Below are 57,671 nucleotides of genomic sequence, written 5' to 3'. Positions count from 1 at the left end.
GGTGTGCAGTACGAATCGCCGTATCGTCCCGGCAGTGACTGTTTTGCGGTGGTGGGCGCTCCCTTCTCGATGGCGGAGTGGCGCACCCTGAACCCGTCCGGAACGGGAAGTGGTTCCTCCCAGTCCGTGGCGGCGTTGGTGGATACCTTCCACGAGGCGCTTCGCCAGGTCACCCGCAACGCGACCAGCTGGACGCAGGCCACCACCCGGGATCGGCTCATTGCCGGCGTAGCCGCAAACATGCCGGGTGATGATCCACTGGAAGCGTCGATCGGCCTGGTGGCACAGGCGCAGTGGCTGGTGGAGACCCTGGAAGAGTCTCCCACAACTGGTCATTCGGTCTCGCAATATGAAACACTGGTTCGGATAAGAACCATTGCAGAAGAGCTGGCAATCGCGGTGGAATCACTGGGAGGCATAGGCACCTCCGCCCGCGATCAGGCCGACGTGCGGCAGGCGCTCGATGGTCGACGGTCCTCGCGGGTGTCCATCGCGTCCCTCACCATGAGCGCGCCGGTGGCCGCACTGGGATGGCTCATCCACGGACCGATCTTCGCCCTGATCTGGCGGCTGGCCCACCGCTTTGCCAAAGCGCCCGTCGACCTCGTAGCCCTGGCCTTCGTACCCGGCCTCTACCTGGTGCTGCTCTGGTATCTGCTGCTCACCGTCGGATTGGCGTTGGTGCTCGGCAACACGGGATGGTCACCCTGGTGGAGCCTGCTGCTGCCCCTCGTGGCACCGCGCCTGGGGGATATCGCGGTGGCCTGGCGCTGGCGGTGGCGCTGCTGGCGGCTGGTGCGTGGAGCGCGTGCCTGGAGTGCGCCCGAACGGCAGCGGCTCGACGCTCTCCACCGGGAGCTGACGGCCCTGTGGGCGGGTTCCACGGCAGCGTTCGAGGACGAGTCGATTAAACTGCGTGATCAGTCCGGCAGCACCATTCGCCGCAATTCAGCTCGTCGCAATTCAGCAGCAGGTTCGCAGTAGGCATGACCCTCATTTCCATCGGCAACGCCGGCGTGGATTTTGGCGCCACCGAAATCTTCCGCGACATCACGTTCACTGTGGCTGCGGGCGATCGCTGGGCCGTGGTGGGACGCAATGGCACCGGCAAATCCACACTGATCCGGCTCATCACGGGCGATCTCGCTCCCACGCGTGGGACCATCGCGCGCATGCCGGGGCTTCGTGTGGCGCTCATGGATCAGCACCGGCGTTTCCCGGAAGACCGGACGTTGTGGGACATCGTAGCCGATGCTTTCGGTGAGCTGCGCGGGCTCGAACGCTCGCTGGCCGAGCAGGCGGCGAATCTCGAGCACGACCACAGCGAAGCGGCGATGAACCGCTACGGGCGCGACCTCGAACGCTTCGAGCGGGAAGGCGGCTATCAGATGGCGGCCAAGGTGGACAGCGTGCTGATGGGCGTCGGGTTCGATCCCGAAGCGGCCCGTCTCACCACCATCGGCACACTGAGTGGCGGTGAACGCGGGCGCGTGGCGCTCGCGCGGCAACTCGCCACACCCGCCGATATCCTGCTGCTCGACGAACCCACCAACCATCTCGATCTCGAAACCACGGCGTGGCTCGAGCAGCATCTGGCCACGAGCGATCGCACCGTCATCTGCATCAGCCACGATCGTGCGTTCCTCGCCGCCATTGCCGACCATGTGCTGCACTTCGAAGGGGGTACGGCGTTTGCTTATACCGGCACCTATCAGTCGTTCGTGACGCAGCGCGAGGAGCGCCGGCTCACGCAGCAGCGGCAGTTCGACAAGCAGCAGAGGGTGATTGCCGCCGAGTCCGACTACATCGCACGCAACATCGCCGGTCAGAACACGGCCCAGGCCAAAGGGCGCCGCAAGCGCCTCGAGCGCATGCCGCGTCTGTCGGCGCCCATCGGTGCCGATGGCGTGATGGCGCTGCGACTGGACGCCGGCAGCCGCAGTGGTGACCGGGTGATCGAAGCGCAGCATGTCACGGTGGGCGTGCCCACACCAGACGGACCGCGCACGCTGGTGAAAGACGTGAGCATCGTGCTGGAGCGCAATGAAGTCGTGGCGCTCGTCGGGCCCAACGGCGCCGGCAAGAGCACGCTCATCAAGACACTGCTCGGCGAACACGAACCGCTGGCCGGTGTCGTGAAAGCGGGTCCCAGCACGACGGTGGCGTACTACCGTCAGGATCTCGCGCATCTGCCACTCGATCTCACCATCTACGAAGCCATCGCCACGCAGCGTCCGCTCTGGGAGCGTCGCCAGGTGCAGGGGCATCTGGGGCGCTTCGGTTTCAGTGGTGACGAAGTCCAGCGCACGGTGGGCACGCTGTCCGGTGGTGAGCGCGCGCGTGTGGCGATGGCGCTGCTCACGCTGTCCACCAACAACCTGCTCATTCTCGACGAGCCCACCAATCATCTCGATGTCGAAAGCATCGAAGTGCTGGAAGACGCGATCGAGGGGTACGAGGGCAGTGTGTTGATCGTCAGCCACGACCGCGCCGTATTGCGGGGGCTCGCCACGCAGGTGTGGGACCTGCGCGATCAGCAGCTCAAGGTGTTTCCCGGCACGTTCGTGGAGTGGGAAGAAGTGCGCGCCGAACGTCGCAGTCAGGAAGAGCGTGACGCGCGCGCGGAAGCACAGAAGGAAGCGGAGCGCGCCGCCCGGCAGCGCGAGAAGGAACGCGAGGAGCAGAACGCCCGGGCGCGGAACACGACGGGCAGGAATGGTACAACGGTCTCGCCGAACGACATGCGCCGGGAGCAGCGTGCGGCGCAGAAGGCCCTGGCCGACGTGGAACTGCTCGTGTCCGTGCTCGAAGGCAAGATCGACGATCTCACCGCACAACTGGACGACGCGACGCTGTACGACACACCCGCTGGTGTGCAAAAGGCGGCACAACTCGGCAAGGCGCTCGACGAAACCCGCGAGTCACTCGAACAAGCGATGCACGACTGGGGACAAGCCGCCGAGCGGGTGCAGAAAGCCGGCGGGTGAGATGCCGCGCGGTGTAACCCCGATAGGGCTTCAGGCGTAGGAAACGACATGCTTCGTTCGATCCCGCTTCAGACGCCGCGTGTCATTCGCCGAGCCGTCCACAACACCGTGCGGCCCACCGTCCGCATCGCGGCTTCTGCGCTGACCGCGTTGGCGGCGGTGTCACTGTTGCCGATGAGTCGACAGCCATCAACCGCATTGCAGGCGCAAGCCGTCACCGTGCCGCTCGGGCAACTGCTGACAGATGCGAGCACGCGCAATCGGTTGCCGGACAGTCTGATCTCCTATCGCGCGCAGGTCGAAACGGAGATCTCGATGTTGCTGCGCCGGGAGGAAGGGACCGAGGTGGTGGGCGCCATCGAACAGGTGGCGAGCGCCCTGCGCTGGAATCGCGCCGGCGGATACGAACAGCGGGTCACGGGATACCGCATGCAGCAGCTCGGCGTGAACATGTCCATGCTGACGCTGCTGCAGTCGGGTTGGCTCAACCCCAATCTCTATGGCAACCGGTTGCGTGTGCGTTCGCAGGCCAGCAACGCACCGGCCAGTGCACGAGGCAACGCGCGTGTAGGACGGGGAGACGGTTCCGACACGCTGCCCGCCATTCATCCGCTCGCCACCGATCGTGAGCAGTACTACCGCTTCACCGGCGGCGACACCGTGGTGACGATGCGGGCCGGCGATCGGGTGATTCCCATCGTGCAGGTGCGCGTGCAGCCTCGTGAGGATCTCCGGCGCGACGTGGTGCTGTTCGACGGGGAGATCGCCCTCGATGCCTCGCGCGGAACGCTGGTGCGCATGCGCGGACACTTCGTGCGTCGCAATGGACAACGACGTGGTCTCCGGTCCACGTTCGGTGACGCCGTGGCGTTCGTGGAATACGAAAACGCCGAGCGTCTAGGTGCGTACTGGTTGCCGGCACGGCAGCGCATCGAATTGCAGGCCATGCTGCCGTTCATCGGCGATGGACGGGCCGTCATCCGCATCGTGTCGCGTTTCAGCGACATGGAAGTCAACGACACCGTGCTGAGTGCGGCCACGCTCGCGGCGGCCGATTCGCTGCGACTCGTGGCACCTCGCCGGTTGTCGTACGCACCCGCCGACTCACTGGAGCGTTTCGACGCCTGGCGTGCGTCGATCGGCGAGTTGTCCACCGGGCTGCACACCGACGATTTCGACGATGTCGCTCCCGATCGTTGGCGGACCAACGGTGCCCCGCGTTTCGATCTGGCCGCCCCGCGCGCGTCCGATGTGATGCACTTCAATCGGGTGGAAGGCCTCTACACCGGCGCAGGCGTGAAGTGGACGCTGCGTGATCGGGCGCCCGGTGTGGTGGTGCGCGCCAACGCCGGCTATGCGTGGGCGGAGCAGACCGTGCGCGGTCGGCTGCAGGCAACGCGGACCCGCGGTCCATGGACACTGGAAGCGCGGGGTGGTCGTTCGCTCGACAACACGAATGACTTCCGCGTGCCCTTCGATTCGGGAGACAGCTTCGGCGCATTTTTCGGATCGCTCGATCCCTACGACTATGTGTCGCGTTCCAGCGCCGCGCTGGGTGTGGTGCGCACGATCGGTGCGCGGCGGGCGATCATCCGCACCGAAGTGGGCGTGGGCGACGATCGGTATCGCCCATCGCAGTATGTGCGCAGTCCCATCGGCGGCGATCCGTATCGGCCCAATCGTGGCGTGGACGCGGGGAGCTATGTGCGCAGCGCCCTGCTCGTCGAATGGCATCCCGATGTGGCCGCCGAATTCATCGCACCGGGTATCGGCGCGCGATTCAGCTATGAACGTGGGGACGGCACGCTGTCCTGGCAGCGGGTGGAGGCGCGGGTGAGTGGACGTCGTCCCATCGGGCCGTTCGTTGCGGTGGGACGGGCGGATGTGGGGCAGGTATCCGGTGCGCGCATTCCGGCGCAGCAGCTCTTCGAACTGGGGCGCTACCAGAATCTGCCGGGTTACGAAGACAAGGAGTTTGCCGGCTCACGCGCCGCGGTGGCACGCGCGGGGCTGCTCTACACCTCGCCGTTTTTCCGTTCCCCCATTCGCCTGGGACGACGCCTGTGGTTTCCGGCGCTGGCACCGGGGCTCAGCGTGGGCGTGCAGAGCGGGTGGAGCGATGCGCCCACCGCGGCGGCCATGTCGGCCATCGATCGGCTGGCCATCACCGATCCCACACTGCTGGCAGCCTGGGCCCCGGTGTCACGTCCCACGGAGCGCATCCGGGCCAGCGTGACGGCCGGCGCCCGCTTCTTCGGTGGCGGGATCTTCGTGGGCGGGACACGACCGGTGGACCATGCGGCGCCCTGGAAGCTGCTGGTGAGCTTCGGACAGGCGTGGTAGGCGGGTGGAGATCCGGGCCGAATCAGGGTGGAATCAGGACAGGATCAGGATAGGGAGATCAGCGCGGGATCAGGACAGGGATCACGCTGTTTGCGCTATCTTTGAAGGATGCTTCCTCATCTGCTGCCTTCGCGTCGTGACTTTGCCGGCGACGATCTGATCTTCACGCTCAACGCGGCGGCGCAGCGACGTGCCGCCAGCGGAGCGAGTGTCATCAACGCCACCGTGGGTGCGCTGCTCGACGATGCGGGCAAACTGGTCGTGCTGGAAAGCGTGATGGAGCAGTGGCGTCAGCTCACGCCCATGGAGATCGCGCCGTACGCGCCCATCGGCGGTGACCCGGCCTTTCTGCTGGCGCTCACGCAACGTCACTGGCCCGCGCTCACCAGTGTGGGCGTGGGGGTGGCCACACCGGGAGGATCGGGTGCCCTCGCCCTGACGTTGCGCAATTTCCTCGAGCGCGGACAGACGTTGGTCACGGCGGCTCCGTATTGGGGTCCGTACGCCACGATCGCTATCGAAGGTGGTGTCAGACTCGCCACCGTGCCGTATCCGGCGCCCGGCGAGTCGCTGGATGTGGGCGCCTGGGAACAGGCCATGCGCGACGTGCTCGACGAGCAGGGTCGTCTGCTGCTGTGGCTCAACGATCCCTGCCACAATCCCACGGGTCGCAGTCTTTCGCGGGAGGATCGTGCCACGCTGCTGTCGGTGCTGCGTGACATCGCCTCGCAGGGGCCGGTCACGTTGTTGCTCGATCTGGCCTATCTCGACTATGCGCGCGATCCGCAGTCGGTCACCGAAGCGCTCGACGACTACGCGGCCTTTGCCGCCGAGGGTTCGGTGCTGGTGGGCGCGAGCCTCAGTCTCAGCAAGGCCTTCACGCTGTACGGTTCACGCGCCGGCGCCCTGGTGTTTCCGTGGACGTCCGACAAGACGTTGCAGGCGGCGCTGGTGACGAGCTGCCGGGGCACGTGGAGCAATTGCGCACGCGCGCCCATGAGTGTGCTCACGCGGTTCGGCAAGGATGCCGCCGCCGTGGCCCGTCTGGCCGACGAACACGCCCATTGGCGCGCTGTGCTCACCGAACGCGCCGAAGCGTTGGACGCGGCGTTGCGCGCCGAAGGACTGCCGGGCGCGGCGTGGGATGGTGGCTTCTTCGTCACACTCGCCGCGGCTCCCGATCCCACCGTGGTGTGTGAACGTCTGCAGGAGCGCGACGTCTTCGTGGTCCCCATGCCCGAAGGACTGCGGGTGGGCATCTGCGGACTGCGTGCTACCGATGCTGCCCGGTTCGCGGCGGCATACAAAGCGTCGCTGTAGCCGCACCACAGCAGGGGAACGCAGATCACCAACTGATTTGAACAACAAACGCGCAGATACTGTCGAGGCGTGCAGTATCTGCGCGTTTGTTGTTTCAATCTGTTGTATCTGCGTTCCCCCGCTGTCCCCGCTCTATCTCAGAAACTGTTGCCGAGCAAGACCGCGTTGGCAAAGAGCGGCAGAGTGCCACGCAACTGATCGCGGTACACCGGGTCGTGCGCGAAGAGGATCACGCGACCCCGGCCTGCGCGTTCGGTCCATAGATACGGAGAGCCGGCAATGCGCGCCGGCATCTCGGGCCAGAAGAAGCCGGCGATACGTACACGCGGCGCGGCGGCGAAACGCACGATGGCTTCACCGGCCCGGAGATCGCGTGGTACCGTGAAGACCCGGTCGCCGTTCGCGAACACCGCGATCTCCTTGTTGGTGACACCGGCCATGAGGGGCGACAGCGTGTCGATGGACGCACGGGCAAGCACACCCGGCAGACCGGCCGGCAGCGGCGCGCCACCGGTACTGTCGGCGCGCGCCGAGTCGCGACGCACGCGGGTGCGCACCAGTCCCACACGTTCCTGCGCCAGCCATGCGCTCGCGCCATCGAGTGCGACCAGTGTGCCACCGCTGCGCACCCAGTCCACCAGGCGCTGACGTCCCCCGTCACCGAGCACACGATCGAGCGCGCCGGCCTGCACCGACGGCACGATGATGGTGGTGAACTGCGCGAGATCACCACCGCTCACGAAGTTGGCGTCGATGATGGTGGAGGGATAACCGATACGCTGATCCATCGCGTACCAACTGAAGCCGAACGACGTCCCGTTCACCGGCGAGCCACCCAGCAGGGCCACCGTGGGGCGTTGCACCGGAATCACCGAATTACTGCCCAGATCGGTGCCTTCTTCCACACCGGCCGATGGCACCGGAATCACCGTGGCATGCGCTTCGGCCATGCGACGGCTCACGATGTCGTGCACCTCGGGCCGGTTGAACTGCACCCGCACCACGAACGCGCCGTTGGGGAACTTGTTGCCGCGCGATGTGAAGCTGTTGGGTGCGTACCAGACCTTGATGGAATCGTTGAGCAGCGATGCCAACAGACGGATGCTCGCCTCACTGCCGGGCGCGAACGCATACCCGTACGAGGAGCGGGCCAGAGGCGCGGACGCGGTGGTGGGCACCACCGCGGGCACGAGACCGGCCGGCATGGCGGGCACGGTCCACGCATCCACGCGCCACACCAGCGGAAGCGACCACGCCGTCATGTCGTAGAAACGATTGCGTTGGCCCGTGCGGCGCAATTCGAGTTCGAACTTGAGGAAGGCCGAGTCGAGCGCGGCATCGGGTTCGAGCAGCGCCTTGGCCAGATGGCCCTGCGGCTGTGAGAAGTCCACCACATAGCCGCCATCCTTGAGCGTCACGGCACCGGTGGTGCCGTTGAAATACGACGTGGCCGACGGCAGCGTGGTGGAGCCGCGCACCATCTGCACTTCGATACCGTTCTCGCGCAGCTTGGTGGCCAGGGAATCGGCGCGGCCCTCGACGTCGCGGGCGAAGACCACACCACGCATCGGACCCTTGGCGTGGATGGTGATGGCATTTGCGCGCGCGGTCGCGTAGTCGCGCAGCAATTCCGTGCGACGACGGCCCGACGTACGCACCGTCGTCCACTCGGCGGTGAAATGCTCCCACGCCGCCTGCTTCAGCGTGCGCAGGGTGCCATCGTTGCGCCGGACCGCACCGCCTGAACTCCCGGCGCTCTCGAACAGCATGCCGATGGAACCGGTGAGCATGGGCCAGCCTTCACCGTAACCCGGATAGAACGAGTCGTAGCCTTCACGACGGAAATACGACCAGCCGTGCGTATCGAACGCCGCGCCATGCGCCGCCGCGAAGATGTCGAACCACTTGGTCAGGTGCTTGGGATTGTTCTGGTTGTCGGGCTCGCGCGGCGGGGCGAAGTAGAACGACGAGCTCGACCCCTGTTCGTGCAGGTCCACCGCCACATGCGGCATCCAGGCGAGGAACTGCTGCACGCGTCCGCGCGATTCCGGATGCGACTGCGTGTACCAGTCGCGATTGAGATCGAAGTAGTAGTGCGACGTGCGCGGACCGGGCCACGAGCCCGCGTTGTTCATCGCACCGGGATCGGCCGGGACGCCCATCGGGCTCCACATGCGCTCGACATCGTGGGTGTGCCGTTCGCGGCCGTCGGGATTCTGATTCGGATCGATCAGGACGATGGTGCTGTCGAGTGCGAGACGGGTATCGGCGTCGGTGCCGGCGGCGAGCTGGTAGAGCAGCCCCAGTCCGGCTTCCACCCCCGACGCTTCACCACCGTGCACCGAATGTGCGAGCCACACGATCGCCGGGGTGCGCCGGATGGCGGCGTCCACGTCACCGGCCGCCGCGCCGCGCGGGTCGGCGATGCGCTGGGCGTCACGCTTGATCTCGGTGAGCCGTGCGAGATTGGCTTCGCTGGAGACGGCGATGAGCAGCATCTCGCGTCCTTCGAACGAATGCGCGACGGTGTCCACCTTCACGCGCTTGCTCGCGGCGGCGATGCGCTCGACGTAGCGCATCATCTGCCGGTGCGAGGTGAACCGGCTGCCCAGTTCGTACCCCAGGATGGCCTGGGGTGTGGGCACCTTGGGATCGAAGGTGGCGCCCGGGTCGGCGAAGGTGTGCTGGGCACCGGCGGCGGGCGCCAGCAGCAGAGAGGCGCCCAGGGCTGCAGAGGCGGCCGCGGTGGTGGCGCGCGCGGCGGCGCGTCTGGCGGCGCGTGTGGCAACGGTAGCTGCGACGGAGCGGATCATTGGGAAAAGCAGGGGAAGTAGCGGAGGGCCGCGGAGAGCCTGGGCTCTGCATCCGGCCGTGCCTGTGGAGTGCCGGCCTGCGTAAAGTCGCGTGTGTGGCGCCACTTGTCACGCAGGGCTTGCCGCCTGCTTCACGTCTGCCGGCGAGATGGACTGACGCGGTACAGGCGGTACAGCATGTACCGCCTCCGGATACCCCTCGGGATCCTGGCACGCGTGAAGGCGCGTCTGCAGCGCCATTCGTCACGCGGTGCTTGCTGCCTACCCGCCCAGGCAGATCATTGTGGGACGAATTCCTCCCTTCCACGTGTGTATTGCCGGTGCGTCTCCCGCTCCTCGTTCGACGCGCATGGCCTCTGTCCTGCCTGCCCCCCGCCCCTCGTTTGCCCATGGCCTTCCGATCTGTTCCAGCGATGGCGTCGGTGCTGTTCAGCGCCGCCATCTCTTCCGCCACGATCGTCTCCGCACAACCGCGCGGCACCATTGTCGCCTCCAACATGGACGCCCATTCGGTGACCATCGTGGATGTGGCGAGCGCGAAGACTCTGGCCACCGTTCCCGTCCGCGAGGGACCGCACGAAGTGGCCATTTCTCCCGACGGTCGGCAGGCCGTGGTGGCCATCTATGGCAACCGCAATAGCGTGGGCAGTTCGCTGGCGGTGTTCGATCTGACGAAGCCGACGGCTGAGCCTCGGTATGTGGAGTTGGGAGCGGGCAATCAGCGGCCGCACGGATTGGCCTATCTGCCGGACGGCAAGCAGTTGCTGGTGACCGGCGAACGGGCGCAGCGGGTGCTGGTGGTGAATCTCGACACCCAGGCCATCGATTCGTCGATGAGCACCGGACAGGCCACCACGCATATGGTGAGTCTCACCGCTGACGGCGCCCACGCCTACACCACGAACATCGCGGCCATGAGTGTGAGCGCCATCGATGTGCAGAGCCGCCGGGTGACCGGTACGTGGCCGGTGGGGGCGCGGATCGAAGGCATTGCCGTCATGCCCAACGGGAAGGAAGTCTGGGTGGGCGGCAACGAATCGCATCTCGTGTATGCGCTCGACGCGGCCACCGGCGCGATCACCCAGCGCATGGAGGGCTTCGGGATGGCCTATCGTGTGGGCATCACGCCCGACAATCGCACCGCGGTCATCTCCGACCCGGGCAGTGAGCAGATCCACATCGTCGACGTGGCCACCCATCGCATCAGAAAGACCATCGCCGTACCGGCGCAGGTTCCGGCCGGCGGTGCGGCGGACGCGGCGCCGCGCCCCGCATCACCCCAGGGGGTGACCGTCTCCCGGGATGGCGCGTACGGATTCGTCACGCTCAAGGCGGTGGCCCGTGTGGTGGTCGTGGATCTCGCCCGCGGCGAAATCGTGAAGACGCTCACGGTGGGAGCCGGCTCCGACGGCGTGGGCTATTCGCCGTTCGTTCCGTCGATGCGCTGATTCACTCGAAATTCACTCGAAATTTCCTCCAAACCTCACTCCATCGGTTGTGCAGCGTCCACGCGATGTCTGGCGCGCTGTGCTTTCGCGATGAGATGATGGCGTTCCGGCAGACTGGTCGTGCGCTCGGCGGCGAGACGATAGTGATGGGCGGCCCGTTCATGGTTGCCCATCATGTCGTGAAAGTGGGCACGCACCGCATCCACCCGGTGATGGTCGGCGAGCTGTGCGTTCTGCGCCACGGTATCGAGCAACGAGAGCGCGGCGTGCGGCCCGTCCACCATGGCCACGGCGATGGTGCGATTGAGCGAGACCATCGGGTTGCCGGTCATGTGTTCGAGCACGGTGTAGAGCGCCAGGATCTGCGCCCAGTCGGTCGTGGCGGTGTCCGGTGCTTCGGCATGCAGCGCGGCAATCGCCGCCTGAATGCCGTAGGGACCGGCAGCATCCGAGGTGAGAGCCTGCTCCACCAGTCGGATGCCCTCCGCGATATCGGTGCGGTTCCAGCGGGTGCGGTCCTGCTCGTCCAGCGGAATGAGTTCGCCATGCGGACCCGTGCGGGCGTCACGGCGTGCATGGGTCAGCAGCATGAGCGCCAGCAGCCCCGCCACCTCACCGTGCGAGGGAACGAGCGCGTGCAGCAGGCGCGTGAGACGGATGGCCTCCGCCGACAGATCGATGCGCAGCAGGGCGTCACCCGACGATGCGGTGTGTCCTTCATTGAACAGCAGATACAACGCCTGCATCGTGCTGACGAGTGCGCGCGGCAGGTCGGAAAGCGTCGGCATGGCGAACGGCACCCGGGATTGCCGGATGGCGTGTTTCGCGCGACTGATGCGTTGCCCCATCGTGGCCGAGGGCACGAGATACGCACGGGCGATCTCGGTCGTGGTGAGACCACCGACGGCACGCAATGTCAGGGCCGCCGCCGATGCCGTGGTGAGCACGGGATGACAGCACATCAACAGCAGGGTGAGTGTGTCATCGGTGGTCGGAACGACCTCCACATCGGGAGGTGGTATGAACGCGTTTTCCGCCCACAGGACCGCCGTGTCGTGTTCACGTTGCTGTCGGGCGATCTCGCTGCGCAAACGATCGGTGTACCGCCGTGTGGCCACGTGATACAACCACCCCGACGGATTTGCCGGCACCCCGCTTGCCGCCCATTGCTCGGCGGCCGCGATGAGCGCTTCCTGAACGGCGTCCTCGGCGTCGGCAAAATCCCCGTGTCGACGGGCGAGCACCGCGAGCACCTGCGGCGCGAGATCGCGCAGCAGGTGCTCGATGGCCGTCATTGGCGTGGGGCCGTCAGCCATCCACCGGGGGCACGCTCATGACCTGACGCACCTCGATGGCCATGTCGAGCGGCACACCTCCCTTGCCGGGTGCCGACGACGCTTTGGCGGCGATGGCATACGCTCGTTCGGTCTTCTCGACATCCACGATCCAGTAGCCCGCCAGGAACTCCTTCGCCTCGGCGAACGGGCCATCGGTCACGACGGGTTCGCCCGCAGCCCCGGCGCGTACGACGCGCGCTTCGGCGGGCATGGCCAGCCCCTGGGCGCTCACGAGTTCGCCCGACTGTTTGAGGTCTTCATTCAATCGCATCATGAATTGGATGTGGGCCCGGAAATCCTCTGGAGCCCAGTTCATCACGGCCCAGTCACCGGTACCGCGGGGGGCGTGCATCATCAGCATGTAGCGCATGGTGGATCTCCTGAAGAGTGGGAAAGGGCGCCACGGTTGGCGCTTCACCCCTCAGTCGGAGTCGATGCGCCGATTTCGACATCGCGGACGATCTCGCTGAAAATTTCGTGAACGATGAGGCGATGACCTGGACGAGCCCGTGGGACGACCCGAGGTCACCCCTCGAGTGCCGCATCCGCGCCGCCCGGCATCTCCCACTGCGGCGGCGCGGGGAACACCGCTTCATACCGCACACTGGTTCTCGGGCTGGCCATCATCGACGCGACCGTGTCGCGCCAGCGTGCGTAATGTGCCGTCTCCTTGTGGGCGATCGGCGCCTGCGCGTCCCGATAGATCTCGATGAGCGAAAAACGGGTCGGGTCATCGGCCTGTCGGACCACGTCGAACCGGATCACGCCCGGCTCCTGCACGCTGTGGCGGGCATTGTCGAGTGTGGCGGCCAGGAAGGCGTCCACGTGCCCGGGGAGCACCTGAATGTGGACCTGGGCGATGATCATCGGGGTATACGAGGTGCTCATTGCCTGGCCTTCCATGCCTTGTATTCCTCGGGCATGCAGACCGCGCATGGACGATAGCCGGCGGCGATGGCCGTGGCTTCGTCGGCAAAAAACACGCGCTGCTGTTCATAGCCGCGGCCGGTGGCGAGGGCCCGACGGGCGGCCTTGCAGTCGAGGCGGCCATAGCGGCGTTCCTTGCGATAGCCGCCGAGCGTGCCTTTTTCGGGGCTGCTGTACCGCGTGCCGTCGGGACCGACGAGCTGGTACAGCTTCGGGGAGGAGAGAGGCGAAGTCATGGCGTAGCATAGCCCCTCCGGCCGGAGGCCGGGATCGGTCTCAGGGAATTTCCCGGGAAATACCGTGATTCCCCTACAACAGGGGGTCACCGGCCGTTCGTACATCAATTACAGCGGCACGCTGCGGTGCCCTGCTCAGACTCTCAGGGAGGACCTGAAGATGCGGAATATGACAAAGCTGGCCATCGGGCTGGCAACGCTTTCCCTCGGCGCCGCGACCCTTGGTGCCCAGACCAATCAGCCCCCGACGCGCCTTCCGGCGGCACGCGTGGTGGGTGAAACCAAGAACGTGCTCACCGTGCAGAACGACCGGGATGTTCCGGTGACGGTGTTCGTGCAGACCCGTGGCACCGACCGCAAGCTCGGTGTGGTGAAGGCCGGCACGGTGGGCACGCTGTCCATTCCGGCCGCTGCGGTGCGCGGTCAGGAATCGTTGTACTTCTACGCCCGTACGCCGGGCAACGGCCCCGATCTCGTGGCGCAGGCCCTGCCGGTGAATACGACATCGCAGCTGGGTCTGCTGGTGCCGCCCAGTGGTGGCGTGGCGTGGAGCGACAGCATTGCCGTGCCGCTCACGCGTGAGGAGCGCGCCAATGCCACGGTCACCATCGACAATCGTCGCAACAAGGCGATGACGGTGTATGCGGAGCAGGGCACGTTCTCGGTGAAGATCGGTGAAGCGACCGCGAATGGCCTGACCACGCTGCGTCTGCCGGCGAACATGCTGGGCAACACGGATGGTCTGCGCGTGCTGCTGCGTCCCGCAGGTGACATGGGACTGAGCACGCAGGTGCTCAAGCTCAAGACCGGCGATCACGTCGCGGTGGAAGTGATGTAATCACGAGCAGTCGTCGTGACATGATCTCGCAGAACGGCCTCCGTGGAATGTCCGCGGAGGCCGTTCTGCGAAGATGGCGACTGCCATCGATGTGCATCGCGCGATCTTCAGCGAAGCCCCTTCCGCTTCAGTTCTCCGATGATCGGTTTGAAAACACCTCGCTGATTTTCATTGCGATAGCGTCCGGACAGGCCCTGATAGCCCGAATTGTGCACGAAGTCGCTCGCGTTGAACCCGACGTCGGCACCACCCGCCGGCTTGAGATCGACGTGGCTGCAGCACAACCAATGGAAGTGCACATCCTCCTCGAGCGGCCCCGCCTTGATCATCTCTTCGAACAATTCGGAGAGAGTGGCTTGATCGTCTTCGTCGGGTAGCGCGAGGATCGTGGCGTCCGCACCCCAGACGCCATGGTCGAGAGCCTTTTCCGCGCGCTGCGTCCACGCGGCCGGTTGTCCGTACAAGGTCATGTTGGGTGCCGTCATGTACTGGCCATGACTTCGCTCGACGGTCCGCCATGACCCGGCAAGGATTTTTGTCTCCATGTCGGTCATGAGCAGCTTGGCGAAATGTGTGTAGAAATGCAGTGAGCATCGGGCCGGCATCTTCGTGAAACCGGAGCTGGGTGTCCAGCCACCGTGTCCACTCAGGAAGATGTGCATCGAATGTTCTCCATTGCTCGGGGAGGGGGTGCGCGCAGGCGGCTGACACGACGAACGGATCGCGGAGAGGCGATGCGCATCGCCGTCATCCGCACGAACTTCCGGTCTACCGGTCGGAAGCGCAACCCCGGCGCAGGCCGGTGCGCACCAATCCCCCGTTACGGCGCCGGTCGACGGAACAGACCGCCGTACACCGCCTTGCCCAGCACGTGGCCCTGCATTGCTTGGAAGACCTTCGCGCGCGATTCGAACGCGTCGGCGCCGGGTGTCACGTTGAGCTTCACGTCGAGGGCATAGATCTCGAACATGTAGTGATGCCGAGGCCCGTTCGCGCCCGCACCGGGGCCACGATACATCAGACCGGTCGCGCTGTGCTGCCAACTGCCGTCGGGCAACTGGGCACCCTTGGGCTGCCCCTCGCTCATGCCCGTCGCGGTGGCGGGGATGTTCCACACGATCCAATGCGCCTGGTCTTCGGTGGTGCGATTTCGCGCGACATCGAGGTCGCGCATGTTCAGCACGAATGACTGGGTGCCGGCCGGCACGTTCGTCCAGCGCATGGCGGGGGAAAGACCTTCGCCGGGCGCGACGCCGGGGGCGGCCTGACTGAATTTCACGGGGATGTCGCCGCCATCGGCGAAGCCTTCCACGGTGAGCACCATGGCCGGTGGCGCCGCTGCCGGTTGCTGGGCGGACAGTGGCAGTGCGACGAGAAATCCGCCGGCAACGATCGAGGCAAGGGTGCTGAGAACTTTCATGGACATCTTCCGGAGCGGGTGGGAGAGATCGCCGATACGACAGAAAGTACGCGCCGCGCGGCGGTCGCGTCATGGACGATCAAACCCTTGGGCCCATACGACCATCCAATGGGCCATGACGTTCATTGGCCCGCCTCCGCTCCGGCGGTTCGGCATTGGCGCTCTGCTGGCATGGAGCGTTGCCGTGCCCGCTCTCTCAGACGCGCAGCAACCACACGTGCTCTCCGCCGTCTCCTCCTACCGTCTCGACAACGGACTCACCGTGGTGCTGGCGCCCGATTCCACGGCCTTTCACGTGAGTGTGGAGCTCTGGCTTGCCTCGGGCACGCGCCATGATCCCAAAGGCCAACGGGGAACGGCCCATCTGCTCGAACACGTCTCGGCCGCTCTGGCGGCGCCGCTCGATTCCGAAGGGCGACGGCGCGCCGCGCCATTGCAGGCGAACAGCAACGCGCAGGTCCGACGCGATCACGCGCGGTACTTCCTGCTGGTCGATCCCTCGGCGCTCGATGCGGCGCTGGCCATGCATGCGGCACGTCTCGCGTTGCGCAGTGAGGCCATCACCGATTCGGTCGTGCGCGCGCACGCCGATATCGTGGTGAACGAAGGACGTGGCGGTGAGCTGCCGGTGACCGAAGGGCTGCAGCCGTACTGGCGTCTGCAGATCGGCACCTATGGGGATGCGCATCCCTATGGGCTCCTCGGAGAAACCGAACAATCGGTGCGCAGTATCTCGGCCGCGGATCTGCGCGCGTTTGCCGACGCCCATGCCGCGGTTGGTGATGCGATGCTCCTGGTCGTGGGCGCATTCGATGTCGATTCCACCCGGGCGCGCATCGCGGCACGGTACGGTGCTCTGCCTGCGCGGGCGAGCGGTGCTCCACGGCAATGGCGTGCCCTGCCAGCGACATCGACGCTTCGGCGAGAGATGCAGCGCGCCATTTCCGGTTCCTCGCGGCTCACGCGCCGGTTTGCCGTGCCACCACTCGGCGAATCCGCGCTCGAACACGCCGAGATTGCGCTGCGTCTCGCGGCTGACCGATGGGGGCGCGACGCGAAGGCGCTGCTGCGGCAGCCGCCCCGCGTGACAGTCGAACCGGGTATGCTCGCCAGTGATCTCACCATCAATGCGGAACTCGCGGATGGGAGTGCCATTGTTGCGGCGAGCCGTCTGCTCGATCAGGCGTTGTCGGCCGTGGCACGAGGTGACACTGTCGGACTCGGCGAGGCACGTGCCGAAGGCACCGCGACGATGCTCGGCTTGCTCGATGCCCTGGGCTTTCAGCGCTCCCGCAGCGAACAACTGGGCGAAGCCACGTTCTTCGCCGGGGATCCGGCCGTTGCCGGTCAGCGACTCGATCGGCTGCATCGCGCCGATCGGTCGGATGTCATGAATGGCGCACGCGAGTGGCTCGTGGGTCGGGGATATGAGCTGGCGCTCGCGGCACCACCTTCGAAGCCAGCGGTCATCGCGAGCGGCACGCTGGCATCCGATGCCCCCATGCGTTTCGGTACGCCACCGCTTCGTACACTCGCGCTCACACACGACACGATCGTCGGCGACGTGCGACTGCTCGTGACGAAGATGTCGGCGTTGCCGCTGGTGCGGGCCACCATCGTCACCGCGCCGTCCGGTTCCGCCGATGCGTCGGTGTCATCGTCAGGTGTCGGTGCGAGTGTCACGCGGCAACGTGCGGTGGATGATCTCGATGGCCTCTGGCGATGGATCGCGTCGACACCACGTGTGCGTCGGGGTACGAGCATCTACGTGACCGGCGCGATCGAACCGGCACAGGCGGCGCAGGCCATTGCCCGTGCGATCGCCACCTGGCCCCGGCAGCAGGTTGCCCGCCTTGGTGGCAATGAGACCGGGACGACGTCACCATTCTCCCCGCCTTCCACACTGCCGCAGCCGCTCGTGCCGGGCGTGCACGCGGTGGAAGCGCCCGGACGTGTGCAGACGGAGCTGCGTCTCGAACTCCGTGTCCCCACCGCCACTGCGGACGACGAAATCGTGGCCAGAATCTTCCGACGGCGCCTGACCACCGCGTTGAACACACGTCTTCGCACCGAACGGCGCTGGAGCTATGGCGCCAACAGCCGCGCGGTGGTGGAAGGGGATTCCAGTCGCATCGTCATCACCGCCGAAGTCCAGTCGGATCGGGTGCGTGAGTCGCTGCAGGAAGCCGAAGCCGTCGTGCGGGCATTCGCCGATGGTGTGTCCGCGATGCCGAGCCCCGATGTGTTGGCCGAAGGGATGCGTCAGGAATTGTTGCTGGATCATTCCACACTGGCGGACATCGAGAGCTCGCTACGCACCGATCTCGCGGCCGGCCGCACCGTGGCCTGGCAATCCGCGCTGCTGGCCCGGATTCAGCGGATGAACGCCGAGGATCTCACCCGCGCGCGGCGGTTCGCCGACTGGTCGCGCATGAGCGTCACGCTGACGGGGGATCCCCAGGCGGTGCGGTAGCGGGGCGGTGGTTGAGGGAAAACCGGCAGATGGTTTTCCCCGACCGATCAATACCTGAACAACAGAGCCATCGGTGCGGCAAGAAGTGGAGCGGTTCCGGCAGCTCCGGGCAGTTGTTTCACCGTCAGTATGATCGACCCGTCGCTGCCGATGTTCACGCGCTCATCCAGATTGAAGGGATGTGCACCCATCGGCGCGATGATCAATGTCTCACCCTGCGTGTACGCGTGCGCATGCAGGGTGTCGACATGCATTGTGGTGGTCCCGTTCATGGAGGACTGTCGCATGAACAGCATCACCCGCAATGAATCGGGTGCCTTGAGCGTGAAAACGGCCCGTGTGAGCTGGTGTTCGCTCTCCGGCTGCCCCTGCAGATGAATGGTCGCCGGAAGTGCCTGGCCATCGACGCTCACCGCATTCAGAATCACCGACTCCAGTGGATCGATGATCACTTCGGGTTCGGCGGGATCACCGAGACACGCCGAGAGTGGAACGAGCGCGAGAGCGGCCAGCAGGGTACGGATGCGGGGATTCATCGTCATTCTTCGAATGTATGAACACACTTCCCCGATGAACAACCACGACCGGGACGTGTGAATCGAAAACGATGACCCGCTGGCGGGCCGGGGTCCCGGAGTGGGGCTCAGTGTCGGAAGGACGCTCGACCCCGCCCGCCCGCCGGCGCCGGGCCCAGGCATACCTTGTTGCTTCCCTATGGTATACATTATCGTATACAATTCCATGTAATACCCTGCGGGCCCGCCCCGCGCCCCGGCCGCGAGGATCCCCACCGTGCTTCGATTCGTCCGCCCGCAGGTTCAGATCGCCGGCTGTGCACTCGGCGCCATGCTGCTCGCGGCATCGATCGCCGGGGCGCAGCAGGAGCCCTACCCGGGGTTTGATGCCTGGGTCGCCAAGACGATGGCCGACGGGAAGGTGCCGGGATTGTCGCTCGCCATCGTGCGCAACGACTCCGTGATCTACGTCAAAGCCTACGGCGTGAAGGAGATCGGCAAGCCGGACAAGACCGACGAGAACACCCTGTTCGAAATCGGATCGACGACGAAGACGTTCACGTCGACGTTGGTGGGCATCATGCAGACCGACGGCAAGTTGCGCTTCGATGACCGGATCACCACGCATCTTCCCGATTTCCGGTTGTACGATCCGTATGCCAGCGCCGAGGTCACCATTCGCGACGCACTCTCGCATCGCACCGGCCTCGCGCGTGGTGAACTGATGTGGCTGGGCTCGGGGTTGTCGCGCACGGAGATCATCCGTCGTCTGCGTTTTCAGCCGCCCGCCACGAGCTTTCGTTCGGCGTACGCATACAACAACCCGATGATCGTGGTTGCGGGCGAAGTGGCCGCGAAGGCGGGAGGCAGCACGTGGGAGGATCTGATCCAGCAGCGTATCCTCACGCCGCTTGGCATGACACGCAGCATGCCGGTGGTGAAGGACTTCCGTCGTGTGTCCAACGTGGCCACGCCGCATGCGGTCGGGCCTTCGGGATCGTACGCGCAGGAGCATGAAATTCTCGAGAACATCGGGCCCGCCGGTTCCATCAATTCGACGGCGCGCGACATGGCGCAGTATCTCCGCTTCCAGATGGGCGACGGGACGTTCAATGGGAAGCGGATCATCGCAACCGACGCACTGCGCGAGATTCACACGCCACAGATGCTGATCGCCAGCGGCGGTCGAGGCAGTGGCGATGGTGTGGCGCGACTCAATTCGTACGGACTGGGCTTCTTCGTCGCCGATTTCCGCGACCGTGTCTACTGGAATCACGGCGGCAACACGGTGGGCATGACGGCCGCGATGGGCATGCTGCCCACGGAGAAGATCGGCGCGGTCGTGCTCAGTAACCTCGATCATACCGGCGTGCCCGACGCCGTCGTGCGCTACGTGCTCGAACGGCACCTCAACGTTCCGATGCAGGTCGCGCAAACCGGTCGTGGGAATGGTGCCGGTGGTGGTGGCGGCGCTGGCGGTGCGGGAGCCGGACGCGGCAATGCGGCGCCGGCACCTGTGTCGAACACGCCGCCCGTGTCGCTGGCCGCGTACGTCGGTACGTTTGCCGACAGTCTGTTCGGTGAAGTCACCGTCGCCGAGAAGGATGGCAAGCTCTCGGCCGTGCGTGGCGGATTGAACGGCACGATGGAGCCGGTGAATCGCGACAACTTCACGTGGTCGACCGGGCTCACGGTGCTGCCGACGCTGCCGGTGCAATTCCTGGTTGGTGCGGACGGACGGGCCAGCGCGCTGGTGGTGACGTTCGGGGGAGAGTCGTGGCGGCTGGGGCGGAAGGTGGTGCGGACGGGCGGGCCGGGAGGACGGTGAGATTCGGGAGCGCCCGCGTCGTCGTTCACGCATCCGGCGCGAGCGCCGCGCGGGCGTCATGCGCTTCCACCGATAGCCGATACAGACAGTGTTTCCGCAGCGGGTGCCCCTCCGGGATACCCGGATGATCGAATACGTCGGTTGCGCGCATGCCCAGCCGTTCCATGACACGACGGGAGCGGATATTGCCCACCGACGTGAAGGACACCACCTCATTCTCGCCAAGACGCCGAAACGCGGCGTGCAGGGCCGCGCGGCCACCTTCCGTTGCGTAACCCTTGCCCCAGAACTCACGGGCGAGCCGCCATCCCACCTCGACGCAGGGTGAGAAGGGCAGTTCGGCGGACGGGACATGCAGGCCCACAAAACCGATGAACTCACCGGTGGCCTTGAGCTCCGTTGCCCAGAGACCCCACCCCCGCTCCGCGATGAGGGTCTGACACCGTCGCGCCATGGCGTCACTTTCGGCGCGGGACAGCAGACCGGAAAAGAACTCCATGACCTCCGCGTCGCCGTTCAGGGCGGCAAACGGGTCAAGATCGGTTTGTCTCCACTGACGCAAGCAGAGGCGGTCCGTTTCCAGTTCGATCGTCGGTGGCATCCGTGCACCTGCTGCGTCCAGGGATCGACGAGAGCGACCGGTTGGCTCACCGGCTGATCACATACCGCAGTGTGGTTGTCTCGTCTTCAGGGGGCGACGCGCCTCGTCGCGCAGTGCGGGAATCTCGTGTTGCGACACGTCCCGGACAATGTCGGGATCGACGCCAGAATAGTCGTGGGTCAGTCGGTCCCGCATCCGCTGGTTGCTTCGCACCGTGGAGCCCGACGCCCGCGCCGTGGTCCGGGCGCAAGATGTTCACGTGAGTCATGCCGCCTCCCCGGTACCCTCAACGCGATCCGCCAAGTGTGGCCGCGATATTTCGCCATTCCGTGGCTTCGGGTTGGGCACCGATACGCTCGAACAGTCTGGCGCGACTCTCGATGGCCGTCAGAATGTTCCGCATGCCCGCATCGCGTGCGATCAGTTCCGAGTACAGTGTGCGCGCCCGATCCCCTTTCCCCGTGCGCACCGCGTCGGCAAGCAACATCATGAACGCACTGTGCGGAAACGCCTCGCCGTCCGCTTTGCGCGCTGCCAGCGACCGCTCCGCGAACGTGGACGCGTCTCCCGTCGTGAAGAGATGACGGAGCTCCCGCGCCGTGGTGATGGTGCCGGCGCCGAGCGTCGGCGCGTTTTCACCCACCGGAACCTGGGTCACACGCAAGGGAGCCGGAGAGGGTGGAAGGACCGCGCGCACCTCGCGCGTGGCGTCGATCCATGAGGCCATGTAGTCCACCAACATACGATAGTGGCGTTGTACGGTGTCGCGACGGGCCGCGTTGTCGCGAGCCAGGCCAGCGGAGAGGTGTCCGCGGATGACTCCTTGTGAGATGAACTCGTTGTGGCCGAGTCCCGGGACCGTGAGCAACGTGCGTGCACTATGGTGGAGAGAATCGGCGAGCTCGAACAACGCTCCTGGCCCGGCCACGTAGAGAAACGGCATCGTGACATACTCCCTTCCCGTGAGCGTTCGTTGGGGGAACTGCCACGTGCGGTCACTGAGCATCGAATAGTCCTGCGTGGTGTCGAGCGACAGCACCGCATCGACCGGCGCACTCGGATCGCTCGCGAGCAGGTGCATCGCCTGCGCGCCGGCGCTGTGCCCGATCACGGCGACCGACTGTACGGTCATCCCGAAAGTGCGTTGCACCTCGAGCAGCAGACGGCGGATATCACGCTGCCGGGATTCGTCGGTCGAGTTGGTGTGAAACGTCGCGTTGTCTTCCTCCGGGAAGGCACTGCCGATCACCAGGTATCCCCGACTCGACAGAAACTCGCAGAGGACGACATTGTCGTCCATGGAGCCACGTGCGCCCTGCGTGTAGACCACGACGGGCAGCACGCCGGATCGGCGTGGAGCGTCGCGGACCGCATGGGTTAGACTGCGGAACAGTTGCTCGATGCGTGCCGTCAGATCGGACGGCGTCGAGTCCCGTGGGGTGCCGGCGAGTTCGTGCCATGCGATACTTCGCTGATAGCCGACGATCGCCTGCGCGTACGGAACGAGTGCGCCATTGCCGCGTGCGGCGCGCACGGCGCCTTCGAAGTAGTCGTCATACACGAACGGCTGCCGGGCCGATGCCGTTGCCGCGGGATACCAGACGTTGAGAAGGACGGGGCGGTATCGCAGTCGGTATTTGTCGGGACGCGGCAGTCGACGCGTGGAGTCGATGATCCACCGCTGGGTGAAGCCGACGCGGTATGGGCCGGGTTTCACCTCTCCCCAGTAGTCGGGAACCGGAATCGCCTCCACCCGTGATCTGACACGTGGTGAACCGTCGCCTTTCCCCTCGAGGATGAATCCGTTCGCTCTCGCGATCTCACGTACCTTCTTCCGGAGCACCTCGTGGATTTGTTCAGCTGTGGCCCGGTCGGCTTCGGTGTTCCGTTCGAACGTGATCTGGAGCTCCGGTGCGCTACGCTGCGCCCGGACCGGTGATGACAGGAAGGCCGTCATCGCGACACCGATTGCCACTATGCCTCGCCACATCTCTCCTCCAGTGCGGTTTCTGCGTCATGGCCTGTTGGGACAGCCGAGCCGGCGGACGGGTTGCGTGAGTGTCGGAGACGTTGGCCGTACGAACTCGATGATTCGTGTTCACCGCCCCGCCTGATAGGGCACGGCAACACCGCGTCCCGAGCCACCGATCAGCGCGACCGGCAGATTGCGTGCGGCCAGGCGTGCGACGAGGGCCGCTTCATGCGCGCGTCCTTCCGGGGATACTGCGGCGGGATGGTAGAGCCAGCGGAGCGTCGGGGAGTAGATCGCCATCGAGCCGGGGAATTCGCCGCCGGGGAGCGGTTCCACCCACACCGAGTCGCTGCCGATGCGGAGCCAGCGTGCGGCCGTCACCATCGTCACGCCAGCGGGAATCGGCCGGTGAAGGATGGCGGGGAGAAAGGGCCGCAGCGCCTGCGAGGCCACGACCGTGTGTCGCTGGGCCAACATCCACGGCAGTCCGCCGTTCGCCTGTGTCGCGGCGAACACGCCGCCGAGCGGAGTGTCGGGCGTCGTGCGTGCGGCCCACGCGACGACCTTCTCCGGCACACCGCGGCCCACACCGCTCTCCAGCATCATCCAGCGCCCACCGATCTTCACGGCGCCGTTCGAACCGAACCAGGAGGGAAAGGCCGTGATGAAGTTGCTGTCGGGGCTGCGCTTCGTGCCCGTGTCGACCGCGGCGGCGCTGAGGTCCCACATCGCCTTCGCGGCCGGCCCGTTCAGGTAGGCCTGCACCAGCGAGTCGCTGATGGCGAATGAATCCGCCGGCGCGGGCGCGTTCACGACGAGACTCAGGATCGTCATGCGCTTGTACGGCACTCCCACGCGGTTCACGTCGCGCTGCAGCGGCAACCATGGTACTCCCGGCTCGCGCGAAATCGCCGACCATTTCGAGTACCAGAACTCCACTTCATGAAGTCCCCACTGCGCCAACCCGAAGTCGTTGGTCTCGTCGGCCAGGAAGCGCACCATCGCGGGGAAGCCGTCGCGTCGACGGAAGAACGTCACCGACTGGTACCCATCCACCGTGGCCGCCACACGCGCGTGTGCGGCACCGTCGATCAGCGTGTCGGCGAGCAATCTGGCCGACGGGTCCTCGCGCAGAGTGAACACCAGCCGCTCCGGCGAAAAAGCGAAGAGCTGTCGGCGATCGTCGACATACGCCACGGAGAGCGGTTGCCATTGTGCCGTCGTGCCGGGGCGTGCGAAGGGACGCATCACGGCGATGCTGTCGCGCACGACCACGGGGAACTCTATCGACATGCCGGCGCCCAGCGGGGAGCGGGTGTTGCGCCAGCTCTTCGTCGTGTAGTCACGCAGATCGGCGTGCCGTTCGAACGACGGATAGTCGAGGAATGGCCGGTTGGCCAGCGACGTGCGCATCCACTGCGTCATCACTTCCATCCGGACACTGCGGATGGCCCGGAGCGTGGAATCGCCGCCCATGGCCGCGATCGCGCGATCGACCACCACGCGGACCGGCGCGGGACTCTGGGCCGCCGCCGGAGCGAAGGCAAGTAGCAGGAGGGCGTAGGGGGCGATGCGACGCATGCGGGGCTCCGGGACGTGAAGAGGTCGATGGGCCCGTGTATGGTGCGCCGCCCTCATGTCGTCCCCAAGCGGTCGAGGGGCCGGTCGCGTCTCCGCGGGGTGAACCACGGCAGGCGTCCGCGGCCGGGCCTTACATTCATCGCATGACCGCCGCCACCGAGCCGGAGTCCTGGTCGTCGGGCCCGTTCCGCACCTTCGCCGGCATCTTCACGCTCTTCGTAATTCTCGCGGCGGTGCCGCTGCATCTCGCCCGCCGCGCGGCCAAGGAACCGTCGTCCTTCGGTGAAGCGCTTCTCTATGGCGCGGCGACGTGGGGCATCTGGCTTGCTCTCGCTCCATTCATATCGGCACTCGGGCGTCGCTGGGACTTCCGTCCCGGCAGTCGGTGGCGCTCGCTCGTGGTCCATCTGTCGGTCGTCCTGGTGGCGCATGTCATCGGAACGACAATCGCGATTGTGACCGCCGTGGCCCTGTTCGACACGACCGGTACCGAGCCGCTGCTGAACATCGGGAATCTCCTGCGCAACATGACGAACAGCACCCGGATCTCCGTGTCGCTGCTCACCTATGCCGGCATCGTCGGACTCGATCATGCGCGACGCGTGCGACAGGCGCTTCGAGCGCGGGAGCTGCAGGCCGTGCGTCTCGAGGCGCAGGCGACGCGGGCCCGGTTGGAAGCGCTCGGCGCCCGACTCCAGCCGCACTTCCTCTTCAACGCCCTCCAGTCGGTGTCGGCCCTCGTCGACGAAGACCCCGCGCGCGCCCGCACCATGCTCGCGCAACTCGGCGACTTGTTACGCGACGCACTCGCGTCCGACGCCAGCGGTGAGGTGTCGCTGCGGGAGGAACTGGTGCTGCTGGACCGTTATCTGGCGATCGAACGGACACGCTTCGCCGACCGGTTGCACATCGAGATCCAGGCGGCGCCCGATGTGGGCAGCCTTCAGGTGCCGCGCTTCCTCCTGCAGCCACTCGCGGAGAATGCGCTGCGACACGGCCTCGCCCCGCGTCCCGAGGGTGGAACCCTCCGTGTCACCGCGGCGCGCGACCACGACCGTCTCCGGCTCCGTGTCTGGAACGATGGCGAACCACTGCGGCACGACCACAGTGACCGCATCGGACTCACCACGACACGCGAACGACTCGCGGCACGCTATGGCGACCAGGCCAGCTTCCGGCTCGGCGCCGCGCCGGAGGGCGGAGTCGAGGCGGTGGTGGAGCTCCCCGCATGATGCCGCTCCGTGTCGTCGTGGCCGACGACGAACCGCTCATTCTCGCCGATCTCGTCCGGCTGCTCGGAGCGATACCCGGCGTCGAAGTCGTGGGGCAGGGCCGCAACGGGGTGGAAGTCATCGACCTCGTTCACGCACTCGTGCCCGACGCACTCTTTCTCGACGTGCAGATGCCCGCGCTGGACGGACTGGGTGTGGTGGCCGAACTCGATCCCGAGCGTGCTCCCGCGGTGGTGTTCGTGACCGCATTCGACCGTTATGCCGTTCCCGCATTCGAAGCGCATGCCGTCGACTATCTGCTCAAGCCCTTCGATCCGCAGCGCCTCAGGCGAGCCGTCGATCGTGTGCGCGGGCGGCTCGCCTCACAACGGACCAAGGATTTCGAGCATCTGGTCGCGGCGCTGACCGCCGAGCGACAGGGACGTGGCGAACACCTCGAGCGCATCGCCGCGCGCGGCGTCCGGCGCACCACATTGATCGATCTGAAGGACGTGCTCTGGCTGGAAGCCGCCGACAATTATGTGCGCCTGCATACGCGCCAGGGTGTGCATCTCACGCGGCGCACCATGAAGGAACTCGAGATCGCACTCGATCCGCGGCGCTTCGCGCGCATCCATCGCTCCACGATCGTGGCGCTCGATCAGGTGCGTGAGCTGCGTCCGCTCGGTGATGGTGATCAGGAAGTGCTGCTGGTGGACGGTACGCGTCTGATCCTGACGCGCTCGTGGCGGGAGGCGTTCGAGGCGCGGTTTGGTGGGATTGCGTGAGGAGGGTGGGGAAGAGAGGGGCGCGTCGGGTACGTCATCATGAGCGGTAGAAGATCTGTGCGTCGCTAGGTATGTCGTCACTCCTCGATCGGACAGATCGCGATCGTCACGCACGATGTGCCTCGCGTCCGCGAGTTCTATCGCGACCGCCTGAGGTTGCGATATCTGTTCGAAGCGGGTGACATGGCGTTCCTGAATTGTGGTGGCGTGCGGTTGATGCAGACCGCGCCCAAGGAGGCGGAGTTCGATCACCGACCGTCGATTCTGTATTTCCGGGTGGAAGAGATCGACGAAGCCTTCCGGGCCGTGAGTGAGCATGGTGTGCATTTTGGGTTTCAGTCGCGGCGGTTCGTCATCCAACCTGCCGCCATCGGCTGCGAGCCGGTGCTAGACCATGTGTGTAGGCGCCGTACTCACGCGATTCGATCGTCTTCTCGCATGCCAGGCGGCCACCAGAAGGAAAAGGATCACACCACCCATCAGTAGTGCCCCTTTGTGAGCGGACCATGGGTTTCTGGTCACTCGATAGCTCATGTGTGTGTTGCCGATTCGAATCATCTCGAGCGTCGCCACCCACAAGCTGAACAACATCGACCCGATCGCGGCGGCGGCGCATGCTGCGATCGTGACCACCACCCAGTGAAGCAACGTGGTCTCTGATAGAGCGCTCCTGCGGATTCCCCGAACAATCGCATCGGCCGCCGTGACGTAAAGTGCAACAAAGAGCAGTAGAATCAGCCCATCTACGCTTCTTCGCCGATACGTGAGCGAATCACGCACCTGCGCCGCAGTCACACCGTGGTGGTTGGCCAATGTGTCGAACGCCATCGCCATACACTGCTCGCGAGTGGCTGCATACACGTCTCCGCCAGCAAACCGGCCGGACCGCTTTCCGCGATGGATATCAGCGTATCGCACAGCAAGATCTTCCGCCCGCAGTGCCTCCTCCATGAGATGGAGCCGGTCCTTCCGCTGCGAAAGATCAAGCGGAGAGGCGTCATCGCTCGGCTGCCAGTCGCAGATTCGGCCCGTTCCCACTTTTGCTACACCCAGCGAGCACGAGTACCAGCAGGATCGAAGATAGGGGTAGTGCCTTCACCTTCGTATCGTTCAGTGATCCAACGTTCAGCGTTCTGCTGCGGCGGGATCAAAGAAGATGCGACCGGACCGCGTAGGGCGATAGCCCGCTCCGCAGGAGCCGGATGGTTGTCTAGGAGATCGGCGGCCTTTTGCAGCTCCACGAAACGGGCCCCCACGGCGGCCAGCTGGGCGATCTCCCGAGCTGGACAGGGCAAGGGTGCCTTCGGCAATCATCCGCGGTACTTCCGAAACCTTCCGAAGTCCCGATCGGGGCATCGCGGACACTCCATGTCGGCAATGCGGAGGTGTCCATAGAAGTGATGCAAGGCCCTCGTCAGCTTCACGTCCTTTTAGCGACAGCGGATGGATGCACTCTGCTTCGTTTGTATCTCGAGAGATCGTCCCCTTCGCCCCTCTACAATCCACGCCGTCAACTCCGGGCTATAGCGGCACACGAACAGCTCAGGGTGCTCAAGTGCAGCAACCACTACTACAAGGCGGTAGCTATTCGATTCCTCTGCGAATGTTCTATACTCGTTTGGAGTAAGTTCGACAGAGAATGTACTCCCAGATAGGCCTTTGACCTCTATGCGTAGGCATGTCTTTCCTGATCTGGCTTCCAAGTCCCAGCCGAGGTTGTCCTTCTCAACGCTCTCAACTGAGTAGCCAAGTGTCTCGAAGTGATCGCAGCAGGCTCGTATTGCAGCCTTTTCAATCTGTGCCTTTCTTTCCTGATCCTGCTTCCTTGATGCAGATAGTTTCGTGGAGGTCGTTGTTTGTTTGCCCTTGAGAAGACTGTTCACACGTCTACGGGTAGGAACACTCTGCGGTTGATCGGCATACCAAATGTTGGCTCGACCCATGCCACCCTTAGTCTGCCTTGGGATTTCACAGGTTCGCTCATCTACGGCAAAAAGCCTTGCCTTGTTTGAAGGAGCCTTTATCCAGAAACCGTCAATGCCATTCCGGTCGTGTGATTTCGATCGTATGGAAAATTTCTGATAGCTGCGAAACACGGTAGCATCTTTGTACCAGCCAACGACTGCGGTTCCTCCCGTTGGACGAGTCGCGGTCCACACGACCGTGATACCGGAAATAGACTCGTCCTCTGGCTTGGCTCCGAGGCGATTGATATCTATCTGTTGACCAGAAGGCTGCACATAACCATAGAAGGTGCCGTTCACCTCACTAAAGTTGCAGATCTCGTGCCCGCGGCCTTGTTTTTCAACGTATGTCCCGCCGCCCTCAATCGTGTCCCCGAATTCGAGGCCTTGGTAGCGCTCCATCCAACCTAGGTTGCAGAATAGCAGCGTCATACCTCCTCTCTTATGCAGCTAATGTCCAGCGTTCTGTCGCCGCGGTGATGCCATAACGTGCGGCCAGCGAGTTCTGTGAGCAAGGCCGCAACCCCTTCGCGACACCGGCGATCGCCGCTCGTTGGGCCGTGTGGGAAACCATCAGTGTGAAAGACAGGCTGCAGGATCCGGATCGCCCACCCTCACGGCGCGAAAAAAAGTCAGAGGACCGGTCTCTCCATTCCAGTTGCTCTGGTGGCCAGTGCCACTGTAGGTGTGTCTCTCATGGGCGCCGATTCCGACGAGCATGAACGAGGCATCGGGCGATCCATACAAGGCGACATGCGTGGCGCCGTCAACAGATGTCCATGTCGTAAAGCTGCGACCGATGATACCGGCGTACAGTTCCTGACCATTCACGCGGGATTGGATGCGGCGCAAGGCGAAGCACGCGTTCACGGACTTCGCGTGTCGCACGAGATAGAGGTCACGCGAAAGCGGCGTGTAGGCGAGATTGGCGATCGTGTCGATGTGAATGGGGTCACGGAACAGCACAAGGGAGCCTCGCACCAGGCCACTATCTGACTCTGTGCACTGACTGGCGCAAATCGTCAGCTGGTACACTCCTGGCATTTGTGCCTGTATCGGCGTACGACTGAGAACGATCCCTATCGCGAAGACCAAGACAAATTTGCTGTACATGTGGTTCGCCCTCTGTTGTTTGTTGACCCGCCTCCAGGACGATACGCACTTGCACGACCCAGCGTGACAGCGCGTGGCGCATCAGGTTTCGCAGCGCCTTGGATTGCTGAAACGCTCGTCAGGTGTCCGGTTTTGCCGGGATCGGTGTGCCAAGAGTCTTGCACGCGACCAGGAAGATCCCCGCGTTCACGGGGTGGGTGTCAACGGATTGCCACGCGGGCGTTGGAAATGGCGACCCTGTTGCTACTCCGGTTGTGGCTTCAAAGCGTATTTCGAGATCTTTCGTACGACGGTTCTGACAATCGAGCTCCTCGCGCGCCTCCATCGTGGCGTACGTCACCGTAGTGTCTGATCCCACGGTTATTGGTGTTCCATACACGAATCGGAACCAGATCCTGGCTGTTCCGCCCTCTGTTCGTTCGATGCGCGGTATCGAGCAAGGCGACGATCTCCGGCGTGCGCGCGATTTCATACCAACCCGCTCCGGCGTTCGGTTTTGCGGGAAGAGTGCTCGCAGTCGACTGCGACTTTTCTGAGCCACAAGCCGAACTGAGAAATGTCAATGATGCGAACGCACCGTGCACGAACCGATGTCGCATGGGAGTGAAATGGCTGAGATTAAGAGTACGAGGGCGTTTGACACCCAGCGTTCTGTCGTGGCGGCGTTGCCATAAGGTGCGAGCCGCGAGTGAAGCGAGCAAGGTCGCACCCTTCATGGCGTCGCCGTTGGCTGCAACGCCTTGAGCAGGGGAATCCAAAGGATCGCCGTCACTCGCGCATGAAGTCCGGATAGTTGATTGAAACTCCCGTCCAGAGGGTGTGGGATTTCGCGGTTTCTCCGACCTCGCCAACTGTGTTCCAACCGCGAACTCGGGCGCCCTCACCCCGAATAGACACGTCGGTTTCGACTGGAGCAACTTCTTCATCACCGATGGCCAGAGTACGACAGCGTTGCACCCCACCGGCGTCGGCTACACGAACGGTATCATCACGCCGTGGTGCGTCGCCCTCAACAGTCTCGGTGAGATGCCCGAGATCTCGTCGGCCACGCCGTTCACGTTCAATGATGGCAATTTCACCGCCGCCTTTCCGATGATCTTTCCCTGCACATCACCGGGTTCAGTGGCGCGTCCGAGCTGTTCACCAGCACGCTCATCCTGAACACGAGCACGCCGCAGCTATTCAACGTGAACTGGAGCGGCGTGGACCACGTGCGTTTCGAGTCCGGCGATGGCTCGCTGGACTGCCAGTTTGTCTTCGACAACTTCCGCTTCAACAACGTGACGGACCCGACCGTCGTCCCGGAGCCGGCCACGTTCGTGCTCGTCGCCGGCGGACTCGCCCTGTTCGGTCTGGCCCGAGTGCGGCGGGCGCGCACCTCCTGAGCAACATTCGCCGCCTTCCTTTCACATTCTAATGCGTTCGCGGTAGTCGGCGGTTCGGGGCATGCCTGGAGCCTCCTCATGTCCCGATCTCGCGAATCAGTTCTCGAACTGGCTGTGTTGCGTGTTGCTGGCCAACGCTTGAATCAAGCTGTGCCTCGAAGGGGCGTCGGCCAGAATGAATTGTCAGAAGTCAGGTTCACTCCAATGTTGACCGTCGTCGCTGTAGAGCGTGATCGCGACACCACGAAAGCCGGATCTGAGCATTCGTCCTTGTGGTGTGGGAAGCCGTGCACGCCCAATCGGGACGGATGCGTACTGGAAAAAGCGCACCTCACCAAAGCCAGAGAAGCGAAGATCCGCTTCCACGCGAGACATGAGTTCGTCTGCGGAAGCGCAGCTGGTAACGGCAAGAAAGCTGTGAATGCTCCCTGCGGAGAACCGTGGATGTGCAACAGTCGCTTGAGCCTGGCCTCGAAGAACGAACATCTTGTAACCTCGCGTTGGCGCCGACGGCGGTCACAAGGTTGTAGCCATTTCTCGCCGCGCTCGGTGGCTGCAACTTGTGATGGGTCGCCGCGGCACAACGCGAGGTTAGACGACAAGTTGCCTACACTACGTACTCTCCCTAGTCACTCCATGAGTCGTCCGAATAGCCCTCTCGCTGGATTCGCTCCAACACTGGCAGCGAGAATGCGTCAGCTGACCAGCTGACTGGACGACCAAGCCCTAAAGGCCCTGCCGGCAGCAGCGCTCCGTTAGGCCTCTAAGCCCCCGATCGTAGATGCCTCCTTAGCAACACCTCGAACTGAGCAACGGCACCCTCTACTTCCCGCGAAAACTCATCACCGCTTCGACTGAACACTAGCTTGCGAATGGTGTCCATCTCGTTCTCCATTTTTTCTGAACTTTGGCGACGACTTCGATACTCGAGATAGTCCGTTGTTGCGTTATTCAACCTTTTTATCGCTTCTAGCAGAGCGCGCTCTGCCTGCTTCACCGGCGCTCCCCATAGGACTTCTGCCTCAAGTACTTCTACCTGAAAGTCCACGATGGATGATTCAAGAAGTTTCCATCGCTTCTGATACACGTAGTAGTCCGTCTTAGCCGTATTCTCTACAATCTTGGATTCGGAGAACTCTTCCTCGTTCTCTGAATAGGCTTGACGCATCTCAGCAACCGAAACCCAGCTCCGCCGAACTTGCACGATCTCATTTCTAACCCGGTATGTAGTGCGCAGCAGCCGCCGCGCCAGATCATATTCGGTTTTTCCATGCAACTGCGCCCGCCATGTATGCAGGCCGCGAAGTGCGACATACATGCCAACGAGGGCAGCTGCGGCGGCAATTAGTGCTTTAGCGATTTCGAGCCATCCGGTAGCCGCTGAGGTCATAGGTGTATCATGCCTTGGTATGCCTTGTATCTAGCGATTGTCTGATTCTGCAGTACTTCTGGTCAGGGGGCCAGCTCGTTGCGGCCTGGGCGGCGAACACCGCGCGTGAGCCGGAGCGGCGTGCCTGATGGTCGTCGTGAGAGCCCGAACAGTTGCCCGGGGCCGCTGCGCGAGCCCGAATCATGACAAGGACGGGCGGGGATGACAGAACCGCAAGGGAGGAGAGCAACATGTTCGTCGGCCTCGATGTGGCGAAGGCGGAGCTGGTCGTGAGCGTGCTCCCGGCCGGAGAGCGGTTCGCGGTGGCAAACGATGAACGCGGGGCGCGCACGCTGGTGGAGCGACTGCGCGGAATGCCACCGCAGCTCGTCGTGTTGGAGGCGACCGGCGGCTACGAACTGCTGGCCGTCGGCGGGCTGGCCGTCGCTGCGCTGCCGGTCGTCGTGGTGAATCCACGCCACGTGCGCGATTTTGCTCGGGCGACAGGCCAGCTCGCACAGACGGATCGCATCGACGCCCACATCCTGGCCCGATTCGCAGATGTCGTGCGTCCCGAGGTGCGCGTGCTCCCCGACGCGCAGGCGCACGAACTGGATGCGCTCCTCACCCGCCGCCGACCGCTCTTGGAGATGCGGCAGGCCGAGCGCAATCGCGTCGGACAGGTGTTCGGCGGCGGCAAGAAGCTGGTGCGCAAGAGTCGCAAGGCGCACATCGCGGTTCTTGAGCGCGAACTGCAGCTCACCGACACGGATCTCGGTGCGCTGATCAAGGCTAGCCCGGCGTGGCGCGAGCGCGATGAGCTGCGGCGCCGTGTGCCCGGCGTCGGTCCGGTCATGTCGCGCACCCTGCTCGCAGATCTGCCGGAACTCGGCCGATTCTCGCGGCGTGCGATCGCGAAACGGGTTGGGGTCGCGTCGCTGAGTCGCGACTCCGGCACGCTGCGGGGGCGACGCTTCGTCCAAGGCGGCCGTGCGCCGGTGCGCGCCGTCCTGGACATAGCGGCGCTCGTCGCCACGAAACGCAATGCGGTGATCCGCGCGTTCTACCAGCGGCTGCTTGCTGCGGGTAAGCCCAAGAAACTGGCGCTCGTCGCGTGCATGCGAAAACTGCTCACGATACTGAACACGATGGTGCGTACCAACACTCTGTGGGCCGTGAACACCGAACGCCAAGCCCTGTCGACAGCTTGACTTTCAAGACAGTTGCTAACGCCAGCGTTGTGCCGCAGCCGCCCCCAATAGGACGCCGTGGACGCAGGCGCGCCAGCGCCGCAGTTGCGCGGCGCTACTACGGGCGGCCGTCGGGCACCAACGCGAGGTTAGGAGGCACGGATACTCGGATTCTCTGTGTACCGGTACCCGCGCCGCTTTCGGTTGTGCTCGTCGGCAGAGCCAGGTGGCTGCGGAACCACGATAGTGACTACGCCCCCGTAGGCGGTTGCGACGCATCGCTGTCGACCTGAGGAACCTCTGAGGCGTCGAGCCTATATCGCTCATACTCAGAGAGATAGAGCCTCTTTGACTCGTCCAAGAACTCCCTCCTTCTTGATTTCAGCTCCGAGAGCTTCGAGAAGACATTCTCGTAGATGATCCGGTGAGCCTGGTTTTGGAGCGCGACTGAGTCGAAGTCATCCATCTCGAACTCGCCGGTCAAGATCTGCTCCACAAGGCGAAGCAAGTCATCCTTGGTGAGCTGATCGATCGGGGCGTCGTCTCCACTCGCCGCCAGGAAATGCCCCTTGCCGTCATGGATCCTTAACAGCTTCATAGCTTGCTCTCCTCCGCTCGTACGCATCGAGGCCAGCCTCTAGCGATGAAAGTAGCACCTCGTGGGTAGGGATCTCCGAACCGTCCTTGCATCGGAGACTCCGATCCGTCGGATACCCGGAATACAGTTTGTACACTCTGCCGGATGAGGCCACCTCCTTACGAGCGCACAGGACGTAGTCTGCGCCGATAGAGGCCCCAACCGTGCTATTGTGGGTCACCACGACGACCGGCATCGTGCGCGCGATGTCCCTGATCAGCGCGTTCACATTTCCCTTGAGAAACATGTTGTCAAACGAAGATTCCGGCTCATCGATCAGAAGCATGTCATGGCTCTGCGCATCACTAATCTCCTGCAACAGCCGAAATTCGGATCTCTCGCCCCCCGAAATCTGATATCCGTCCTTGTTCAGAATCTCGTAGACGATTCGAACGAAGAATCGATAGTGCTCGGAGTCCGCAAGTTCCGATTTCGCCAGAAGCTGTTGTAGGTACTCGTAGGGATCGTCGTAGTGATCAAATGCCTCACTAAATGCAGTCTTCTTGCCTGAGATCGCCTTGAGCTCACCCGCTCCGCGGAAAGGCTGTGTTCGAGCAACAACGGTGAATCCCTGCACTTCCTTCTCGTAGATCACATGCTCTTCTCTGAGCGCGTGAACGATCTCCTCAAAGCGCCTGACTCTCTTCCTGTCCATCGCGATCGCATAGAGGTCTAGATCGGGCACCTGAGTGGCAGACGTACGAACCGCAAGCTGCTTCCTCGTATCCTCGACGACTTCGTTCACCAGCTCCTTCTTACGGCGATCTGCTGTGCGCTCCCAGAGAGTCTCGATTAGCTCGATGGCAAGTGAACGAAGTGAGCTTAGGCTGACGTGCCTTTCAATCGTCGCGCGCTGATCGACATTCTCGATTAGATGCCGAACTGCTTCGATCAGCGTTGAGAGAGTTTTGTCCTCTCCGAGCTTGAATGTTGACTCAGAAAATAGCCGTGCCTTCGAGAATGAATCCATCCGATCCGTCTCGTGGGCAGACTTGAGAAGTAGCTCGATAAAGCCGTCGAATGATCGGTTGCCGCTATCCAGATCGACCTGCGCGATCTCGTCGACGACGGCCTTGAATGCTCGCAGGTACTCCTCAGTGTGTCCGCTACGACGGCGCTCAATCTCGGCGTTGAAGTCCCGCTCAAACTGTGTTTCATCGAGCTGCACCAGCGAGAACTGGCGGAGGTACTTCACATTGGGCTGTTCAGAGCAAATTCTGTTGAGCGTGTGGGTCTTCCCCGACGACCGATCTCCGAGAAACACATTCAGGCCGGTCGAAAGCAGCGTACCGTCGCCAAGGACCGGGAACAGGTCGTTGCCCGCGTCTCCTGATAGAAAGACCTTCGAGCGATCCTTCAGCGTCTCCTTGATAGCGGAGAGGGTGGGCTCCCCACATCCCAGGTAGGTGCTCCGACTCGGGAGTACCTCCAGATCGGTCGCCATCCTCGAATCACTGAACAGGACGGGAACAAGTTTCGTGTCGTCCTTTGCGCATCGGAGGAACTTCTTCGGACTATCTACTTCGCCAGCGGTGACGAAAGGTGAGAGCTGCTCGAGAAGAGCGGGGCGAATCGCGGGCTTCTTCTCGTAGTGGGGAATGATCAAGTACTCCGCGAGGTCGCCAAACACCTCCTTCAGTTCAGCGACACTTATGGAGTCAGACGCGCTCTGGATCTTGGCCGACAACTTCTCTGACGACAGGGCGAGTCTATTAGCTCGCTCTGGAGCAGCGATCAGTAGTACGTGACAAGACTCAAGATTGACCTCGATGCCTGGCAATACTTGCGCTGCAAGTGCGATCTGAATCCGCTGGAACTGATCGAAGTCGAATAGGTTGTGATTGGTGATTGCTACGGCATCGAGTGATGCCTCACGCACATATCGCTCAAAAGTAGATATGCTGAACTCGAATGCACTGTCGCTAATCGTTGCGATCGTATGTATGTGAAGATCAATCTTGATCATGCGACCGCTCCGATTGAGTGTTCCGACTGATACCGTGGAGCGAAATCCACTGACTCGACATCGCACCTCACGCGACATGCGAAACCCTGCGCGTGCCTCCTAACGCCGAGCTTCCGCTGCGGGCGAATCAGACACAGTGCGCGCGCAGCGCGCACCTACCATAGCTCGCCCGACTGCAGCAAGCAACGTTATGCCGATCTGAGCTCCGGCTCGGAGACTGGCCGCTCTGCGCTACGCACGCGCGGCATATCCAGACTGGCCGCCAAGGTGTTGCCCTCGAATGCGTCCGGATACCGGCGTCGGAGATTCGCGAAGCCCAACCCGAGGCCAAGGGGCGGGAGTACCAGAATGAGCACCGGCACGCCGAGGATGACGGCGCCACAGCCGCCGGCGACCGCAGCGCCCAGCGGCTCGGCCACGGTGCGCCATAGCAGGACCCGGCGCAGCGCAGACCACGTGATGACCGGACTCACGACCGCAGCCAACGCGCCAAAGACGGCGGCATTCCACACATAGTTCGCGAACGTCGCAGGCGGTGCACCTGTCGCCAGTTTACCGAGCCGGGTGAGAACCAGGCCAAAGACCGCGCCCGCAACCGCCTCCGCGACCACCAGGCCGATTTGCATGAAGCGCCGTGTGTTCTGAGAAGGATCAGAGGGGCGCATGAGCTATTCAGGTAGTGGTCCGCATAACGCTATGTTCTGCTGCAAACGCCTGAACCGATGCTGCTGTGAACGAGGCGCAGTCGAGATTACACGGCGGTGGAGATGCACAGAAGGTGGGGCGTTTGTCTGCAGCAACATCCGTTAGGTTGCCGCCACGCGAGGGAACCAGTTCGCGAGGTTTTCGGACGCAGTCAATTCTACGGCCTATTGAAAGTTGGAGCGAGTACCGCAATCGCAAAGAGCTCGAGTTGCGCTCTGTATTCTGGATTCTCTACGGCAAGCCACCGCACACCGTAGTCAGTGGCGACCGATGGGAAGTCAGGCCACTGAGGCAGCATGCCGCGAAGATCTGACTTCGTTGATATCCTACAATGATCTGAGATTCTACCGTGAATTGTGTTGCTTTTTGTGCGGCCGATGTACACGATGCGCTCGTCTTCGGTTGGACACGAGATTATGTACACGCCACCAGCGCGCGAGACTTCTGGATGCTCGCGGAGTAGATCGCTGATTCGCCACACGGATGACATGAGTAGTCGGTCGGTGTCATCGGTGAGTTTTGCGAGATGGTCGCGCGATTTTGAGTTCAAGAATCGTCCTCATAAGGAAGGCAACCTAACGCCCCAGCGTTCTGCTGCCGCGCACCGAAATGCGCTGTCAGCAGCAATGCACCGTTAGGCATCATTCGCTGCCATCATCGCCCTCAGGTTTGGACAAGCCTTTTCGCGATAGCATGTCACGCATCTCCAAGAGGTCTCGCTGCTTTATCTCGTCGCGAATCATCGAACGTCTGACGTGAGTGCTGTGACGCCGAGCATTTGTTCTACAAAGGTGATCGATCGGCCTCGCGAGAGCCATAACCGCTTCCTTGAACTTTTCATTGGTACCTTCGATCTCTAGGGCTGCCGTGAGTAGCAGGAAGCGCTCTTCCAGATCTGCGATCACTTCCGGTCGAAACTCGTCACGCACGTTGCGCGACATAGATCGAGTCAACACTAAGACTTCTTCGAGCAGATCGCGTTCCGAACGACTATCTGGCGCTGAAGTTTGCGGCTTTGCAAGTTCAGTACTGATACTCGCTTCGAGTTTCGGCCACCACATTTCGAATACACTATCGAGCACATTCGCCACGAGAGCTTGATCACCCAACTCACCATTCATCATGCGCACAACCCTCTCCATTTCTAGGCGACTGAATTTTGCAGCCTGAAACTGAACAAGAGGGCCAGAAATATCAGTCGGCTCAACGCCGAACAGGAGCGGGCATACACGCGAACGATCAAGGTTCTTGGACAGAGCCCCTGCCTCAAACATTATCCACGGTGCCGCGAGATTGTCTGAGGTCAGGCAAATTAGACCGACCCTGGAGGCGTCGAGCTCTTTCGCGATCTCTCCGCTCCACCTGGTGCCTTTCGCAATGTCATCAGGCGAGTAGTAAGGCTTGACTGCCTGTAGGACGGCCGGAAGCCAACCACGCAAGAGTTCCGCGATCGCTTTGCTCCGGTCTCCCGACCAACTGATGAATACTTTCATGCTGCTCCAGATTTGTTGGATGCCTAACGCCCGAGTTCAGCTGCAGCCGAGTCAACAAAAGCGAGCGAAGCGAGCAATCATCAGATCGGCTGTCTGCTGCAACGCACGTTATACCGCACGCGCGTCGATCTCAACATTCGTGGAGTTACGTGCGCGCTCGGGACTGACGACGGAGGAACGCGAGCTGAGTTCTCTCATGGAGCACTATACCGCCACGCGCTGACCCTGTCTCACGTCCTGGCGGCCGCCGGCCAGAAACCCTGTGAACCTCGATCGCCGCGCTCTCCGTTCGCGACGGAATGCCTGAAACGTCCCTCTCGAAGCGCGCGTAGTCCAGACATGACACAGCCCTCTCGTGAATTCCTCGACTTTCAGGCCGCTATCGCCGGCGAATACTCGCTTCGCCGCGAGCTCGGCCGCGGCGGGATGGGAATCGTCTATCTCGCGCGCGACGTCCAGCTCGATCGCGACGTGGCAATCAAGGTGCTTCCCGCGCACCTCGCGAAGAGTGCCGAGGCGCGCATCGCCGCTGGCCTCTCGCACCCCAACATCGTTCCCATCCACCGCGTGGGCGAGACGGGCGGGTTCGTGTTCTTCGTCATGAGCTACGTGGAGGGTGAGACCCTCGGCGAGCGCCTACGAGCACACGGCCCTCTGTCGTCGGCGGATGCGATGCGAGTGATGCGCGAGGTCGCATGGGCAATGGCATATGCGCACGGCCGCGGCATCGTGCATCGGGATGTGAAGCCGGACAACATCCTGCTGGAGTCCAAGACCGATCGGGCGCTCGTTTCTGATTTCGGCATCGCGCGTGGCGCCGCGCAAGGCCAAGCGGCCGAGCTCGGGCCGATCATGGGTACTGCGCACTTCATGAGCCCTGAACAGGCCTTGGGCCTGGGCGTAGACGGACGGAGCGACATCTATGCGCTCGGCGTCGTGGGATACCTGGCCGTGAGCGGACGGCTGCCGTTCGAGGCGCGGAACTCGGTTGCCCTCGCTGCTCGCCAGGCCACGGACGTCGCTCCCGGCGTGCTGCACGCATCGCCGGGACTGCCGCCCGCGCTTAGCGCCGTGATCGACCGGTGTCTTGCACCCGATCCGAGCGATCGCTTCGCCGACGGCGAGGCGGTTGCGTCTGCCCTATCTCAACCAACGGATCCGCGTCCCACACTCCCCGCGGCGCTGCGCCTCTGGCTCGGAGCACGCAACCGAGCGCTTCCCATCTATGCGACGTGGTCCGCGACGTGCGGCTTGGCTGCTGTCGCAGGTGTGGCCGACATGGTGTTCTATGGTCGGCTGAACAGTCTGGGCGCCGTGTTATCGGCATTAGCGCTGGCGGGCGTCCCACTCCTCCCGATGCTGGGCTCTCACCTGACCCAGGCGCGGCGGCTGTTTCGCGGCGGACACACGCTCGGCGACCTGCGACTCGCCTTGGATATCGCGGCGCGGGAGCGATCGGCGGATGAACCGTTGGCGAACAAAGAACGTGTCGGGCTCCCGCAAAAACTGTTGCGTTCAGCGACGTACTCGGCTGCGACATGGAGTGCAGCGGCTGCATTGCTGGCGTATGCACGGAGCGCCGGGATCGAGAGCCTCTTTGCGCCGTTCATCCTCACGGCGACCCTTGGCACTCTCAGTAACGCTCTCGAAGTGACTCTCATTCCCGCGGCCGCGCGCCGGATGCTACAGCCGGGGCTTCGCGAGCGGCTGTGGAAGAGTCGCGTCGGCGCATGGCTCGCGCGACGGCTCGGCGCCGCTGACGAATCACGGGCAATAGATGGTGGCGCCTTTCGAGCCACCGAGGTCGCGCTCGGCATTGCCGCGTCGGACTTGTTTGCCGCGTTGCCGAAGGTGTATCGCGAACAGCTTGCCGAATTGCCGGCGATGGTCGAGGAGCTCGAGGCACGCGCAGCGGCCGCGCGCGCGGAGCTCGACGTGGTCGCCGCGCTCGCACCGACCGGTGCTGGCGCCGACGTGTTGGAAGCGCGGCGCGGTTCGGCTTCGGAGCAGTTGGCCAGGACGGTCGCGGCCCTCGAGGGCATTCGTCTCGACCTGTTGCGCCTTCATGCCGGCGATGGCGACCTCGCGCCGCTCACCATGCTCATCGATGCCGCGCGTCTTCTTGGCGAGGATGTGAGACGACTCGCTGACGCGTCGCGAGAAGCGAACCGGGTGGCGGCCCATCGGCTTCCGGCGGCGCGACAGATTCCGACGCCTACGTAGCGAGTTGTGCCGACGCTTCCCCCGCTTGGGCTACGTCTGAAACAGTGATCGGTGGGGCACAGGGATTGAGCCGCGCGCATAGAAGGCGAGTCACCGAAAGCGTACCGACAGAGATTTCCGTGGCGGTATAACGCCAGAGTTAAGCTGCGGCCGAGTGCAACCAACGCGGCGCGCAGCGCCGCTTCCGACTATCGGCCGTCAGCTTCAACGATACGTTAGATGGCCGCGGGTGGCAGCCGGATGCCCTCGGCCTCACAGCGGAGGACGCGGAGCCGCCGGACCAGCGGGTGCTCATCGGGCGTTGCCGCGAGCTGCCGGAGCCGCCGCTTGCCGACGCGCGCATCGAGCACGGCGAGCGCGCGAAAGAGAGGGCTCGACGATGCGAGCGCGTCCGCGTCGTCGTAGACGCCCGCGCCACGCGCCTCTGCCGCCGCCTCGGCATACGCTTGGTGGTACGCCTCTGCTTGTTGGGGATAAAGCAACGATCCCGAGCTGTGCGTAAGTTCTTACGGGCCAACGCACTTCATGACCTCGGCGAGGCCCTCTCCAACCTCATGGGAACTCCTCAGCAATACACAGCGCGAAGGGTTGAGGCGACGGATCGCGGATCGCCGGGAGGAACGGGAGGAGAACTTCAACGCGTTCGACCGAGACATTGGCGTGCTCCACGATCTATTCCTACGCGGACGGCATTCAACCATCCCAGGCGGCACCACCTAGAAGCGTCCCGCTCGCTCTCTACCGGCGGCGGCGCTTTGGTTTGTCACCTGCCGGCTGCGGCGGTCTCAGTGGCTCGTCGGTGCTCCCCTCAACTCGCACATCGAGCACTGACTTGATGGCGAAGTTCTGTGCGCTTGTGATCCGGTGTTGCTCCAACTCGTAGATCTTGGATAGGACAGCCGCGAGCTGGCTCAACTCCCTCGGCTGTAGGGCACTCAGCGAGTCGTCTGCCGATGCCAGCGTCGAAAGGCGCTTACGTTCAGCCCTATGAAGGCGCCCCTGCTCGTAATCACGGTACGCGGCAGCGGGCGCCTTAATCACCTCAGGCAGATACTTCAGGGCCAGCCCCGTCAGGATGATTCCCTGCGGTGACGCTAGGGCGTCGACGACCTCCTTGATGAGGAGGATCAACGACCCGCTTCTGGCTTCTGCGATGGTGAGTTGATCGCGCTCTCTCCGAGCGTACCGACGCAGCGTCCCGAACTTAACGCGACCGTACACACGATCAGCGAATGCCAAGTACGCGCCTAGCTGCCTGACGTTGAGCCCTCCCTGTCGCAGCACGATTCGGAGAGTTAGAGTTGCTCGTTCCGGCGGCTCACTAATGCCAGCGGTTCGCCACAACGCATGCTGCAACGGTCGGACGACGCGAATCTCTGGGCGGTCAAGATCGTGGCGAGACGTTGCCGGCAGGTTCCAACTTGATTTCTCGGGCTCCACGCGCACTCAACCTGCTTGGGCGGGCGCCGCGTCCGCAGTAGCAGACGTGTGGACCGCCTGCGCCCTCAGCATGCCGTCCGCGTGGGTGGTGAAGATCGCATCAACGAGGCGACTGCAACTCGACGTCACCCGCGCCAGCACGCGGATCTGCTCTTGGCAGGCGACTAGCGGCGTTGGGTGAGGGTAGTTGATGGAGTGATCCACCTCACCCCACAACTCCTCTGCGAGTGTACGCACCTGAATTTCGCCTGTCAGCTTCGTCCGAGTGTTTGCCTCGATGACATAGTGCACACTCGTGTACATGGAGTCGCTGTCTCGGGAGCCGATGCCGATGCTGGCGAAGTAAGCGCGAGACTCATCGTCCCATGTCCGCGCGAACGGGTCCTCGACGAGCGGTAGCCGGGCTTCCTCTAAAGCCGCCAGCAGGTGCTTGTGGATCTGCTCCATCTGGTGCGTGTGCAGATGGAGGATGCGCAAGCCTGCGAGGTCGTTGATTCGCTCGAAAAGGTTATCGGGGCTGATATCGAACTCAACTCCATCTTTCAAGGCTTTCGCAGCCTTTCGGCGCAACTTGTCGCGGAGATGTTCCGGGTCCTTTAATCGGGACTTCGATGAGTGAATCAACGTGGACAGCGGAGACACCTCTGTCAGTACCCGCATACCGTTCAAGAAGATCTTGTACTTCTCTTGATTAAGCACGTAATGCTGGACCAATCCTTCGATCGCGAGTTCGACCGCGGAGTCGAGCGGAGGATGCGTCATGTTGTAACGACCTCCGCCGACCGCGAAACAATTTCGTTGGCGATCGAGGTGAACGTACGCGCAGCATCCGCGCGCTGCTCTTGCGAGGCCGACTCCACGTCGCTCAGAGCGACGCCAAGTCGCTGCGACGCGTTTGCCGCGCTTCCGAAGTCCCTCACATCGCCAAGGCGCAACGCGTCGGGCCGGACGGGGGCGAGAGAGGGGCCGAGGCGCAGCATGATCGTCACAACGTCCGCTTGGATCGCCTTCTCGATCTGCGGAATAAACTTCGCGTACTCGGTGGCGAGCCGACCGCCGTAAACTCGGTATCTCTGTGGAATAAAGCCGAGCAGCCTCGGCCGGCCCGGAAACAGGTAAGACTCGTCTGGGGCTAGGCTTGATATCGTGTCCCAATCTCGGATCCAAGTCCCGAGAGTATGTCCAAGAGTCTTAATTGCGCGGACGGAGAACAGGTCGCACGCTGCAGGGATGACATAGAAGTCGCAGTCCAGCAGAATGACTCGATTCAATGCCCCGATATTGGGACCAGAGTCATAGAAGACATAGTCGATCTGGTGCTGCTCAGTCACCGCGTTCACGAGCTTGCTCAGTGCAGTCGTGCCGCGAAAACCTCTCGGCCGCCTCTGAAAAGATTCGCCCCAGAGGGTGTGCAGTTCCTGCTCAAACTCCGCAAGCCGGACGTCACCGGGCAGCAGGAACAAGCCGCTTTGTACTTCGATAGGGGCGATGATGCGGACATCACCCGCCGATTCGGCGATTGGCTTTACCGCCGACCAAAGCGTCTGCCCGTCGTCGCTGTCAGATCGGTCGAGAAGATCGTTTACAACCGCGTCCTCAATGAGGTAAGATGTTAGGTTGCATTGAGGGTCTGAGTCGACCAGCAGCACGCGCTTACCACTGCGTGCGAGCGCGAATGCAACGTTCGTGGTGAGCGTCGTCTTACCCACTCCGCCCTTGTGGTTGAACATGGCTATCCGGACCGCGCTGGTCCGCTCCGGAACTGCGGGCGCTGCCATCGGCTACTCCTCCGACTCGCCCGTATACGCCTCGGAACTACTGTTCTGCGAGCCTCCGCCGCTTCGCCCGCGGCGTACCTTTCGGCGCTGGCGGAAGTGCGCGATAGCGTCCTTTGCCGCCGCCCTGTCGGGAAGCGCCTGAACGTATAGCTCGCCCTTAGCGGAGATCTGCTTGGTTCCCTTGGCTGCCGGAACGAGGAGCCCGGCCTTTGTCGCGTTGTCGACTGCCTGCGCCGCATTCGAGAACTTCACCTGAGCAGCTTCCGTATTCAGCTTGCTCAAATCGAGAGTCTTAAAGTGGGGCGTATCTCGGTAGTGGGTGAGATAGTAGGCAAGACAAGCGATCCGTTCGATGTCCTGAATGGGCCTCTTGTCCAAGAGAAACTCTTTCGGGGACATCGCACGATCTTCCGAGAACCCGCCCGTGTTCCCCGCCGGTACAGGAATGGACGACGGCGCACTCGTCGCGGCTGGGTGTCGCCCAGCCGGAATGGCGGCCGTGGGGCTAGCATTGAACGCATCTATTCCGAGGAAGGTCGCAACAGTGCGCAGGAGTTTGATCCGACCTTCATCGTCGAGGTCGTGCAGAGCCGCGACGACCTTCGTGAAGGCCTCAATCTCGGCGCTCACGTTGTTCGCCCGCTTCCTGTCTGCGGTGGGTTCCGGAGAGTCTTCTGACATGGCTTGCTGTGCGAGGGGTCGGGGCCTACCGGCATGGTTCTTACCGTCGGGCCGCAGTTCTGGTGCATACAACACGCACTGCGCGCTGTCAATAGTGCTAACAGAGCAGAGCGCGCCATCTGGCAGCGGACCTCTGACGGTAAACGGGCGTGTGCTGCCGGCCTCGATCCCTGCTAATCCACCTTGCTGAGCAGACCCGATAGGCGTTCGCACGCCTTCTTCATGGTTTCGATGCTCCCCCAGGCATCACGTTCGTCCATCCGCCGCTCCGCGCCCGCTGCGGCCACCCGCCAAGAGACCCCGGTCGCGTACGACGCGATATCTCGGCCGTCGACCGCGATCCAGACGCGGCCAACTCCTCGGCAGTGTACCGATAGCGAGCTTGGTGGGGCGACGCCCGTCGAGCGACGGAAGGCGCGAACCGGGCCTCCACGAGGGATTTGAGCTTACTCCATTGCATGCGGACCGACGATGCGTGTGGCCATATAACGCCAGCTTTTGTAGCGGGCGTTCAAATCCCATACGCGCGAAGCGCTCTTCCGACCGTTTGCCCGACAGCAGCAAGCATCGTTAGACTGCGCTAGCGGAGTCCGGATTCCTCAAGGCGGCGGAGCAGCATCGAACAGAGAGATAGGTGGTCGAGACAGAGGTCGGGGTCGTCTCGTAGCGTTGTTGTGTGCCCTCGGGGATTGCGAATAGCGGCCATGGTGCCGGCGAAGATGAACTTGAAGCCCTCCTGCTCGCTTTGCTCTGTGGGCGTCATTCCTGGGTTCAAGGCGAGCTTCGGCGGAGTTCCGCCGAACACCCGCATCATGAGCGACCTACCGAAGTCAGAATCTGCTGAGATGCGCTGGACTTCTTCATCAAGGTACTTGTACGCCTCAAAGGTCGCCTGTGGGTAGTGTCCGTTGTCGAAGAGACGCTTGACTTCAGTCGGCAAATCTTGATGAATGTTGCGCTCGTCGAATGGATGACCACCGCTCGCTGGGAGAGGCGCGGCCTCTGAGAATGCGAATGCCCGTCGCGCGAGCTTCTCGAAACGACTAAGCTCCGCTTCCATTGATCAAGTTCTCGCGGATACTGCGAAAGATGCGATCATATGTCTCTTGATCACCCGACGCCGGAAGATTCACCTCAATTCTTACCGTCAGTCCAACCTGTGAGTGCGACTCCTCTCGCTGCTTCGCAGACGCTGCTATGGACGTTGGCTCCTTCTTTGCACCACTAGCGGTCTTCGGCTTTGCGGTCGCCTTCTGACTCGCGCGCGAAGGGTTTGGGGTGGCTTTAGGTGTAGGAATCTCAGCGTGTCCCGAGAGTGCAGCAAGAGCCGCAAAGGTGCTCGCCTGCCGCCCGCCGACGAGATCTGTCGAATTGTCCGATGTCCGGAAGAACTGTGTCAGTCCACCGCGATCGAGCGTCCATGCCGCGTCGCCGTGCAGCTCGAACAACTCATCGTAGGCCTCTCGCACGACCTTGTCGAACTCAGACGCGAAGGCCTTGTCCTCATGCTGCACGAAAGCCTTCGCCTTAGCGGCAACCTTTGCGCCAGCGTCGTCGATGATGCCAAGAAATCGCAGTACGTTGATTACATAGGTTTCGTTCTTGGGCGCGACCCCGAGCTTCCTCAACGTATCAGCGGTAACTTCTTTCGGAAAACTCTTACGAAGGTGAGCGATGGCCTTCACAAGAGGGCCTGCAGATGCGACGTATGGGAATTTCGCCATCGGTGCTCCTTGAGGTGACGCCATCTGCGTCACATTGAAGAGGGCTCGATCAGCCTTGTATCTACCGTTTCCCTGATTTTGGCGTAGTTCTGGTCAGGGCGCCAGCTCGATGTCGTCTGGGTGGTCAACACCGTGCGTTAGCCAGAGCGGCGCGCCTGATCTGTCGTCGTGAGAGCCCGAACAGTTGCGGGGGCCGGTCCGTGGATCGAGCCCGAATTGTCACAAGGACGGGCGAGGGCGACGCTTCTCCAGCGGAAGGAGCCTCTGATGTTCGTGGGGATCGATGTGGCGAAGGCGGAGCTGGTGGTGAGCGTAGTGTCGAATTTGGAACGATTCACCGTCATGAACGATGAGCGAGGCGTTCGTACATTGGTCGAGCGACTACGGCCGGTCACTCCCCAGCTCATCGTGCTCGAAGCCACGGGCGGATACGAGGTGCTCGCGGTCGCGGCCTTGGCCGCTGCACAGTTACCCGTAGTCGTGGTGAATCCACGCCAAGTGCGGGACTTCGCGAAAGCCACAGAGCAGCTCGCCAAAACCGATCGCATTGACGCGGATATTTTGGCGCGCTTTGCCGACGTGGTGCGACCGGACGTACGCATGATCCCCGATGCCGCCGCCCACGAACTGGATGCCCTGCTGACTCGACGGCGGCAGCTGTTGGAGATGCGGCAGGCCGAACGCCATCGCGTGGGACAGGTCTTTGGCTCCGGCAAGAAGCTGGTGCGCAAGAGTCTGAGATTGCACATCGCTTTTCTCGAGCGTGAGCTGCGCATCACGGACACGGATCTCGGCGAGATGGTCAAGCAGAGCCCCGTGTGGCGTGAACGTGATGAACTGCTGCGCAGTGTGCCTGGTGTCGGTCCCGTGCTCTCGCGGACACTGCTCGCCGACCTACCAGAGTTGGGCCGTCTCTCACGGCGTGCGATCGCAAAGCTGGTCGGCGTCGCACCACTCAGTCGCGACTCGGGAACGATGCGCGGGCGACGCTTCGTGCAAGGAGGACGTGCCACCGTGCGGGGCGTGCTGTACATGGCGGCACTCGTAGCGACGAAACGCAATGCGATTGTTCGCGAGTTCTACGCGCGATTGCTCGCCGCCGGCAAGCCTAAGAAACTTGCGCTGGTCGCGTGTATGCGGAAGCTGCTCACAATCCTCAACACGATGGTGCGCACCAATACACCCTAGAACCTTAACGTAAACGTTCCAACTACTGCTTGACTTTCAAGACAGTTGCTAACGCCCAGCTTCTGCTGCGGGCGAACGAAACAAAGTGCGTGCGCAGCGCGCACCTACCATACCTCGCCCGTCGGCAGCAAGCAACGTTAGATCAGCAGAAAACCCTTCACGCTACGCGTCACTCAGAGGTGTCCACGCGCGACCCCAAATGTTGTTGCCTCGACGATCGGTTCCTTCGAGCAGCCAAAAGTGCTCATACCGTAGGCCGTCGAGCTCCACGATCTCCCGGTTTCTTGCCTCCGGAAACGCGCGTTCCAAGCGCTCGTCGATAGTTGGTTCAACCTCGCCGCGTGATAGCAGCTCCGAGCGAATCAGCCTTTGGCTTGCTTGTAGTGACGTAATTCGCCGGCCCGCTTCATTTATCTGACTCCGTCCCTTGGTCGGATTCGAATTTATGTCGTGGCCTATTCCCCGCTGAATGAGCACTCTCGCTGTTTCACGGGTTCGACGTAGCCGATCTTCGACCACTGCAAGATAGGCCTTGGAGTAGTAGAGCCTTGGCTCGGTCACGACACAGTTGTCGCATAGATCTTCTGGGTCGAGCTCATCGAAGACGGAGTGTTCGCACCGACTGCACTTCATAGTTGAGTTTCGAGAGAGACAGTTGCGATCTAGCGCCCAGCGCTCTGCCGCAGGGCTTCTATAACAATGCGGCAGGCGAGCGCAGCGAGCCAGCCGCCTTCCTTGAATCGCCCCGCCGGCAGCAGCGGTCCGTTCGACATCGGCGTCACGACTCTTCGGGCTTCGGTCGATACTTAGGCCACCGATTGTATCCCCGAGTAGGATCGTTCGCTTGAAGCGCCACAATGAACTCGATCTCTCGGCGATTGACTTCGGCGTCGGAAGCGGTGGCGGACTCCCAGAGGATCTCCTTGCGGACCATAAAGTCGCGCCGCTGGGCCGGCGTGAAATCGGCCGCAACAAGATCAGAGTTGGCGCTCCCGAAATAGTTCACGCTGCCCGTGAGATCCTTTCCCACGTAGATCTTCCCGTTGGGATACGTGATGCGGTAGACCACTTTGACCCGCCCATCTGGACCTGACTCCGACATAGCGCGTGCAGATGAAAGCCGTGTGAGCATGAAGAAAGACTCGATCCATTCCGCTGTTGAACGCTGATTCGACATCGCCATCAACTATTGCCCCCGAACTCCTCGGCTGCCAGCGCAGTGAACCGTGTGACCAAGGCTTGCTGCCGGTCATCCGCACCGGGTGGAGTCATCAACCGGAGACAGCCCGTCCGGCGTCGGACGGCAAGCAGCGCCTGGGCGGCATCTTCAAGGGAGATCTGCCCAGCCTGATACCTCGTCAGCGTCTGGCCTACTATCGGATCGAGCATGCCAAAGTCCTGCTGAATGTCGAACGCCTCAGCGTTCTGCTGCAGCGCATCAGATAGTTTGCGCGCGCAGCGCGCATTTCGACGTGCGCTGACCGCAGCAACGCTTTGTTAGGCAGGTAGTCGGCGCCTTCGAGCATCGTACGCGTAGGTGCCGCTCACTGGATCATACACAATTCTCCAGCTTATCGGAACATCCGCTGCAACGTGACGGAACAACCGAACGATTCGCCACGCCGGTAGGTACAGTACTCCGCGCTTGCGCCCGATGTCCGACGCAACGAACACTCCTCGAAGCCGCTCCTTATGGTCTACTGTGTGAAGAAACACATACGAGTGGATCACTTTGTTGGCCAACTCTCGAGCGGTGAGAAGCACCTTCTCCGGGCGATCAAGCTCGAAATATTCGTCGACCTCCTGACGGCGATGGCGAGGCATCCGTTTGTCGACGATTGCGGGATACCTCACCCATGCACGATTCAGTCTCCAAAGTGAGTTTGTAGCTCTCTTCGAGCTTCCGCACTGCGAAAAAGCCGTACATGACGTCGCGTTCCACGCGGGCGCTCTGGGCGTCGGTCGCGACCGGAAACCTCCGGGCTCTAGCCAGCGAGCTACTGAAGCGCTTGAGGTCAGAGCGCCATGGATGAGATTCGTAGATCATTTGATGCTGGTTGGACTGCCTAACGCTGACGTTGTGCTGCAGGGACTTTCATCAAACTGCGGCCAGCGAGCGCAGCGAGCAATTGGCCGCAATCCTTTAGGCTCTGTCAGCACCAACGCAAGGTTAGCTGCCTGGCTTCTTATCTCGGAGTTCGCGCATTCGAAGATCCGCGGCTATTGCGCGGGCCGTGTCAGAATTCTCAAGTCGCTCGGGGTCAGCAGCTACTTCAGCAATTATGCCGTCCTTTTGTTTCTGTGACATTGATTCGGCGATGGCCGCCACTTTGCGCGCTTTAGCAATAAGGAACAGTCGAAACTGCCCCGGCATTGCATACTCTCGCGGCATGATCGTGCCACCATTCAGATTCACTTTTGTTCCGAGAAATATTTTTGTCGGCGCTCGTTGGATCAAACCAAGTACACAAAACGGCCCTGGCTTTGCAAACACGAATGCAGTGTTTCGCCCCCCAACCACATCAATGTCTAGAGAGCGTGCCAGATACAGGTTGAAATTCGGCGGAAGGTCCGGATCATCGTTCGGCAGCAGTATATCAAGCGGCAGAAAGTGTTGCTCAAATGGCCCAAGGTTATGGCACGTGCCGAGCAGAAACTTGCGCCAAATTGCGACGGCTTCAGTCAAAAAGGCCTTCTGTGTGCTATCGAGTTGCGATGACCCGTCCCGCTCATAGAAGAGAGCGACGCGAAGTGACAGTCCAACACAAAATCGAGCGAGCCACGGACCATAGGGAATTATCGCGCCGTGATCCGAATTGAGCGGATGAAAAATTGTCTCCGCGAATATCTTCTCGTCTTTGCCGAGAAGCTGCTCGCACGAGTCGCAGAATAACGGGAGCTTGGGCCCGTCCTGTGCCCTACGATTCGGAGCAATAGAGTTCCGAATGTAAGGCGTTGCTCCAGTTGTTTTGAACCAGTCCGTGATGAACCTCGGAATCACGTGGCTAGTTCGAAGTAGCTTGTGGTCCCCGCACAGCCGGCATGTAGTACTCACGGAAGCAGTCATGGGTGTTTTGTGCATGCTAACGCCCAAGTTCACTTGCGAGCGAGTCAAATAGAAGCGAGCGCAGCGAGCACTCCTTAAGATCGCTCGTCAAGTGCAACGTTCGTTAGCCGGCGGTGTGCGCCATTCATCCTCGAGACGCCCTTCACGAACGTCGCCGCTAACCGAGTCGTTCATCACGAACATTGACGCTACTCTCGCGTAGTGGCTCGGTTGGTGGCTCATAGTGATCTGCGCTTCGATGATATCAAAAATGCGAACGACTAAAGCCACATGATCGTTGGTAATAAGCAAGATACCAACGTGCACGTTCGGTCCCCATGGCAAAGGAATCTGAGGTTCCGCACCTGCAAAATAAATTCTACCACACAATGCAGCCGATATCTGTGTTTCCTTAGGATCTAGGAGGCAATCGCGAATATCGCTTGCGGCGGGTTCTTGCAAAAACGCATCGCCCAACCAACGACACGCCAACTCATACGCGATTTTCAGAACACCGCGCTTGTATTCAACGAGGTCGATGTTGACTCCCGATACTTCCACCTCAGCATTGATAGAGTGAGTGACCGCGTGCTTTTCGATATCTGCTTCAGGCAAGGCGTCGTGGCCTGCTCGTTTGAGAATTTTATTGACTAGGGCTGGAAGGTCTGCTGCCTCTGATTCGTCTAGCCGGATGGATATCATCTCACTGCCGTCTGCCTGTTTGGTGCGTTGCACAGAGCGTTCTATGATGAGTTTCCCTGGTCCACCATCTCCGGCGACAACGTCCCTGAGCCTATAAGTTGGGTCACCAACAAGGTGACCGCGCGCGAGAGGGTTAGGTACCTTGCCGCTATTGCCAGATATCCCTAGCTGCATCCGTCGAGTTTGAATAAGCCAGTGATCAGTGAGTGAGCTATCGACGGCACTACCGAGTGTGTGGTTACACTGATCGCATACGTTGTGCACGACCAGTCGTCCGCCAATCGCACTTGGGAAAACGTGTTCCGGATGGAACTCCGCTTCCGGCTTGGGAGTTGTACAGATGATGCAGGTTGTCATCGAGAGTATGTTGGTCAGGCTAACGCCCAAGTTCAGCTGCAAAGCGGCCAACACGGAACCGTCTCGGATGACGACGTGTCGGCCGGTTTGTCAGCTGCAACGCCTCGTTAGACCGCGGTGCGCAGACACCCTGCTCATCAATCAGAGTTCTTCCGCTTAGAAGACGACCGGCCTGGCGCTTTGATGGCACGAGGACCGGAATCGCCCCCTTGGTGCTGGCGGATTTCCGCAATCGCGCCGGCTACCGTCGATTGGATGTTGGTAGGACGAAGCCAGATAGGGCCGAAGCGGCCACGCATAGTGAGATTCGCTACCGCTTCCCGAAGGAAAGGGAACAGCGTAGCGAAACCAGCCTGTCCAACAAAATCGAGAGGCGGAAGGGTAGGCTCTGGTGTGTCTGCGATGACGAGAGCAGTCATCGCTACGTCAAACGTGTATAGAGGAGGAGGGTTGGTGTCCTTGGTCAATACTCTGACACTAACACCGGCGATTACACGCCCTAAATCCTCTTCGCCGGAACCGAGCGTTCCCTCAAAGAGCCGCACCTGCACATCGGTAGCGAGTCCACCGTCAGCCAGGGCCGTCGGTGGCTGCGCGAGATAGTCTGCACGATGCGCGAAGTGCGCGTGCTCTAGCACAATCTGGCCAATAGACAGGCCAATTCCCCCGGCGGCATCTGTGTTTGAATCGCTCATGCGCCGACCAACTCACCCTTAGCTACGGCCATACTGGGAACCACTAGCCGAAATGGCTTCTGAGTTTGAGCACTTAGCGCGGCAGCGTCCGTTGCGTTAGCAACTGGCCTGAAGGCCGTTTCTAAGAGGACGTCCATGCGATCACGGGATACTTCGCTCTGCCCGATAGGACTAACTACCAGATCGGAAAGCTCTTGCTGGCAGGCCCAGAGCATGTCAGCAATCGTGGTTAGCGTCATATTCCGCCGACCACTTAGAACCTGTGATACATGGCTAGAGCTTTTTCCAATGCGCTTTGCGAGCTCTGCCTGTTTGAGCCCGGCAGCCTGTATTGATCGCAATATCGCATCAGTGACTGCTAGCATCGCAGAGTCCTGAGCATAGTACCGCTCCTCGGCGGTTGATTTCAGATGCTCGAGGACGTTGTGATTGCAGAATGGCGCCTTTTGACTGGCGCCCGCGTCGGCTACTCTACGCTCGCTGGTCTTACCACCAATGCTCTTGCCAGCCTGAGAGTGCTTCATCATGTGCGGGTCCGTTACCTGAGAGTTTTACTTCGACTGCTTCCGCGGCACCGTGGACTTCGTGGCTTCGCGCTCTAGAAAGTCGCGCCGAAGGTTCTTCGCTTCCGCATAGTCACTTTCCTGCGTCTTGGGCTTCTTCTTTGGAGCTCCGCTCGTCAGGTACAAGCTCGTACCGTGAAGAAAAGCGAAGATCCGGCTATCGCCCGGCTTGAACTCGAAGAGGTCTGAGTACTCGCCCCGCAACTGGTGCCCGTGCGTTTCGCTAGGTAAATGGCCGATATCTGCCATACGCTTCGCCAACGCGAAGAAGCGAGCACGGTCCCGCTCAGGCATCTCGTCCAGGTAGTCTTTAGCCGGATACCGGCCCTTGTGCCGCATATAGCGGACGACCCGAGCGTCGCCCATAGCCACGATGCTAAGATCGACCATATAGGTCGTTTACTTTAATGTAAACAGGATACCCCGGCAACTAGGCGGAGATCCATTGGATGTGCGGTGGCGAAGAGACACACGTAAACCGTTGTGATGCAAAGATATACGAGACACTGATATTGAACCGAGTTCGGCAACAGGGGCAGTGTGCGAAGCTAATGAGGATCTCACGTTGATCTGATACACTTCGGCAAGCGCTGTCATCGCTACCTGAGCAGGGGCGGCCTTACCGCTGAGCTGACACGACACGAGGGCACACCGGACCCGGGACAGAGCTGGGCCTGCGACCAAGGAAGGTCAGGCGGTCTAACGCTGCGTTCTGCTGCGAACGCCACAGCCGATAGCAGCTGTGAACGAGGCGCAGCCGAGATTACACAGCGGTGAATCCACGCGGAAGGTCGGGCGTTTGTCAGCAGCAACGCTCGTTAGACGTCCGGTGACGTCACGAAGCCCAACTCTGTGCGCACGTTTTCGAGAATCTGGCGATGGACCATCAAATGCTCGGAGCCCCACACCGGTCGATCGGACCCGACGAGATATCGCGCCGAAGTAATATCGGTCTTCTCGTGCATTGGTACGACGTGTGCATGCACATGGGCGACGTCGCCGCCGGTGAACAGGAAGGCGACGCGATCCACGGCGTACACTTGCTTCATTCTGCGGGCCAACTGTTGGCCAAGATGCAGAATGCGCGCCGCCAGCGCTGGTGGGAGTTCTTCGAACGTCGCCACGTGTGATTTCGCGATGATTTGTGTGTGCCCAGGTCGGATGGGACCGATATCGAGAAACGCCATGATATGCTCGTCCTCGTAGACGATCACGGCATCCACCTCTTTGACCGCAATCCGGCAAAAGATGCACTGAGACATTCGGAAACCTCCTTCGAGGATGTAGGACGTCTAACGCCCTTTGGTTCAAGGGCGAAGGGCCACTCGCCGTAACCTGGAACTCCGTCTGAAATCATGCCAGGCCCTTCGTCCCTTGCAACCAATTGTTAGGCAGTCCTGTGGGCGCTTTCGTTCATCGGCGCCGAAAGACGCTCTGGTACCGTCGCACTGATGGATCCGGTGGTCGCTGCTCGTCCCACCAGCAGCATTGCTCCAGTACCTCAAATCCGGCAAGGGCTGCGCGCTCGATCAACGCCGCAGGGCTGAACAGCTCAAAGTCCATCACCTCACGGGTGCCGTCGGAATACTCGATGGTAGAGTGTAAGCGGCCCTCCCGGACGAGGTTCGTGATCGTGACCCCGTCCACCCGTGCGGCGGGTGTCGGTGCACCTTGTTCGGCAACGAAGTGCTCGGGATGAAAGAGATCAAGAAGAAGCCGACCTTCGGGCCGAAGCAAGCTGGCGATGTCGGAGAGCACTTGGTCATTGGTGGCCGGATCAAAGTAACCAAAGCTCTGCCAGAGAATGACGACGGCATCGAACGGCCCTTCGAGCGTGTGGAGATCACGCTGGTCCAGCTGAAGGAACCTCGCTGTCGGCGCGGAGGAAGATGCACGGCGAAGCATCTCTGGGTCACGATCGATGCCGGTGATCCGATAGCCACGAGCCGCAAGGGCTGCGGCATGTCTTCCCGCTCCACAACAGACATCAAGAACCTGACGGAAGGCGGGGAGGGGAAGACGGCGAGCGACCGCCTCGACCTCGGCCGCGGTCCACACCTCGGGCATCGTGTCCATGAAGGTGGAGAACCATTGCCGAGAGAACTCGTTCACCATGGAATCGCTCCGGAGATATTTAGGCTGCCTAACGCTGGCGTTCTGCTGCAGGGCACTTCCACAAGTTGCGGCCAGCGAGCGGAGCGAGCAAGGCAGCAATCTTTGAAGGCCCTGTCAGCAGCAACGCAAGGTTAGATTGCCGGCCGACGCCGGTAGATGGGCACTTTCCCCGCCTGCTGCAGTCGACCGCGTGGGCCGCCCGGTATGAGGCTAGTCAGGCAATGATCGCTCATCGGCTAAAGCGCGCCATCGCTTGTGAGGTGTACGGTAGCTAAAGCTCACCTGCATTGATCCATCACGTGAGTCTAGCCGTGCCCATGGGATGCTCATTTCGTCTACTGAAAGCTGCTCTGGCCAAAGTTCGTCAAACGATCCGTCAGTACGAATCTCCGGTAGAATATTGTCGGCAGTGATTGATCTGAGCACGTAGCCGTTGGCGAACACGTCTACTCGGCGAATCCTGCTGAGAAGCGGCTGGGTCACGAAGACCGCCAGGAAGTTCTCGTCGAGGTCACCGAGAGTTGGTGCAGGAAATGCCTCGTCCAGCATGCTAGAGAATCCGCCTGATGCTCCAAGAATCTTCATTGGCCCGTCCGCGAGTGAACTCGATGTAGAGTAAGAACGGGCCATTCTGCGGCGACCAATTCGATTGGGCTCGTCTTGCGACGGGGCAGATTTCGATTCCTCAGTCGGATCTTCGTCTTCCGCCTTCGAGATCCAGAACCCACCTGATACGACGTCGTTCCGAATGGGTCTTTCAGTCGGGCGAAGGTCGTGGTCGCGTGCACCGACCAATAGACTTGAGTATTTCGAGCTGCCGCCAAGCTTCCAGACCGTGAGCAGAACACGATAGTGGCCTAGCTCATCAAGTGAGGCCGGCGCATTCAGCTCGACATGAATCGCGATGCTACGCAGAGGTCGCTGACAGTCGTGAAGGAACTCGAGACGTGCAAGCTGTGAATCGACAGCGGAGAACTTCTGCGCTACGAGCTTTTCGAACTGGGTCCCCCATCGGGCAAAGAAGGCGGCCTGTTCGGCGTCGCTGAGTGGGATGCGAAGATACTGAAATCGAATCCCAAGACCGTCTGGGCCGTCGAGGAGTATTCGCAATCGCTCGCGCGTAAGCACCTCGCAGAATGCAATGCCGCGAGCCCGCGCCTGCTTAACAAGGTTGCCGATTGCACCGGTGGTTAGCCGAACGTTCGTCATGAAGACAAACGCTTCAAGTGCAGAATTCTCCTTAAGCGCTCGCTCCAGATCACTGGAGAACTTCGATCTCACAGATCGCACGTCTGCGCTCGAATCCGACGTGTTGTTCTTGAACCCGACGGCGATCCACACCTTGCGGCCGTCGTCCATCGTTGCTTCAATGTCGCGCCCGCCGTCGGGTCCGCCTTGCGGATGTCGCGGGGTGATGTTCCGAAATCGCGAGTCCAGTGACAGGAGTGCGAGACAGAGTCGCTCGCGATCCTGCTGATTCGTATCAAGCCAGTAGCGCAGCCGGTGGTCGGTCTCGTTTGGACTAGACGAACTGGAAGACATCTGTTGATGGGATTTTCGGACAGTCAGTAGTGGAAGGCAATCTAACGCTCGCGTTCAGCTGCAGCCGCATCGAACAGAAGCGCGCGTAGCGCGCCGTCAATAGCGCGGCTGTCAGACTGCAACGCCGGGTTAGGCATCGACTCCCTTCTCGTTGTCCGAAATGCCGCGGATGCGGCGCTCCAGTTTGTCCTTTAGATCCTTCATGCCCTTGAAGAAGATCACAGGGTAGTCTTTTAGATCAAATTCAAGTTTCGTGCCCTCACGAGCTAAGTAGATCGGAGTTTTCTTTAGCGCTTGTGCGTATCCCGCCTCGTAGAACACGTTTGGACGTGCATCGGTGAGATCGACGATTACGTACTCAGCCTTTCGGATTGATTCAAGAATGCGGTCCGTAATCCTTTCGTTCGAATGCGGCTCGTCGACCCTTTCTGCATGAATTCCGCAACGGTTTGCCCCTTCCTTGATCGCATCAAGGACATCTTCGGTGGCAGAATCTCCGGGTACGATCGGCATGGCGATGAACGCGTAGCCTTTTTGAATGTCTGGATCCTCTTGAACAATCGCCTTGTCCGGCGGCGGCCCCGCTCGCAAAACGCCAATGGTCTTGTCGACCATGTCGCGGATGTTTGGAACCAAACTCATTCCGTATGGCGCATCGAAGATCATGTCGAATGGATCGATGTTGCGCATAACTAGGCCGCCAATTGCGGGCGGCGGCCCGATTGTGACTGTATGAAAGCACCCGGCTTCGATTACTTCGCGCCGTACCCAGACAATGTCGTGGTTTATCGCTTTGCGTGTTTGACCGTCATCTTCTTGCTCCCACCATCTCGCAAGCAGGTCTCCGAACGCCTCGAGCTTTGCGATTCTGTCTTCAACGTTCATAAGGTTTCCAGGTATGCCTAACGCTCGCTTCTGCAGCGGGCGCTCACATGAAATGCGCGCGCAGCGCGCTACCGAAACCACGCCCGTCTGCAGCAAGCATCGTTATGCAGCAGGCTAGAGCTACTTTCGCCGCACGAACTTTACGCCATCTGGGACTGCTACTGGATCGGCAGAGCAGACTTCAACGATCGAGAGCTCAAATCCGCACGGTGACATGCTGCCCAGTTCAAGCTCAACGTAACTGTTCGGCCCTGTTCCAACTGGCCGACATG

Annotated in this window: 51 protein-coding genes (2 of these 51 cut by a window edge); 17 read left to right on the top strand and 34 right to left on the bottom strand. The window is 62.1% G+C overall.

Annotated features, from left to right (window positions below):
• From WG208_RS04925 to WG208_RS04910, 4 genes are all read left to right on the top strand, one after another.
• On the top strand, positions 1-984 hold the 3' portion of the coding sequence (locus tag WG208_RS04925; RefSeq protein ID WP_337170221.1) for a 1-acyl-sn-glycerol-3-phosphate acyltransferase. 573 nt of this gene lie to the left of the window's left edge; the window shows 984 of its 1,557 coding nt (coding positions 574-1,557); its start codon lies off the left edge, out of view; the stop codon is at positions 982-984.
• 2 nt (positions 985-986) lie between these two features.
• Complete coding sequence (locus WG208_RS04920; protein ID WP_337170220.1) at positions 987-2,987, top strand: ATP-binding cassette domain-containing protein; 2,001 nt, start codon at positions 987-989, stop codon at positions 2,985-2,987.
• 48 nt (positions 2,988-3,035) lie between these two features.
• Positions 3,036-5,330 carry a hypothetical protein gene (locus tag WG208_RS04915; protein WP_337170219.1) on the top strand — a complete coding sequence of 765 codons (2,295 nt, stop codon included), beginning with the start codon at positions 3,036-3,038 and terminating at the stop codon, positions 5,328-5,330.
• 108 nt (positions 5,331-5,438) lie between these two features.
• Positions 5,439-6,650: an aminotransferase class I/II-fold pyridoxal phosphate-dependent enzyme gene (locus WG208_RS04910; RefSeq protein WP_337170218.1), complete on the top strand. Its 1,212-nt coding sequence runs from the start codon at positions 5,439-5,441 to the stop codon at positions 6,648-6,650.
• A 137-nt stretch (positions 6,651-6,787) separates the two neighbouring features.
• Here WG208_RS04910 and WG208_RS04905 read toward each other — a convergent pair whose 3' ends face one another.
• Positions 6,788-9,463 carry a M14 family zinc carboxypeptidase gene (locus tag WG208_RS04905; protein ID WP_337170217.1) on the bottom strand — a complete coding sequence of 892 codons (2,676 nt, stop codon included), beginning with the start codon at positions 9,461-9,463 and terminating at the stop codon, positions 6,788-6,790.
• 413 nt (positions 9,464-9,876) lie between these two features.
• On the opposite strand from WG208_RS04905, the gene WG208_RS04900 reads away from it, so the two are divergent.
• Positions 9,877-10,911, top strand: a complete 1,035-nt coding sequence (locus tag WG208_RS04900; RefSeq protein ID WP_337170216.1) for a YncE family protein — start codon at positions 9,877-9,879, stop codon at positions 10,909-10,911.
• A 35-nt stretch (positions 10,912-10,946) separates the two neighbouring features.
• On the opposite strand, the gene WG208_RS04895 is transcribed toward WG208_RS04900, so the two are convergent.
• The 4 genes from WG208_RS04895 to WG208_RS04880 all read right to left on the bottom strand — a co-directional run bounded on the left by WG208_RS04895 (position 10,947) and on the right by WG208_RS04880 (position 13,411).
• Positions 10,947-12,227 (bottom strand): DUF6596 domain-containing protein, encoded by a 1,281-nt coding sequence (locus WG208_RS04895; RefSeq protein ID WP_337170215.1) that lies wholly within the window; start codon positions 12,225-12,227, stop codon positions 10,947-10,949.
• Positions 12,220-12,618, bottom strand: coding sequence for a YciI family protein (locus tag WG208_RS04890; protein ID WP_337170214.1), 399 nt, complete (start codon positions 12,616-12,618; stop codon positions 12,220-12,222). Before WG208_RS04890 ends, WG208_RS04895 begins: the two co-directional genes overlap by 8 nt.
• 155 nt (positions 12,619-12,773) lie before the next feature.
• Entirely contained in the window at positions 12,774-13,136 is a 363-nt protein-coding gene (locus WG208_RS04885) for a putative quinol monooxygenase (RefSeq protein ID WP_337170213.1), read from the bottom strand.
• The gene (locus WG208_RS04880; protein ID WP_337170212.1) at positions 13,133-13,411 is read right to left on the bottom strand and encodes an Ada metal-binding domain-containing protein; all 279 of its coding nucleotides are present in this window, start codon (positions 13,409-13,411) and stop codon (positions 13,133-13,135) included. Before WG208_RS04880 ends, WG208_RS04885 begins: the two co-directional genes overlap by 4 nt.
• Positions 13,412-13,571: 160 nt before the next feature.
• Between WG208_RS04880 and WG208_RS04875 the strand changes: the two genes are divergently transcribed.
• Positions 13,572-14,249 (top strand): hypothetical protein, encoded by a 678-nt coding sequence (locus tag WG208_RS04875; RefSeq protein WP_337170211.1) that lies wholly within the window; start codon positions 13,572-13,574, stop codon positions 14,247-14,249.
• A 107-nt stretch (positions 14,250-14,356) separates the two neighbouring features.
• Here WG208_RS04875 and WG208_RS04870 read toward each other — a convergent pair whose 3' ends face one another.
• The gene (locus WG208_RS04870; RefSeq protein WP_337170210.1) at positions 14,357-14,911 is read right to left on the bottom strand and encodes a putative adhesin; all 555 of its coding nucleotides are present in this window, start codon (positions 14,909-14,911) and stop codon (positions 14,357-14,359) included.
• Between the two features lie 158 nt (positions 14,912-15,069).
• A complete protein-coding gene (locus WG208_RS04865) occupies positions 15,070-15,669 on the bottom strand; it encodes a YbhB/YbcL family Raf kinase inhibitor-like protein (RefSeq protein WP_337170209.1) in 600 nt (199 codons plus the stop codon).
• A 184-nt stretch (positions 15,670-15,853) separates the two neighbouring features.
• Between WG208_RS04865 and WG208_RS04860 the strand changes: the two genes are divergently transcribed.
• On the top strand, positions 15,854-18,142 hold the full coding sequence (locus WG208_RS04860) for an insulinase family protein (protein ID WP_337170208.1): 2,289 nt from the start codon (positions 15,854-15,856) through the stop codon (positions 18,140-18,142).
• A gap of 47 nt (positions 18,143-18,189) precedes the next feature.
• Here the strand turns inward: WG208_RS04860 and WG208_RS04855 are convergent, their stop codons facing one another.
• Positions 18,190-18,678: a hypothetical protein gene (locus tag WG208_RS04855; RefSeq protein WP_337170207.1), complete on the bottom strand. Its 489-nt coding sequence runs from the start codon at positions 18,676-18,678 to the stop codon at positions 18,190-18,192.
• A 256-nt stretch (positions 18,679-18,934) separates the two neighbouring features.
• Between WG208_RS04855 and WG208_RS04850 the strand changes: the two genes are divergently transcribed.
• Positions 18,935-20,485: a serine hydrolase gene (locus tag WG208_RS04850; protein WP_337170206.1), complete on the top strand. Its 1,551-nt coding sequence runs from the start codon at positions 18,935-18,937 to the stop codon at positions 20,483-20,485.
• A gap of 25 nt (positions 20,486-20,510) precedes the next feature.
• Here WG208_RS04850 and WG208_RS04845 read toward each other — a convergent pair whose 3' ends face one another.
• From WG208_RS04845 to WG208_RS04835, 3 genes are all read right to left on the bottom strand, one after another.
• Positions 20,511-21,086 carry a GNAT family N-acetyltransferase gene (locus WG208_RS04845; protein ID WP_337170205.1) on the bottom strand — a complete coding sequence of 192 codons (576 nt, stop codon included), beginning with the start codon at positions 21,084-21,086 and terminating at the stop codon, positions 20,511-20,513.
• A 286-nt stretch (positions 21,087-21,372) separates the two neighbouring features.
• Positions 21,373-23,043, bottom strand: coding sequence for a hypothetical protein (locus WG208_RS04840; protein WP_337170204.1), 1,671 nt, complete (start codon positions 23,041-23,043; stop codon positions 21,373-21,375).
• 141 nt (positions 23,044-23,184) lie between these two features.
• Complete coding sequence (locus WG208_RS04835) at positions 23,185-24,639, bottom strand: hypothetical protein (protein ID WP_337170203.1); 1,455 nt, start codon at positions 24,637-24,639, stop codon at positions 23,185-23,187.
• 143 nt (positions 24,640-24,782) lie between these two features.
• On the opposite strand from WG208_RS04835, the gene WG208_RS04830 reads away from it, so the two are divergent.
• The 3 genes from WG208_RS04830 (at position 24,783) to WG208_RS04820 (ending at position 27,124) form a co-directional block, all read left to right on the top strand.
• Positions 24,783-25,871 (top strand): histidine kinase, encoded by a 1,089-nt coding sequence (locus tag WG208_RS04830; protein ID WP_337170202.1) that lies wholly within the window; start codon positions 24,783-24,785, stop codon positions 25,869-25,871.
• Entirely contained in the window at positions 25,868-26,638 is a 771-nt protein-coding gene (locus tag WG208_RS04825) for a LytTR family DNA-binding domain-containing protein (protein WP_337170201.1), read from the top strand. Before WG208_RS04830 ends, WG208_RS04825 begins: the two co-directional genes overlap by 4 nt.
• An 87-nt stretch (positions 26,639-26,725) precedes the next feature.
• Complete coding sequence (locus tag WG208_RS04820; protein WP_337170375.1) at positions 26,726-27,124, top strand: VOC family protein; 399 nt, start codon at positions 26,726-26,728, stop codon at positions 27,122-27,124.
• A 944-nt stretch (positions 27,125-28,068) separates the two neighbouring features.
• Here WG208_RS04820 and WG208_RS04815 read toward each other — a convergent pair.
• Together WG208_RS04815 and WG208_RS04810 are read right to left on the bottom strand one after the other, a co-directional pair.
• Complete coding sequence (locus WG208_RS04815) at positions 28,069-29,034, bottom strand: DUF3883 domain-containing protein (RefSeq protein ID WP_337170200.1); 966 nt, start codon at positions 29,032-29,034, stop codon at positions 28,069-28,071.
• 141 nt (positions 29,035-29,175) lie between these two features.
• Entirely contained in the window at positions 29,176-29,715 is a 540-nt protein-coding gene (locus WG208_RS04810) for a hypothetical protein (protein WP_337170199.1), read from the bottom strand.
• Positions 29,716-30,534: 819 nt separating this feature from the next.
• On the opposite strand from WG208_RS04810, the gene WG208_RS04805 reads away from it, so the two are divergent.
• Together WG208_RS04805 and WG208_RS04800 are read left to right on the top strand one after the other, a co-directional pair.
• A complete protein-coding gene (locus WG208_RS04805) occupies positions 30,535-30,876 on the top strand; it encodes a hypothetical protein (RefSeq protein WP_337170198.1) in 342 nt (113 codons plus the stop codon).
• A gap of 26 nt (positions 30,877-30,902) precedes the next feature.
• Positions 30,903-31,100 carry a PEP-CTERM sorting domain-containing protein gene (locus WG208_RS04800; RefSeq protein WP_337170197.1) on the top strand — a complete coding sequence of 66 codons (198 nt, stop codon included), beginning with the start codon at positions 30,903-30,905 and terminating at the stop codon, positions 31,098-31,100.
• A 763-nt stretch (positions 31,101-31,863) separates the two neighbouring features.
• Here the strand turns inward: WG208_RS04800 and WG208_RS04795 are convergent.
• Positions 31,864-32,490: a hypothetical protein gene (locus WG208_RS04795; protein WP_337170196.1), complete on the bottom strand. Its 627-nt coding sequence runs from the start codon at positions 32,488-32,490 to the stop codon at positions 31,864-31,866.
• Between the two features lie 182 nt (positions 32,491-32,672).
• Between WG208_RS04795 and WG208_RS04790 the strand changes: the two genes are divergently transcribed.
• Positions 32,673-33,680 (top strand): IS110 family transposase, encoded by a 1,008-nt coding sequence (locus WG208_RS04790; protein WP_337170195.1) that lies wholly within the window; start codon positions 32,673-32,675, stop codon positions 33,678-33,680.
• A 229-nt stretch (positions 33,681-33,909) separates the two neighbouring features.
• On the opposite strand, the gene WG208_RS04785 is transcribed toward WG208_RS04790, so the two are convergent.
• The 4 genes from WG208_RS04785 to WG208_RS04770 all read right to left on the bottom strand — a co-directional run bounded on the left by WG208_RS04785 (position 33,910) and on the right by WG208_RS04770 (position 38,460).
• Positions 33,910-34,257 carry a hypothetical protein gene (locus WG208_RS04785; RefSeq protein ID WP_337170194.1) on the bottom strand — a complete coding sequence of 116 codons (348 nt, stop codon included), beginning with the start codon at positions 34,255-34,257 and terminating at the stop codon, positions 33,910-33,912.
• Positions 34,235-36,262 carry a hypothetical protein gene (locus WG208_RS04780; protein ID WP_337170193.1) on the bottom strand — a complete coding sequence of 676 codons (2,028 nt, stop codon included), beginning with the start codon at positions 36,260-36,262 and terminating at the stop codon, positions 34,235-34,237. Before WG208_RS04780 ends, WG208_RS04785 begins: the two co-directional genes overlap by 23 nt.
• Before the next feature lie 188 nt (positions 36,263-36,450).
• The gene (locus WG208_RS04775) at positions 36,451-36,927 is read right to left on the bottom strand and encodes a hypothetical protein (RefSeq protein WP_337170192.1); all 477 of its coding nucleotides are present in this window, start codon (positions 36,925-36,927) and stop codon (positions 36,451-36,453) included.
• A 681-nt stretch (positions 36,928-37,608) separates the two neighbouring features.
• Positions 37,609-38,460, bottom strand: a complete 852-nt coding sequence (locus WG208_RS04770) for a toll/interleukin-1 receptor domain-containing protein (protein WP_337170191.1) — start codon at positions 38,458-38,460, stop codon at positions 37,609-37,611.
• Between the two features lie 339 nt (positions 38,461-38,799).
• On the opposite strand from WG208_RS04770, the gene WG208_RS04765 reads away from it, so the two are divergent.
• The gene (locus WG208_RS04765) at positions 38,800-40,683 is read left to right on the top strand and encodes a serine/threonine-protein kinase (RefSeq protein WP_337170190.1); all 1,884 of its coding nucleotides are present in this window, start codon (positions 38,800-38,802) and stop codon (positions 40,681-40,683) included.
• A 215-nt stretch (positions 40,684-40,898) separates the two neighbouring features.
• Here WG208_RS04765 and WG208_RS04760 read toward each other — a convergent pair whose 3' ends face one another.
• From WG208_RS04760 to WG208_RS04730, 7 genes are all read right to left on the bottom strand, one after another.
• A complete protein-coding gene (locus tag WG208_RS04760) occupies positions 40,899-41,165 on the bottom strand; it encodes a hypothetical protein (protein ID WP_337170189.1) in 267 nt (88 codons plus the stop codon).
• Between the two features lie 256 nt (positions 41,166-41,421).
• Positions 41,422-41,967 carry a hypothetical protein gene (locus WG208_RS04755; RefSeq protein WP_337170188.1) on the bottom strand — a complete coding sequence of 182 codons (546 nt, stop codon included), beginning with the start codon at positions 41,965-41,967 and terminating at the stop codon, positions 41,422-41,424.
• Between the two features lie 162 nt (positions 41,968-42,129).
• Complete coding sequence (locus tag WG208_RS04750; protein ID WP_337170187.1) at positions 42,130-42,885, bottom strand: hypothetical protein; 756 nt, start codon at positions 42,883-42,885, stop codon at positions 42,130-42,132.
• On the bottom strand, positions 42,882-43,901 hold the full coding sequence (locus WG208_RS04745) for an AAA family ATPase (protein WP_337170186.1): 1,020 nt from the start codon (positions 43,899-43,901) through the stop codon (positions 42,882-42,884). Before WG208_RS04745 ends, WG208_RS04750 begins: the two co-directional genes overlap by 4 nt.
• Before the next feature lie 3 nt (positions 43,902-43,904).
• Complete coding sequence (locus WG208_RS04740) at positions 43,905-44,582, bottom strand: hypothetical protein (RefSeq protein WP_337170185.1); 678 nt, start codon at positions 44,580-44,582, stop codon at positions 43,905-43,907.
• A 580-nt stretch (positions 44,583-45,162) separates the two neighbouring features.
• Positions 45,163-45,642, bottom strand: a complete 480-nt coding sequence (locus tag WG208_RS04735) for a TIGR02391 family protein (protein WP_337170184.1) — start codon at positions 45,640-45,642, stop codon at positions 45,163-45,165.
• Positions 45,626-46,306: a DUF5343 domain-containing protein gene (locus WG208_RS04730; protein WP_337170183.1), complete on the bottom strand. Its 681-nt coding sequence runs from the start codon at positions 46,304-46,306 to the stop codon at positions 45,626-45,628. The genes WG208_RS04735 and WG208_RS04730 overlap by 17 nt, the downstream gene beginning before the upstream one ends.
• A 267-nt stretch (positions 46,307-46,573) precedes the next feature.
• Between WG208_RS04730 and WG208_RS04725 the strand changes: the two genes are divergently transcribed.
• Entirely contained in the window at positions 46,574-47,494 is a 921-nt protein-coding gene (locus WG208_RS04725; protein WP_337170182.1) for an IS110 family transposase, read from the top strand.
• 778 nt (positions 47,495-48,272) lie between these two features.
• Here the strand turns inward: WG208_RS04725 and WG208_RS04720 are convergent.
• Positions 48,273-48,677: a hypothetical protein gene (locus WG208_RS04720; RefSeq protein WP_337170181.1), complete on the bottom strand. Its 405-nt coding sequence runs from the start codon at positions 48,675-48,677 to the stop codon at positions 48,273-48,275.
• A 56-nt stretch (positions 48,678-48,733) separates the two neighbouring features.
• On the opposite strand from WG208_RS04720, the gene WG208_RS04715 reads away from it, so the two are divergent.
• Positions 48,734-48,940, top strand: coding sequence for a hypothetical protein (locus tag WG208_RS04715; RefSeq protein ID WP_337170180.1), 207 nt, complete (start codon positions 48,734-48,736; stop codon positions 48,938-48,940).
• 724 nt (positions 48,941-49,664) lie between these two features.
• Here the strand turns inward: WG208_RS04715 and WG208_RS04710 are convergent.
• From WG208_RS04710 to WG208_RS04675, 8 genes are all read right to left on the bottom strand, one after another.
• Positions 49,665-50,495 (bottom strand): hypothetical protein, encoded by an 831-nt coding sequence (locus WG208_RS04710; protein WP_337170179.1) that lies wholly within the window; start codon positions 50,493-50,495, stop codon positions 49,665-49,667.
• Positions 50,496-50,648: 153 nt separating this feature from the next.
• Complete coding sequence (locus WG208_RS04705) at positions 50,649-51,650, bottom strand: HNH endonuclease (RefSeq protein WP_337170178.1); 1,002 nt, start codon at positions 51,648-51,650, stop codon at positions 50,649-50,651.
• Positions 51,651-52,845: 1,195 nt separating this feature from the next.
• Positions 52,846-53,247, bottom strand: coding sequence for a type II toxin-antitoxin system RelE/ParE family toxin (locus WG208_RS04700; protein WP_337170177.1), 402 nt, complete (start codon positions 53,245-53,247; stop codon positions 52,846-52,848).
• Between the two features lie 428 nt (positions 53,248-53,675).
• Positions 53,676-54,119 carry an HIT family protein gene (locus WG208_RS04695; protein ID WP_337170176.1) on the bottom strand — a complete coding sequence of 148 codons (444 nt, stop codon included), beginning with the start codon at positions 54,117-54,119 and terminating at the stop codon, positions 53,676-53,678.
• 151 nt (positions 54,120-54,270) lie between these two features.
• Complete coding sequence (locus tag WG208_RS04690; protein ID WP_337170175.1) at positions 54,271-54,969, bottom strand: methyltransferase domain-containing protein; 699 nt, start codon at positions 54,967-54,969, stop codon at positions 54,271-54,273.
• 213 nt (positions 54,970-55,182) lie between these two features.
• The gene (locus WG208_RS04685; RefSeq protein WP_337170174.1) at positions 55,183-56,514 is read right to left on the bottom strand and encodes a hypothetical protein; all 1,332 of its coding nucleotides are present in this window, start codon (positions 56,512-56,514) and stop codon (positions 55,183-55,185) included.
• 129 nt (positions 56,515-56,643) lie between these two features.
• A complete protein-coding gene (locus tag WG208_RS04680) occupies positions 56,644-57,399 on the bottom strand; it encodes a hypothetical protein (protein WP_337170173.1) in 756 nt (251 codons plus the stop codon).
• Between the two features lie 120 nt (positions 57,400-57,519).
• Positions 57,520-57,671 carry the 3' portion of a hypothetical protein gene (locus WG208_RS04675; protein WP_337170172.1) on the bottom strand. 700 nt of this gene lie beyond the right edge of the window, so the window shows 152 of its 852 coding nt (coding positions 701-852); its start codon lies off the right edge, out of view — the gene reads right to left on this strand; it ends in the stop codon at positions 57,520-57,522.

The organism is Gemmatimonas aurantiaca, from assembly GCF_037190085.1.
Classification (GTDB): Bacteria; Gemmatimonadota; Gemmatimonadetes; order Gemmatimonadales; family Gemmatimonadaceae; genus Gemmatimonas; species Gemmatimonas aurantiaca_A.
Note: the sequence above shows the minus strand (reverse complement) of the source record. Positions and strands in the feature narration are given on the sequence as shown.

Bases quoted from the DNA above. Each gene is read 5' to 3' on its own strand.
- WG208_RS04875 (WP_337170211.1), top strand. From the start codon at position 13,572: ATGCGGAATATGACAAAGCTGGCCATCGGGCTGGCAACGCTTTCCCTC.
- WG208_RS04785 (WP_337170194.1), bottom strand. From the start codon at position 34,257: ATGAAGCTGTTAAGGATCCATGACGGCAAGGGGCATTTCCTGGCGGCG.
- WG208_RS04740 (WP_337170185.1), bottom strand. From the start codon at position 44,582: ATGTCAGAAGACTCTCCGGAACCCACCGCAGACAGGAAGCGGGCGAAC.
- WG208_RS04905 (WP_337170217.1), bottom strand. From the start codon at position 9,463: ATGATCCGCTCCGTCGCAGCTACCGTTGCCACACGCGCCGCCAGACGC.
- WG208_RS04865 (WP_337170209.1), bottom strand. From the start codon at position 15,669: ATGAAAGTTCTCAGCACCCTTGCCTCGATCGTTGCCGGCGGATTTCTC.
- WG208_RS04810 (WP_337170199.1), bottom strand. From the start codon at position 29,715: ATGTACAGCAAATTTGTCTTGGTCTTCGCGATAGGGATCGTTCTCAGT.
- WG208_RS04770 (WP_337170191.1), bottom strand. From the start codon at position 38,460: ATGAAAGTATTCATCAGTTGGTCGGGAGACCGGAGCAAAGCGATCGCG.
- WG208_RS04870 (WP_337170210.1), bottom strand. From the start codon at position 14,911: ATGCACATCTTCCTGAGTGGACACGGTGGCTGGACACCCAGCTCCGGT.
- WG208_RS04825 (WP_337170201.1), top strand. From the start codon at position 25,868: ATGATGCCGCTCCGTGTCGTCGTGGCCGACGACGAACCGCTCATTCTC.
- WG208_RS04680 (WP_337170173.1), bottom strand. From the start codon at position 57,399: ATGAACGTTGAAGACAGAATCGCAAAGCTCGAGGCGTTCGGAGACCTG.
- WG208_RS04745 (WP_337170186.1), bottom strand. From the start codon at position 43,901: ATGGCAGCGCCCGCAGTTCCGGAGCGGACCAGCGCGGTCCGGATAGCC.
- WG208_RS04700 (WP_337170177.1), bottom strand. From the start codon at position 53,247: ATGGTCGATCTTAGCATCGTGGCTATGGGCGACGCTCGGGTCGTCCGC.
- WG208_RS04890 (WP_337170214.1), bottom strand. From the start codon at position 12,618: ATGCGCTACATGCTGATGATGCACGCCCCCCGCGGTACCGGTGACTGG.
- WG208_RS04880 (WP_337170212.1), bottom strand. From the start codon at position 13,411: ATGACTTCGCCTCTCTCCTCCCCGAAGCTGTACCAGCTCGTCGGTCCC.
- WG208_RS04830 (WP_337170202.1), top strand. From the start codon at position 24,783: ATGACCGCCGCCACCGAGCCGGAGTCCTGGTCGTCGGGCCCGTTCCGC.
- WG208_RS04895 (WP_337170215.1), bottom strand. From the start codon at position 12,227: ATGGCTGACGGCCCCACGCCAATGACGGCCATCGAGCACCTGCTGCGC.
- WG208_RS04795 (WP_337170196.1), bottom strand. From the start codon at position 32,490: ATGACCTCAGCGGCTACCGGATGGCTCGAAATCGCTAAAGCACTAATT.
- WG208_RS04695 (WP_337170176.1), bottom strand. From the start codon at position 54,119: ATGTCTCAGTGCATCTTTTGCCGGATTGCGGTCAAAGAGGTGGATGCC.
- WG208_RS04775 (WP_337170192.1), bottom strand. From the start codon at position 36,927: ATGCGCCCCTCTGATCCTTCTCAGAACACACGGCGCTTCATGCAAATC.
- WG208_RS04910 (WP_337170218.1), top strand. From the start codon at position 5,439: ATGCTTCCTCATCTGCTGCCTTCGCGTCGTGACTTTGCCGGCGACGAT.
- WG208_RS04885 (WP_337170213.1), bottom strand. From the start codon at position 13,136: ATGAGCACCTCGTATACCCCGATGATCATCGCCCAGGTCCACATTCAG.
- WG208_RS04900 (WP_337170216.1), top strand. From the start codon at position 9,877: ATGGCGTCGGTGCTGTTCAGCGCCGCCATCTCTTCCGCCACGATCGTC.
- WG208_RS04915 (WP_337170219.1), top strand. From the start codon at position 3,036: ATGCTTCGTTCGATCCCGCTTCAGACGCCGCGTGTCATTCGCCGAGCC.
- WG208_RS04920 (WP_337170220.1), top strand. From the start codon at position 987: ATGACCCTCATTTCCATCGGCAACGCCGGCGTGGATTTTGGCGCCACC.
- WG208_RS04685 (WP_337170174.1), bottom strand. From the start codon at position 56,514: ATGTCTTCCAGTTCGTCTAGTCCAAACGAGACCGACCACCGGCTGCGC.
- WG208_RS04835 (WP_337170203.1), bottom strand. From the start codon at position 24,639: ATGCGTCGCATCGCCCCCTACGCCCTCCTGCTACTTGCCTTCGCTCCG.
- WG208_RS04815 (WP_337170200.1), bottom strand. From the start codon at position 29,034: ATGACGCTGCTATTCTGCAACCTAGGTTGGATGGAGCGCTACCAAGGC.
- WG208_RS04840 (WP_337170204.1), bottom strand. From the start codon at position 23,043: ATGACGGCCTTCCTGTCATCACCGGTCCGGGCGCAGCGTAGCGCACCG.
- WG208_RS04730 (WP_337170183.1), bottom strand. From the start codon at position 46,306: ATGGCGAAATTCCCATACGTCGCATCTGCAGGCCCTCTTGTGAAGGCC.
- WG208_RS04855 (WP_337170207.1), bottom strand. From the start codon at position 18,678: ATGAATCCCCGCATCCGTACCCTGCTGGCCGCTCTCGCGCTCGTTCCA.
- WG208_RS04790 (WP_337170195.1), top strand. From the start codon at position 32,673: ATGACAAGGACGGGCGGGGATGACAGAACCGCAAGGGAGGAGAGCAAC.
- WG208_RS04720 (WP_337170181.1), bottom strand. From the start codon at position 48,677: ATGGCGATGTCGAATCAGCGTTCAACAGCGGAATGGATCGAGTCTTTC.
- WG208_RS04735 (WP_337170184.1), bottom strand. From the start codon at position 45,642: ATGGAAGCGGAGCTTAGTCGTTTCGAGAAGCTCGCGCGACGGGCATTC.
- WG208_RS04750 (WP_337170187.1), bottom strand. From the start codon at position 42,885: ATGACGCATCCTCCGCTCGACTCCGCGGTCGAACTCGCGATCGAAGGA.
- WG208_RS04845 (WP_337170205.1), bottom strand. From the start codon at position 21,086: ATGCCACCGACGATCGAACTGGAAACGGACCGCCTCTGCTTGCGTCAG.
- WG208_RS04765 (WP_337170190.1), top strand. From the start codon at position 38,800: ATGACACAGCCCTCTCGTGAATTCCTCGACTTTCAGGCCGCTATCGCC.
- WG208_RS04725 (WP_337170182.1), top strand. From the start codon at position 46,574: ATGTTCGTGGGGATCGATGTGGCGAAGGCGGAGCTGGTGGTGAGCGTA.
- WG208_RS04780 (WP_337170193.1), bottom strand. From the start codon at position 36,262: ATGATCAAGATTGATCTTCACATACATACGATCGCAACGATTAGCGAC.